This window comes from Brevundimonas sp. NPDC046655, assembly GCF_044901625.1.
GTDB lineage: Bacteria > Pseudomonadota > Alphaproteobacteria > Caulobacterales > Caulobacteraceae > Brevundimonas.
Genome location: NZ_JBJDPV010000002.1, coordinates 111,451 through 165,199, shown reverse-complemented (window position 1 = coordinate 165,199; position 53,749 = coordinate 111,451). Strand labels below are relative to the sequence as shown.

General features: G+C 68.1%; 60 protein-coding genes and 1 other RNA gene (2 of these 61 running past the window's edge). 30 read left to right on the top strand and 31 right to left on the bottom strand.

Annotated elements, in window-relative coordinates; all coding sequences use genetic code 11:
- The 5 genes from glyS to ACI2KI_RS08540 form a co-directional block, all read left to right on the top strand.
- Positions 1–285, top strand: the end of a protein-coding gene (gene glyS, locus ACI2KI_RS08560) for a glycine--tRNA ligase subunit beta (RefSeq protein ID WP_404619232.1). Its footprint begins 1,785 nt before the window's first position; the window shows 285 of its 2,070 coding nt (coding positions 1,786–2,070); the start codon falls outside the window, past its left edge; it ends in the stop codon at positions 283–285.
- A gap of 183 nt (positions 286–468) precedes the next feature.
- Complete coding sequence (gene purB / locus ACI2KI_RS08555) at positions 469–1,770, top strand: adenylosuccinate lyase (protein WP_404619230.1); 1,302 nt, start codon at positions 469–471, stop codon at positions 1,768–1,770.
- A 5-nt stretch (positions 1,771–1,775) separates the two neighbouring features.
- Positions 1,776–2,279: a DNA-deoxyinosine glycosylase gene (locus ACI2KI_RS08550; RefSeq protein ID WP_404619228.1), complete on the top strand. Its 504-nt coding sequence runs from the start codon at positions 1,776–1,778 to the stop codon at positions 2,277–2,279.
- A gap of 12 nt (positions 2,280–2,291) precedes the next feature.
- Positions 2,292–3,131 (top strand): formyltetrahydrofolate deformylase, encoded by an 840-nt coding sequence (gene purU / locus ACI2KI_RS08545; protein ID WP_404619226.1) that lies wholly within the window; start codon positions 2,292–2,294, stop codon positions 3,129–3,131.
- 124 nt (positions 3,132–3,255) lie between these two features.
- A complete protein-coding gene (locus ACI2KI_RS08540) occupies positions 3,256–3,888 on the top strand; it encodes a fasciclin domain-containing protein (RefSeq protein WP_404619224.1) in 633 nt (210 codons plus the stop codon).
- A gap of 72 nt (positions 3,889–3,960) precedes the next feature.
- On the opposite strand, the gene ACI2KI_RS08535 is transcribed toward ACI2KI_RS08540, so the two are convergent.
- Positions 3,961–4,284 carry a DUF1476 domain-containing protein gene (locus ACI2KI_RS08535; RefSeq protein WP_292084091.1) on the bottom strand — a complete coding sequence of 108 codons (324 nt, stop codon included), beginning with the start codon at positions 4,282–4,284 and terminating at the stop codon, positions 3,961–3,963.
- A 262-nt stretch (positions 4,285–4,546) separates the two neighbouring features.
- Here ACI2KI_RS08535 and purC point away from each other — a divergent pair, with 262 nt between their 5' ends.
- Both purC and purS read left to right on the top strand, forming a co-directional pair.
- Positions 4,547–5,305: a phosphoribosylaminoimidazolesuccinocarboxamide synthase gene (gene purC, locus ACI2KI_RS08530; RefSeq protein ID WP_138140995.1), complete on the top strand. Its 759-nt coding sequence runs from the start codon at positions 4,547–4,549 to the stop codon at positions 5,303–5,305.
- A complete protein-coding gene (gene purS, locus ACI2KI_RS08525) occupies positions 5,305–5,544 on the top strand; it encodes a phosphoribosylformylglycinamidine synthase subunit PurS (RefSeq protein ID WP_207822657.1) in 240 nt (79 codons plus the stop codon). The genes purC and purS overlap by 1 nt, the downstream gene beginning before the upstream one ends.
- Before the next feature lie 53 nt (positions 5,545–5,597).
- Here purS and ACI2KI_RS08520 read toward each other — a convergent pair whose 3' ends face one another.
- The gene (locus ACI2KI_RS08520; protein ID WP_404619221.1) at positions 5,598–6,767 is read right to left on the bottom strand and encodes a class I SAM-dependent methyltransferase; all 1,170 of its coding nucleotides are present in this window, start codon (positions 6,765–6,767) and stop codon (positions 5,598–5,600) included.
- Between the two features lie 116 nt (positions 6,768–6,883).
- Between ACI2KI_RS08520 and ACI2KI_RS08515 the strand changes: the two genes are divergently transcribed.
- From ACI2KI_RS08515 to purQ, 5 genes are all read left to right on the top strand, one after another.
- Positions 6,884–7,369, top strand: coding sequence for a YbhB/YbcL family Raf kinase inhibitor-like protein (locus tag ACI2KI_RS08515; protein ID WP_404619219.1), 486 nt, complete (start codon positions 6,884–6,886; stop codon positions 7,367–7,369).
- The gene (locus tag ACI2KI_RS08510; RefSeq protein WP_404619217.1) at positions 7,366–7,791 is read left to right on the top strand and encodes a hypothetical protein; all 426 of its coding nucleotides are present in this window, start codon (positions 7,366–7,368) and stop codon (positions 7,789–7,791) included. The genes ACI2KI_RS08515 and ACI2KI_RS08510 overlap by 4 nt, the downstream gene beginning before the upstream one ends.
- A 110-nt stretch (positions 7,792–7,901) precedes the next feature.
- The gene (locus ACI2KI_RS08505; protein WP_404619215.1) at positions 7,902–9,128 is read left to right on the top strand and encodes an MFS transporter; all 1,227 of its coding nucleotides are present in this window, start codon (positions 7,902–7,904) and stop codon (positions 9,126–9,128) included.
- Between the two features lie 163 nt (positions 9,129–9,291).
- The gene (locus tag ACI2KI_RS08500; RefSeq protein ID WP_404619606.1) at positions 9,292–10,335 is read left to right on the top strand and encodes a beta-propeller fold lactonase family protein; all 1,044 of its coding nucleotides are present in this window, start codon (positions 9,292–9,294) and stop codon (positions 10,333–10,335) included.
- Between the two features lie 103 nt (positions 10,336–10,438).
- A complete protein-coding gene (purQ, locus tag ACI2KI_RS08495; RefSeq protein ID WP_292084100.1) occupies positions 10,439–11,101 on the top strand; it encodes a phosphoribosylformylglycinamidine synthase subunit PurQ in 663 nt (220 codons plus the stop codon).
- A gap of 5 nt (positions 11,102–11,106) precedes the next feature.
- Here purQ and ACI2KI_RS08490 read toward each other — a convergent pair whose 3' ends face one another.
- Complete coding sequence (locus tag ACI2KI_RS08490) at positions 11,107–11,391, bottom strand: hypothetical protein (RefSeq protein WP_404619213.1); 285 nt, start codon at positions 11,389–11,391, stop codon at positions 11,107–11,109.
- Positions 11,392–11,507: 116 nt separating this feature from the next.
- Here ACI2KI_RS08490 and ACI2KI_RS08485 point away from each other — a divergent pair, with 116 nt between their 5' ends.
- The 3 genes from ACI2KI_RS08485 to ACI2KI_RS08475 are packed head-to-tail and all read left to right on the top strand — an operon-like array spanning position 11,508 to position 14,927.
- Entirely contained in the window at positions 11,508–12,305 is a 798-nt protein-coding gene (locus tag ACI2KI_RS08485) for a hypothetical protein (RefSeq protein WP_404619210.1), read from the top strand.
- Between the two features lie 46 nt (positions 12,306–12,351).
- Positions 12,352–14,562 (top strand): phosphoribosylformylglycinamidine synthase subunit PurL, encoded by a 2,211-nt coding sequence (purL, locus tag ACI2KI_RS08480; RefSeq protein WP_404619208.1) that lies wholly within the window; start codon positions 12,352–12,354, stop codon positions 14,560–14,562.
- Positions 14,562–14,927: an indole-3-glycerol-phosphate synthase gene (locus ACI2KI_RS08475; RefSeq protein ID WP_404619206.1), complete on the top strand. Its 366-nt coding sequence runs from the start codon at positions 14,562–14,564 to the stop codon at positions 14,925–14,927. Before purL ends, ACI2KI_RS08475 begins: the two co-directional genes overlap by 1 nt.
- A gap of 1 nt (position 14,928) precedes the next feature.
- On the opposite strand, the gene ACI2KI_RS08470 is transcribed toward ACI2KI_RS08475, so the two are convergent.
- The 7 genes from ACI2KI_RS08470 to ACI2KI_RS08440 all read right to left on the bottom strand — a co-directional run bounded on the left by ACI2KI_RS08470 (position 14,929) and on the right by ACI2KI_RS08440 (position 18,305).
- Entirely contained in the window at positions 14,929–15,240 is a 312-nt protein-coding gene (locus ACI2KI_RS08470; protein ID WP_404619204.1) for a BlaI/MecI/CopY family transcriptional regulator, read from the bottom strand.
- Positions 15,240–15,689: a hypothetical protein gene (locus ACI2KI_RS08465; RefSeq protein WP_404619202.1), complete on the bottom strand. Its 450-nt coding sequence runs from the start codon at positions 15,687–15,689 to the stop codon at positions 15,240–15,242. The genes ACI2KI_RS08470 and ACI2KI_RS08465 overlap by 1 nt, the downstream gene beginning before the upstream one ends.
- Before the next feature lie 92 nt (positions 15,690–15,781).
- Complete coding sequence (locus ACI2KI_RS08460; protein ID WP_404619200.1) at positions 15,782–16,603, bottom strand: YmdB family metallophosphoesterase; 822 nt, start codon at positions 16,601–16,603, stop codon at positions 15,782–15,784.
- A complete protein-coding gene (locus ACI2KI_RS08455) occupies positions 16,600–17,145 on the bottom strand; it encodes a 5-formyltetrahydrofolate cyclo-ligase (RefSeq protein ID WP_404619198.1) in 546 nt (181 codons plus the stop codon). Before ACI2KI_RS08455 ends, ACI2KI_RS08460 begins: the two co-directional genes overlap by 4 nt.
- A 205-nt stretch (positions 17,146–17,350) precedes the next feature.
- Positions 17,351–17,511, bottom strand: a non-coding RNA gene (gene ssrS / locus ACI2KI_RS08450) — 6S RNA.
- Between the two features lie 198 nt (positions 17,512–17,709).
- Positions 17,710–18,048: a cell division protein ZapA gene (locus tag ACI2KI_RS08445; RefSeq protein WP_312063792.1), complete on the bottom strand. Its 339-nt coding sequence runs from the start codon at positions 18,046–18,048 to the stop codon at positions 17,710–17,712.
- Positions 18,048–18,305, bottom strand: coding sequence for a hypothetical protein (locus ACI2KI_RS08440; protein ID WP_404619195.1), 258 nt, complete (start codon positions 18,303–18,305; stop codon positions 18,048–18,050). Before ACI2KI_RS08440 ends, ACI2KI_RS08445 begins: the two co-directional genes overlap by 1 nt.
- Before the next feature lie 144 nt (positions 18,306–18,449).
- On the opposite strand from ACI2KI_RS08440, the gene tkt reads away from it, so the two are divergent.
- The 10 genes from tkt to fba all read left to right on the top strand — a co-directional run bounded on the left by tkt (position 18,450) and on the right by fba (position 30,342).
- The gene (tkt, locus tag ACI2KI_RS08435) at positions 18,450–20,399 is read left to right on the top strand and encodes a transketolase (protein ID WP_404619604.1); all 1,950 of its coding nucleotides are present in this window, start codon (positions 18,450–18,452) and stop codon (positions 20,397–20,399) included.
- Positions 20,400–20,404: 5 nt separating this feature from the next.
- Positions 20,405–21,274 (top strand): alpha/beta hydrolase, encoded by an 870-nt coding sequence (locus ACI2KI_RS08430; RefSeq protein WP_404619193.1) that lies wholly within the window; start codon positions 20,405–20,407, stop codon positions 21,272–21,274.
- Positions 21,271–21,666, top strand: coding sequence for a VOC family protein (locus tag ACI2KI_RS08425; RefSeq protein ID WP_404619191.1), 396 nt, complete (start codon positions 21,271–21,273; stop codon positions 21,664–21,666). The genes ACI2KI_RS08430 and ACI2KI_RS08425 overlap by 4 nt, the downstream gene beginning before the upstream one ends.
- A 4-nt stretch (positions 21,667–21,670) precedes the next feature.
- Positions 21,671–22,864, top strand: a complete 1,194-nt coding sequence (gene purT, locus ACI2KI_RS08420) for a formate-dependent phosphoribosylglycinamide formyltransferase (protein ID WP_404619189.1) — start codon at positions 21,671–21,673, stop codon at positions 22,862–22,864.
- Positions 22,865–22,999: 135 nt separating this feature from the next.
- Positions 23,000–25,087, top strand: coding sequence for a carbon starvation CstA family protein (locus ACI2KI_RS08415; protein WP_404619187.1), 2,088 nt, complete (start codon positions 23,000–23,002; stop codon positions 25,085–25,087).
- Positions 25,080–25,337 (top strand): YbdD/YjiX family protein, encoded by a 258-nt coding sequence (locus ACI2KI_RS08410; protein ID WP_404619185.1) that lies wholly within the window; start codon positions 25,080–25,082, stop codon positions 25,335–25,337. The genes ACI2KI_RS08415 and ACI2KI_RS08410 overlap by 8 nt, the downstream gene beginning before the upstream one ends.
- A gap of 54 nt (positions 25,338–25,391) precedes the next feature.
- A complete protein-coding gene (locus ACI2KI_RS08405) occupies positions 25,392–26,681 on the top strand; it encodes a S41 family peptidase (protein ID WP_404619183.1) in 1,290 nt (429 codons plus the stop codon).
- Positions 26,682–26,796: 115 nt separating this feature from the next.
- Entirely contained in the window at positions 26,797–27,804 is a 1,008-nt protein-coding gene (gene gap / locus ACI2KI_RS08400; protein WP_207822693.1) for a type I glyceraldehyde-3-phosphate dehydrogenase, read from the top strand.
- Between the two features lie 116 nt (positions 27,805–27,920).
- Entirely contained in the window at positions 27,921–29,114 is a 1,194-nt protein-coding gene (locus ACI2KI_RS08395; protein WP_404619180.1) for a phosphoglycerate kinase, read from the top strand.
- 163 nt (positions 29,115–29,277) lie between these two features.
- On the top strand, positions 29,278–30,342 hold the full coding sequence (gene fba, locus ACI2KI_RS08390; RefSeq protein ID WP_300196098.1) for a class II fructose-bisphosphate aldolase: 1,065 nt from the start codon (positions 29,278–29,280) through the stop codon (positions 30,340–30,342).
- Between the two features lie 66 nt (positions 30,343–30,408).
- Here the strand turns inward: fba and ACI2KI_RS08385 are convergent, their stop codons facing one another.
- The gene (locus ACI2KI_RS08385) at positions 30,409–31,047 is read right to left on the bottom strand and encodes a DUF2799 domain-containing protein (RefSeq protein WP_404619178.1); all 639 of its coding nucleotides are present in this window, start codon (positions 31,045–31,047) and stop codon (positions 30,409–30,411) included.
- Positions 31,048–31,122: 75 nt separating this feature from the next.
- Here ACI2KI_RS08385 and ACI2KI_RS08380 point away from each other — a divergent pair, with 75 nt between their 5' ends.
- Complete coding sequence (locus ACI2KI_RS08380; RefSeq protein WP_404619176.1) at positions 31,123–32,124, top strand: RluA family pseudouridine synthase; 1,002 nt, start codon at positions 31,123–31,125, stop codon at positions 32,122–32,124.
- Positions 32,125–32,126: 2 nt separating this feature from the next.
- Here the strand turns inward: ACI2KI_RS08380 and ACI2KI_RS08375 are convergent, their stop codons facing one another.
- Entirely contained in the window at positions 32,127–33,707 is a 1,581-nt protein-coding gene (locus ACI2KI_RS08375; RefSeq protein WP_404619174.1) for a DUF5605 domain-containing protein, read from the bottom strand.
- A 295-nt stretch (positions 33,708–34,002) separates the two neighbouring features.
- Here ACI2KI_RS08375 and rpoH point away from each other — a divergent pair, with 295 nt between their 5' ends.
- Positions 34,003–34,887: an RNA polymerase sigma factor RpoH gene (gene rpoH / locus ACI2KI_RS08370; RefSeq protein ID WP_292084127.1), complete on the top strand. Its 885-nt coding sequence runs from the start codon at positions 34,003–34,005 to the stop codon at positions 34,885–34,887.
- A 91-nt stretch (positions 34,888–34,978) separates the two neighbouring features.
- On the opposite strand, the gene ACI2KI_RS08365 is transcribed toward rpoH, so the two are convergent.
- The 8 genes from ACI2KI_RS08365 to ACI2KI_RS08330 all read right to left on the bottom strand — a co-directional run bounded on the left by ACI2KI_RS08365 (position 34,979) and on the right by ACI2KI_RS08330 (position 44,883).
- Entirely contained in the window at positions 34,979–35,785 is an 807-nt protein-coding gene (locus tag ACI2KI_RS08365; protein WP_292084128.1) for a two-component system response regulator, read from the bottom strand.
- An 89-nt stretch (positions 35,786–35,874) separates the two neighbouring features.
- Positions 35,875–37,170 (bottom strand): adenylosuccinate synthase, encoded by a 1,296-nt coding sequence (locus ACI2KI_RS08360; RefSeq protein WP_404619172.1) that lies wholly within the window; start codon positions 37,168–37,170, stop codon positions 35,875–35,877.
- Positions 37,171–37,248: 78 nt separating this feature from the next.
- Entirely contained in the window at positions 37,249–38,409 is a 1,161-nt protein-coding gene (locus ACI2KI_RS08355) for a phosphoserine transaminase (RefSeq protein ID WP_404619170.1), read from the bottom strand.
- A gap of 37 nt (positions 38,410–38,446) precedes the next feature.
- Positions 38,447–39,367: a DnaJ C-terminal domain-containing protein gene (locus tag ACI2KI_RS08350; RefSeq protein ID WP_313472209.1), complete on the bottom strand. Its 921-nt coding sequence runs from the start codon at positions 39,365–39,367 to the stop codon at positions 38,447–38,449.
- A 79-nt stretch (positions 39,368–39,446) separates the two neighbouring features.
- Positions 39,447–43,175, bottom strand: coding sequence for a glycoside hydrolase/phage tail family protein (locus tag ACI2KI_RS08345; protein WP_404619167.1), 3,729 nt, complete (start codon positions 43,173–43,175; stop codon positions 39,447–39,449).
- A complete protein-coding gene (locus ACI2KI_RS08340) occupies positions 43,176–43,619 on the bottom strand; it encodes an NlpC/P60 family protein (RefSeq protein ID WP_404619165.1) in 444 nt (147 codons plus the stop codon).
- Positions 43,616–44,269, bottom strand: coding sequence for a DUF2163 domain-containing protein (locus ACI2KI_RS08335; protein ID WP_404619163.1), 654 nt, complete (start codon positions 44,267–44,269; stop codon positions 43,616–43,618). The genes ACI2KI_RS08340 and ACI2KI_RS08335 overlap by 4 nt, the downstream gene beginning before the upstream one ends.
- 2 nt (positions 44,270–44,271) lie before the next feature.
- Positions 44,272–44,883, bottom strand: a complete 612-nt coding sequence (locus ACI2KI_RS08330; protein WP_404619161.1) for a TIGR02217 family protein — start codon at positions 44,881–44,883, stop codon at positions 44,272–44,274.
- 85 nt (positions 44,884–44,968) lie between these two features.
- On the opposite strand from ACI2KI_RS08330, the gene ACI2KI_RS08325 reads away from it, so the two are divergent.
- Positions 44,969–45,601 carry a DUF805 domain-containing protein gene (locus ACI2KI_RS08325; protein WP_404619159.1) on the top strand — a complete coding sequence of 211 codons (633 nt, stop codon included), beginning with the start codon at positions 44,969–44,971 and terminating at the stop codon, positions 45,599–45,601.
- Between the two features lie 125 nt (positions 45,602–45,726).
- Positions 45,727–46,428 carry a DUF805 domain-containing protein gene (locus ACI2KI_RS08320; RefSeq protein WP_404619157.1) on the top strand — a complete coding sequence of 234 codons (702 nt, stop codon included), beginning with the start codon at positions 45,727–45,729 and terminating at the stop codon, positions 46,426–46,428.
- A 133-nt stretch (positions 46,429–46,561) separates the two neighbouring features.
- On the opposite strand, the gene ACI2KI_RS08315 is transcribed toward ACI2KI_RS08320, so the two are convergent.
- The 3 genes from ACI2KI_RS08315 to ACI2KI_RS08305 form a co-directional block, all read right to left on the bottom strand.
- Entirely contained in the window at positions 46,562–47,092 is a 531-nt protein-coding gene (locus tag ACI2KI_RS08315; RefSeq protein ID WP_404619155.1) for a phage tail tape measure protein, read from the bottom strand.
- A 161-nt stretch (positions 47,093–47,253) separates the two neighbouring features.
- Complete coding sequence (locus ACI2KI_RS08310) at positions 47,254–47,430, bottom strand: phage tail assembly chaperone (protein WP_404619153.1); 177 nt, start codon at positions 47,428–47,430, stop codon at positions 47,254–47,256.
- Positions 47,427–47,723 (bottom strand): GTA-gp10 family protein, encoded by a 297-nt coding sequence (locus tag ACI2KI_RS08305; protein ID WP_404619151.1) that lies wholly within the window; start codon positions 47,721–47,723, stop codon positions 47,427–47,429. Before ACI2KI_RS08305 ends, ACI2KI_RS08310 begins: the two co-directional genes overlap by 4 nt.
- Positions 47,724–47,769: 46 nt before the next feature.
- Between ACI2KI_RS08305 and ACI2KI_RS08300 the strand changes: the two genes are divergently transcribed.
- The gene (locus tag ACI2KI_RS08300; RefSeq protein WP_404619149.1) at positions 47,770–48,252 is read left to right on the top strand and encodes a DUF805 domain-containing protein; all 483 of its coding nucleotides are present in this window, start codon (positions 47,770–47,772) and stop codon (positions 48,250–48,252) included.
- On the opposite strand, the gene ACI2KI_RS08295 is transcribed toward ACI2KI_RS08300, so the two are convergent.
- The 8 genes from ACI2KI_RS08295 to ACI2KI_RS08260 all read right to left on the bottom strand — a co-directional run.
- The gene (locus ACI2KI_RS08295; protein WP_404619147.1) at positions 48,253–48,663 is read right to left on the bottom strand and encodes a phage major tail protein, TP901-1 family; all 411 of its coding nucleotides are present in this window, start codon (positions 48,661–48,663) and stop codon (positions 48,253–48,255) included.
- 1 nt (position 48,664) lies between these two features.
- Entirely contained in the window at positions 48,665–49,084 is a 420-nt protein-coding gene (locus tag ACI2KI_RS08290; RefSeq protein ID WP_404619145.1) for a DUF3168 domain-containing protein, read from the bottom strand.
- A complete protein-coding gene (locus ACI2KI_RS08285) occupies positions 49,081–49,377 on the bottom strand; it encodes a head-tail adaptor protein (RefSeq protein ID WP_404619143.1) in 297 nt (98 codons plus the stop codon). Before ACI2KI_RS08285 ends, ACI2KI_RS08290 begins: the two co-directional genes overlap by 4 nt.
- A gap of 2 nt (positions 49,378–49,379) precedes the next feature.
- Complete coding sequence (locus tag ACI2KI_RS08280) at positions 49,380–49,646, bottom strand: head-tail connector protein (RefSeq protein ID WP_404619141.1); 267 nt, start codon at positions 49,644–49,646, stop codon at positions 49,380–49,382.
- 159 nt (positions 49,647–49,805) lie between these two features.
- Positions 49,806–51,032, bottom strand: coding sequence for a phage major capsid protein (locus ACI2KI_RS08275; RefSeq protein WP_404619139.1), 1,227 nt, complete (start codon positions 51,030–51,032; stop codon positions 49,806–49,808).
- A 476-nt stretch (positions 51,033–51,508) separates the two neighbouring features.
- A complete protein-coding gene (locus ACI2KI_RS08270; protein WP_404619137.1) occupies positions 51,509–53,101 on the bottom strand; it encodes a hypothetical protein in 1,593 nt (530 codons plus the stop codon).
- A 31-nt stretch (positions 53,102–53,132) separates the two neighbouring features.
- Positions 53,133–53,582: an HK97 family phage prohead protease gene (locus tag ACI2KI_RS08265; RefSeq protein ID WP_404619135.1), complete on the bottom strand. Its 450-nt coding sequence runs from the start codon at positions 53,580–53,582 to the stop codon at positions 53,133–53,135.
- On the bottom strand, positions 53,582–53,749 hold the 3' portion of the coding sequence (locus ACI2KI_RS08260; protein ID WP_404619133.1) for a hypothetical protein. The gene runs 57 nt beyond the window's last position; 168 of the gene's 225 nt are visible here — the last part of the coding sequence; its start codon lies off the right edge, out of view; the stop codon is at positions 53,582–53,584. Before ACI2KI_RS08260 ends, ACI2KI_RS08265 begins: the two co-directional genes overlap by 1 nt.

Below are 53,749 nucleotides of genomic sequence, written 5' to 3'. Positions count from 1 at the left end.
GAGGGCGCTGTCGCCACCGGCCTGCCGAACCAGCCGGCGGAAGAAACCGCCCTGGCCTTCGCCGCCGCCGCCGCCGCAACGGCGGTGGACGCCGCCCTGGAGACCGAAGACTTCGCCGCCGCCATGACGGCCCTGGCCGCCTTGCGCGGTCCGGTGGACGCCTTCTTCACCGCCGTCATGGTCAACTCCGACGTGGCCGAGGAGCGTGACAACCGCCTGAAGCTGCTGGGCCAGGTGCGCGACGTCATGGGCCGGGTCGCCGACTTCGGCCAGATCGCGGGCTAAGGCGCTCGTATCCACGGTTCACGAAGGGCTGCGGGACACGACGTCCTGCAGCCCTTTTTGATGCCTGCAGCCCCTTCATCCGCCCGCTTCGGGGCCGTCCCGGCGGGGTAGGCGCGATCTTTAAGCGATGACGCGCGTCGCAAACCTTGACTCCCCGCCCCTCTGGACCGACACGACGCGTCCATGATCACGCGCTATACCCGCCCCGAAGCCGTCGCCATCTGGTCGCAAGAGACCAAGTACAAGATCTGGTTCGAGATCGAGGCCCACGCCGCCACCAAGATGGCGGAACTGGGCGTGATCCCGAAGGAATCGGCCGAGGCCATCTGGGCCAAGGGCAAGGACGCGACCTTCGACGCCGACCGCATCGACGAGATCGAACGCACCACCAAGCACGACGTCATCGCTTTCCTGACCCATGTGTCGGAAATCGTCGGCGAGGAAGCCCGCTTCCTGCACCAGGGCATGACGTCGTCCGACGTGCTGGACACCTGCTTCGCGGTGCAACTGGCCCGCTCGACCGACCTGCTGCTGGGCGGCGTCGACCGGGTTCTGGCCGCGCTGGAAGTCCGCGCCAAGGAGCACAAATACACCCCGACCGTGGGCCGTTCGCACGGCATCCACGCCGAGCCGGTGACCTTCGGCCTGAAGCTGGCCGGCTATCACGCCGAGTTCCAGCGGGCGAAACGCCGCCTGATCACGGCGCGCGAGGAGATCGCCACCTGCGCCATCTCGGGCGCCGTCGGCACCTTCGCCAACGTCGATCCGGCGGTTGAGCAATATGTCGCCGACCAGATGGGCCTGGCTGTCGAGCCCGTCTCGACCCAGGTCATCCCGCGCGACCGTCACGCCGCCTACTTCGCCGCCCTGGGCGTCGTCGCCTCCTCGGTCGAGCGTCTGGCCGTCGAGATCCGCCACCTGCAGCGCACGGAAGTCCTCGAAGCCGAGGAGTTCTTCGACAAGGGTCAGAAGGGCTCGTCGGCCATGCCGCACAAGCGCAACCCGATCCTGACCGAGAACCTGACCGGTCTGGCCCGTCTGGTCCGCTCGGCCGTGACCCCGGCGATGGAGAACGTCGCCCTGTGGCACGAGCGCGACATCAGCCACTCCTCGGTCGAGCGCGGCATCGGCCCCGACGCCACGGTCCATCTGGACTTCGCCCTGCACCGTCTGGCGGGCGTGATCGAGCGCCTGAACGTCTATCCCGAGAACATGCAGAAGAACCTCGACCGCCTGGGCGGCCTGGTCTTCTCGCAACGGGTCATGCTGGCCCTGACCCAGGAAGGCGTCTCGCGCGAGGACGCCTATGCCGCGGTTCAGGAGAACGCCATGAAGGTCTGGCGCGGCGAAGGCCGCTTCATCGACTTCCTCAAGGCCGACGCCCGCGTCACCCTGCCCCACGACCAGCTCGAGGCCCTGTTCGACCTCAGCTATCACACCAAGAACGTCGACGTGATCTTCAAGCGGGTGTTCGGCGAGGGCTGAGACCCTTGTCTGCGGTTGGGCGGTACGTCGGCTTCGAGCCTGTCGTCGACGCTCGCACCCGCGTCCTGATCCTGGGCAGCCTGCCCGGCGACGCCTCGCTGAAGGCGGCCCAGTACTACGCCCATCCGCGCAACGCCTTCTGGCCGCTGATCGGCGGGCTGCTGGGCGAGGGCCTGCCCGCCCTGCCCTATGAGGATCGGCTGGATCGTCTGAAAGCGCGCGGCGACGGCCTGTGGGACGTCATCGCCTCGGCGGAGCGTTCAGGTAGTCTGGACGCCACCATCCGCTCGCCCGAGGCCGCTGACCTGCGCGGTCTGGCGACGAGTCTGCCGAAGTTGCGCGCCGTCGCCTTCAACGGCGGGCTGGCGGCGAAGCTGGGCCGGCGCATCCTGGGCGATCTGCACGGCGTCACCCTGATCGATCTGCCGTCGTCCAGTCCGGCGCACGCAATATCCTTGTCGGCAAAGGCGGAAAGCTGGGCCATACTAAACAACTTCCTTCCCGATTAAGTCGACCGCCCGATGATCCTGACCCTGTCCTGCCCCGACCGCCACGGCATCGTGGCGGCCGTCTCCGCCTTCCTGCTGGAGCGGGACGCCAACATCTCGGACGCCCAGCAGTTCGGCGACGCCCTGATCGGCTACTTCTTCATGCGGGTGGTGTTCGAGCCGGCCGAGGGAGACGCCGAGGCCGCCCTTCGAAACGGCTTCGCACCGCTGGCCCAGCGCTTCGAGATGGACTGGACCCTGCGCGGGCCCGAGCCGCGCAAGGTGGTGATCCTGACCTCGCGGTTCGATCATTGCCTGGCCGACCTGCTGTACCGCTGGCGTATCGACGAACTGCCGATGCAGGTGACGGCCGTGGTCTCCAACCATCCGCGCGACATGATCGGCCACGTCGATCTGGGCGACCTGCCCTTCCACTACCTGCCGATGAGCGGCGACAAGGCGGCGCAGGAGGCGCGGCTGCTGGCCCTGATCGAAGAAACCGGGACGGAGCTGGTGGTGCTGGCGCGCTACATGCAGGTCCTGTCAGACGAGCTGGCCGGGCGGCTGGCGGGGCGCTGCATCAACATCCACCATTCCTTCCTGCCGGGGTTCAAGGGGGCCAAGCCCTATCATCAGGCCCATGCGCGCGGCGTGAAGGTGATCGGTGCCACAGCCCACTACGTCACCGCCGACCTCGACGAAGGCCCCATCATCGAGCAGGACGTGGAGCGCATCAGCCACCGCGACGCCCCCGCCGACCTGATCCGCAAGGGCCGCGACATCGAGCGCCGCGTCCTGGCCCGCGCCGTCTCCCATCACCTGCACGACCGCGTCCTGATGCACGACGGAAAGACGATCGTTTTCGCCGATTGAGGCCGCGCGGCGATCACAGGTCGCGCCGGATAATTTGAAGGAGGCCGCATCCTTTTGCGGCCCTCGACCGTAGTTCTCCCCGACGCCGCGCCCCAAACCGAGCGGACGTCGATGGAGAAACGCCATGAAAATCACCCGAACCGCCACCTTCGCCACCGTATCCGTCGCCGCCCTGCTGGCGCTGGCCGCCTGCGGCAACAACGAAACCAAGGTCGAAAAGGCGCCGGCAGACGCCATGCCCGCCGAGCCCGCCGCCATGACCCCCATGGCGACCGAGCCCATGGTCGGCGGCGTGGCCATGAACCCCGCCGACAACATCGTCGCCAACGCCTCCAAGGCGCCGAACCTGACCACCTTGGTCGCCGCGGTGCAGGCCGCCGGACTGGCCACGACCCTGCAAGGGGCCGGGCCCTTCACCGTTTTCGCCCCGGACAACGCCGCTTTTGAAAAGATCCCGGCGGCCACGCGTGAAGGCCTGATGCAACCGGCCCAGAAGGCGGCCTTGACCAAGATCCTGACCTATCACGTCGTGCCCGGTCGACTGACCGCCGCCGACATCGCCGCCGAGGCCCAGAAGGGCGGCGGAACCGCCACCCTGACCACGGTCCAGGGCGAGAAGCTGACGGTCAAGGACGCCGGCGGCGGCAAGTGGACCATCACCGACGCCAAGGGCGGAACCTCGACCATCACCCAGGCCGACGTCGGCCAGTCGAACGGCGTGGTCCACGTCATCGACACGGTGCTGATGCCGAAGTAACGACCTTGAATGAAGAAGGGCCGCTGCCGTCGCCGGCAGCGGCCCTTCTGATTTCGGTCGGAGGAGCTGAGCTTACTCGCCGGCGCGAATCTGTTCGCGGGCGATCGAGGCCAGTTCGTCCATCTTGGAGCGCAATTCGCCCTCGGACACCGTCAGGCCCGAAGCCTTGAAGTCGCCGGCGATCTTACGGAACACGTCTTCCTCGCCCGGCTGCTCGAAATCGGCGCGAACCACGGCGGCGGCGTATTGCTCCGCGCTATCGGCCGACAGTTCCATCTTCTCGGCCGCCCACAGGCCCAGCATCTTGTTACGACGCGCGATGGCCTTGAACTCTTGTTCCTGATCGAGGGCGTATTTGGACTCGTAGCCCTTTTCCCGATCGTCGAAGGTCGTCATGCGCGTAGTCACTCCAGTGGCGGACGGAATTAGGGTCCGCAACGCCGTCTATAGCCCCCTCGCGCGCGAACGCAACCGGACTCGCGGTCGCGGTACTGACGCTAGGTTACAGGAGGATATTTGTGTCACAGGCCCCGTTCGGCTAAAGGGCGTGCGGTCTTATATAGCCGCCGTCGATTCAGGATCGCGCCGCCCACAATCGCAGGGCCGCGCGCTTTTCGTTTTGAGGCCGTCCGTTTCCTCCCCGTCCGGGACCCGAGTGATGAACACCAAGCGCAAGAAGCTCTATGAGGGCAAGGCCAAGATCCTGTATGAGGGTCCCGAGCCGGGCACGCTGATCCAGTATTTCAAGGACGACGCGACCGCCTTCAACGCGCAGAAGAAGGCGACCCTGGAAGGCAAGGGCGTCATCAACAACCGCATCAGCGAATTCATCATGTCGCGCCTGAACTCGATCGGCGTGACCAACCACTTCATCAAGCGCCTGAACCTGCGCGAGCAGCTGATCCGCGAAGTCGAGATCATTCCGCTGGAAGTCGTCTGCCGCAACGTCGTCGCCGGTTCGCTGGCCACGCGCCTGGGTCAGGAAGAGGGTACGCCCCTGCCCCGTTCGATCATCGAATTCTACTACAAGAAGGATGAGCTGAACGACCCGATGGTGACGGAAGAGCACATCACCGCCTTCAACTGGGCCACAACCCAGGAACTCGACGACATCCTGGCGATGACGGTCCGCGTCAACGACTACCTGTGCGGCATGTTCGGCGCGGTCGGCATCACCCTGGTCGACTTCAAGATTGAGTTCGGCCGCGTGTGGGAAAACGACTTCGCCCGCGTCATCCTGGCCGACGAGATCAGCCCGGACAGCTGCCGTCTGTGGGACTCGACCACCGGCGAGAAGCTGGACAAGGACCGCTTCCGTCGCGACATGGGCGACGTGATCGAAAGCTACACCGAGGTGGCCCGCCGCCTCGGCATCATGAAAGACATGCCGACCGTGATCCAAGGAGGACTGCACTAATGGCCAAGGTGAAAGTTCACGTCTTCCTGAAGCCCGGCGTCCTGGACGTTCAGGGCAAGGCCGTTGAAGGCGCCCTGCAGGGTCTGGGCTGGGCCGGCGTCGCCAACGCCCGCGTCGGCAAGCTGATCGAGTTCGACCTCGACGACAGCGTTTCCGACAAGGAAGCCGAGGTGAAGCGCATGTGCGACACCCTGCTGGCCAACACGGTCATCGAAAGCTACCGCATCGAAGTCGCCTGAGGCCGAATACGGTTTGACGTTCAAGGCCGCTCGAAAGAGCGGCCTTTTTCATATCATTCGCACAGATAGTCCCGGCTCAGCGGCACGGCGGCCTGATGCTTCGCCAACTGCAGCTGGAAGACCATGTGGCCCAGTTCGCGGAAGGCGACCTCGCTGGCGGCCAGATAGAACTCCCACATCCGGCAGAACCGCTCGTCGTACATCGTCAACGCCTCGTCGCGCCGGGCCAGAAAGCGCGTCCGCCACGCCTTCAGCGTCTCGGCGTAGTGCAGGCGCAGCACCTCCATGTCCGTGACCCACAGGCCCGCCCGTTCGATGGCGGGCAGGACCTCGGACAGGGCCGGGATATAGCCGCCGGGGAAGATGTATTTGCGGATGAAGGGCTGGGTGCGGCTAGGCGGGGTCTTGCGGCCGATGGAATGGATCACCGCCACCCCGTCGTCCGCGAGCAGGCGCGCCACGCCGTCGAAAAATTCCTGATAGTTCGGCGCCCCGACGTGTTCGAACATGCCGACCGAGATGATCCGGTCGAAGGTCTGTTGCAGGTCGCGATAGTCCTGCAGCCGGAACTCCGCCCGGTCGGCCAGGCCGCGCGCCGCCGCGCGCTCATTGGCCGTGCGGTGCTGTTCGGTCGACAAGGTGACGCCGGTGACCCGCGCGCCGCGTTCGGCCATCGACAGGCCCAGGCCGCCCCAGCCGCAACCGATGTCCAGCGCGCTCTGCCCCGGCGTCAGCAGCAGCTTGTCGATCAGCCGCCGCTTCTTGGCGACCTGGGCCTGTTCCAGCGAGGCCTGCGGCGTCTCGAAGAAGGCGCAGGAATATTGCAGGTCCTCGTCCAGAAACAGCCGATAGAAGTCGACCGTCAGGTCGTAGTGGTGGTGGACATTGCTGCGCGCGTGCAACCGGTCATTGGCCTGTTCCGCGCCGCGCCGGATGCGTTGCAGCAGGGTCAGCTTCCCCGTGCGCGGGCGGATCGCCAGTTGCGAGGTCGTCAGTTGCAGAAAGTCGTAGATATCGCCGCCTTCGACCCGGAAGGTTCCGTCCATGAAGGCCTCGCCCAAGGCCAGTTCCGGATTGGCGGCGATGGCCAGGGCGGTTTTCGTATCCGCGATCTCGGCCGTCAGCTCGGGCGTTCCCGGCCCCGCCGTCAGCTCGCGCCCGTCCGGCAGACGCACCCGTACGGACCGCGTCACGAAGGTCTGATCAAGAAGGGCTTGCAGCATCCGGCGCTCCGCGCTTTGAACCTGGATCAAGCTTGGCTAGGAACAGACTGTCGCAGCGCAACGGTGTGGAAGCCCGACCGTTCCGTTGACGAACCAGATACAAGGGAGCGCCGCCGATGACCTTCACCCTTATCTCCGCCGATATCCGCGACGGCGGCGTCCTGCCCGACGCCCAGGTGAAGGCCCTGGGCGACACCTCGCCCCAACTGTCGTGGTCCGGCGCGCCGGAGGGCACGAAAAGCTACGCCGTCACCTGCTATGATCCTGACGCGCCGACCGGCTCGGGCTTCTGGCACTGGACCGTGGCCAATATTCCCGCCGATGTCGCCGAACTGGCGACGGGCGCAGGTGCCGTCGGCGGCGCGAACCTGCCCAGGGGCGCGGTTCAGGGGCGCACCGACTATGGTGAGGCCGGTTTCGGCGGCGCCGCCCCGCCCCCAGGCCACGGCCCGCACCGCTATATCTTCACCGTCTTCGCCGTGGACGTGGACCATCTGCCGGTGAGCGCCGACAACTCCGGCGCCGTCTTCGGCTTCAACCTGCACTTCCATACCCTGGCCAAGGCCTCGATCACCGCCACCTACGAAAACACCGGCGGGTGACGGCGGCGACGCGCGATCATGACCAGAGGCTGGCGGCGGTTCCCGAACTGTACCGCCGCCTGATGGCCCAACCGCTCAAGGCCCTGACGCGAGCGCGGCTGCCGGCGTCGGGGGCGGTCTACGTCTTCTATCAGGAGGACGAGCCGATCCATGTGGGCAGCCCGCCCCATCTGGAGGAGCGAATGCTGGCGCCCTCGCTGCGCCTGGCGCTGGCCGCCCAGGTGCACAAGCCCAGCCACGGCGCCGCCCGGATCAGCGTCAGCGAGCCCCCGCCTCGACCCGGTCGCCGCAAACCGATCAAGGCGCGCTGGCTGGCCGTGTCCGATGGTCACGACCGGTTGCTCCTGGAACTTTACGCCGCCCAGACCCTGGGCCTGTCGGTGTCGCACCCCAAGGTCCGCGCAGAACTGACTGCGGCCTGAGCCGCAGCGCATACAAAGCGTGATGACATGATCGCCCCGCCAAGGTTGCGCCTTCGGCGGCGGCCCCTATTTTGCGACGCAGCGTAAAGTTTGTTGCATTGCGATAGTTCATGCTCCCCACCGACACCGCCGCCTGTATCGACGAGCACGTTTGCGCGCCGTCGCCCGCGATGGAGACGGTGGCCGCCCCCGGCAAGGTGGCCCTGGTCCTGCTGGCCCTGGCCATGGGCGGCTTCGCCATCGGGGTGACCGAGTTCGCGGCCATGAGCGTCCTGCCTGACTTCGCGGCGGGTCTGGGCGTCGACGAGCCGACCGCTGGGCACGTCATCAGCGCCTACGCCGCCGGCGTCGTGGTCGGAGCGCCCATCCTGGCCGTACTGGGCGCGCGTCTGCCGCGCTGGCTGCTGCTGATCGGCTTCATGGCCCTGTTCGCGGTCGGCAATGCGTTGAGCGCCATCGCCCCCACCTATGAGTGGATGCTGGCCTTCCGCTTCCTCAGCGGCATTCCCCACGGCGCCTATTTCGGCGTGGCGGCCCTGGTCGCGGCCTCGCTGGTGCCGCTGAGGCTGCGCACCCGCGCGGTGTCCACCATCTTGCTGGGCCTGACCGTCGCCACCGTCATCGGCGTGCCGGTCGCCACCGCCGTCAGCCACAGTTTCGGCTGGCGCTGGACCTTCGCCATCGTCAGCGTCCTGGCCGTCGTCACCATGGCCCTGGTCGCCCTGTTCGCCCCACGCGATCCAGCCCACGCCGACGCCAGCCCCCTGCGCGAATTGGGCGCTCTGAAGCGCGGGCAGGTCTGGCTGACCCTGGGTGTCGGGGCCATTGGCTTCGGCGGCATGTTCGCGGTCTACGCCTATCTGGCCTCGACCCTGACCGCCGTGACCGGCGTCGAGCCCGAGGTCCTGCCCTGGGTCTTCGCCATTTTCGGTCTGGGCATGATGAGCGGCAACCTGCTGGGGGCCTGGGCCGCCGACCGATACGGCATGAAGGCGGCGGGCGGACTGCTGCTGTGGAGCGCGGCGGCGCTGGCCCTCTATCCCTTCGCGGCCCCGCACCTGTGGGCCATGCTGATCGTGGTCTTCCTGATCGGCGGCGGCGGCGGGCTGGGTTCCATCCTGCAGACCCGCCTGATGGACGTGGCCGGCGACGCCCAGACCCTGGCCGCCGCCCTGAACCACTCGGCCTTCAACACCGCCAACGCCATCGGCCCCCTGCTGGGCGGCATGGCCGTGGCGGCGGGCTGGGGCTGGACCTCGACCGGCTGGGTCGGCGTGGCCCTGTCGCTGGGCGGTTTCGCGGTCTGGGTGGTGGCCTGGCTGACCGGACGCGGCTGAACGTCGTGATCACATGCGCGGCTAAAGCGTTGCCATAAACAACGAAGAATGCTTTTCCCTCCACGGCCAGAAACTGGGTTTCTTACGAAAAAGGGGAGACACGCTCTTGATCACGCCCGTTTCCAGACGAGCCCGACGCGCGCTTCTCGGCGTCGTCCTTTCAATGGGCCTGGCCAGCCCTGCGTTCGCCCAGACCTTGTACGTCGCAAACGCCGGCTCAAACACGGTGTCGATCGTTCGCCCCAACGAGGGGAACTCGATCCATAACGTCGCCGTCGGAACCAACCCTCAGGGCATTGCGATCTCGCCCAACAGCGCCCGCGCCTATGCCGCCAACGCCGGCGGCGGCTCCGTTTCGGTCATCGACACCGCCAACCACACCCAGTTGACCGCCATTCCCGTTGGAAACACGCCCTATAGCGTGGCGGTATCGCCCAACGGCGCCCGCGCCTACAGCGCCAACTTCGGCTCGGACACCGTCTCGGTCATCGACACGTCCAGCAATGCGGTCATCGCCACGGTGAATGTCGGCGGCGGCCCCATCAGCGTGGCCGTCTCGCCCGACAACGCCTTTGTTTACGCCGTCAACTTCAACAGCAGCACCGTCTCTGTCATCCAGACGAGCAACAACACCGTCGTCGCCAGTGTTCCGGCGCAGGCCTCCGCCTACAATGTCGCGTTCTCGAGCGACGGAAGCTTCGCCTATGTCGCCAACGGCAACGGCGGCTCCCTGACGAAGATCAGGACAAGCGACCACACTGTGATCGGCAACTACCCCGTCGGCTCCACCCCTCACGCCTCGGCGGTGCATCCGAACGGCAATTCCGTCCATGTCGCCAGCTACAGCTCCAGCGGCGTTGTTTACGGCTATGACACGACCACTCATGCCCAGACATCCGCCACCAACGTAGGGTCGAACCCTCACTCGCTCGCCTTCTCAGGCGACGGATCGCGCCTCTACGTCGCCAACTACGGCGTCCATGCGGGCGGCGTTGCAGGAACGATCTCGGTCATCGACACGGCGACGAACACCGTGGTCGACACCGTTACGGTCGGCGTCAATCCTTCCAGCATCGCGGTGGGCCCCACGACGACGTCGTCCCCCGCCGCCGTTCCCACGCTGACGGAGTGGGCCATGATCCTGTTGACCATGGTCCTGGCGGGCTTTGCGGTCCTGACCCTGCAGCGCCGTCGCCAAACAGCCTGAGTTGGACATCCAAGCGACAGGAAGGGCCGCCCCGCCGTGGGCGGCCTCTTCATTTTGCGGTCCCGCCTGACATTCCTCGCGAAGGGTGCTAGGAGGCCCGCCCATGAGCGCAGCCGTCATCGTCTTCCCGGGTTCCAACTGCGACCGCGACTGCAAGGTCGCCGTCGAACGTTCCACTGGCGAACAGGTCCAAATGGTCTGGCACGCCGAGACCGAGCTGCCGAAAGGCCTCGATCTGATCGTCCTGCCGGGCGGCTTCTCCTACGGCGACTATCTGCGCTGCGGCGCGATGGCGGCCCAGGCCCCGATCATGCAGGCCGTCAAGAAGGCCGCCGACGACGGCGTCACCGTGGTCGGCATCTGCAACGGCTTCCAGGTCCTGTGCGAAGCCGGCATGCTGCCGGGCGCCCTGCTGCGCAACGCCGGTCTGAAATACGTCTGCAAGCCGATCAGCCTGACGGTCGCCAATGGCCAGACCCGCTTCACCTCGGGCTATCAGGGCCAGCGCGAAGTCGTCATGACCCAGGGCAACGGCGACGGGAACTACTTCGCCGACGCCGAGACCCTGGCGCGTCTCGAGGGCGAGGGTCAGGTGGTGTTCCGCTATGTCGACAACCCCAACGGCTCGGTCGCCGACATCGCCGGCATCCAGAACGAACGCGGCAATGTGCTGGGCATGATGCCCCACCCCGACCGCGCCTTCGAAGCCGAGCTGGGCAGCGCCGACGGCGCCGTCCTGTTCCAGAGCATCTACGCCGCCGCCTGATCGGTCTAGGCGTCGGACTCCTTGTCCAGCTGCTCCTTGTCGTCATCCTGAAGCGGCTTCCTACGGTCCAGCACGCTGGCGCTGCGGCCCAGTTCGTCGACCTCGATCTCCGGCTCGATCGGTTCGCCGTCTTCATCCAGCGGGCGCTCCAGCGTGCCCACCGCGCCCGACTCGCCGATCGCCGCCAGTTCGCGGGCGCCGACGCCCAGTCCCTGCTCCAGGGCGCGATTGGTCTCCACCTCGTCGGTGTCGAGGGCCGGGTCCTCCGGCAGGTCGTCAGGGTCGGCCATGGCGGTCTCCTTGTTGAGCCTTTCCTGAGCTAAGCGACGTTCCGCCTTCACGGTTCCGGTGAACCAATCGCGCCGCTGACGCGTACATACGGCGAAGCTGAGCCGGAGACGCCCGCATGTCCGCCATCGAACGCCCTACGCCTGCCCAGCAGACCCGCCGTCTGGCCGTGCTGGCCGCCGTCGTCTTCGCCGTGGTGGTTCCCATTGTGCAGAACCTGGGCGGGTTCGGCCTGTCACAGGCCGAGTTCGCGGCGGACGGCAATCAGACCCTGCAGGTGGCGGGCTACGCCTTTTCGATCTGGGGCCTGCTCTATCTCGGCCTGCTGGCCTACGCCGGGCGACAGGCCCTGCCGCAGACGGGCGAGAGCCTGCTGATCAACCGCCTGGGCTGGCCCTCGGCGGTGGCGATGTTCGGCATCGGCATGTGGATCATCGCCGCCGCCCTGAACCTGAAGGCGGCCAGCGTGGTCATCATCTTCGCCTCCCTGCTGGCCCTGCTGGTGCTCCTGCTGGCGACAGCCAGGACCATTCGCACCACCGGCGTCATGGAGCGGGACCGTTGGTTGCTGATCTGGCCGCTGGCGGCGCTGGCGGGCTGGCTGACCATCGCCGCGCCGCTGAACCTGATCACCACGGCGACAGCCTTCGACGCCCTGCCCGCCTTCGCCTCGCCCACGGCTTGGGCCATGGCGGCGATCGTGGTCGTGGTTCTGGTGGGGATCGAGGTCACGCTTTACCTGCGCACCATGGCCTACTCTCTTCCCATCGCCTGGGGTCTGGTCGGGGCCTTCGTGGCGGAACAGGAGCGGAATCCGTTGCTTGGCTTCACCGCCCTGGGCGCCGCCTTCCTGCTGGTGGTCGCCGCCGTGATCCTGGTCTTCGGTCTGAAACGCGGGATCGAGCGCGCCCGCTGAACGGACGGGCTGACAGGAGGCTCAGACCCGGCTAGAAGCCCCGCCCATGAGCGCTCCGCAAAAGACCACCGCAGAATTGGCCGCTGAATACGGTCTGGCTCCGAACGAGTATGAGGTCCTGCTGGACCGGCTGGGCCGAGAGCCCAACCAGGTCGAGCTGGGCGTCTTCTCGGTCATGTGGTCCGAGCACTGCTCCTACAAATCCTCCAAGAAGCAGCTGATGAAGTTCCCGGTCACGGGACCGCGCGTCATCTGCGGCCCGGGCGAGAACGCCGGGGTCATCGACATCGACGACGGCGACGCCTGCATCTTCAAGATGGAGAGCCACAACCACCCCTCCTATATCGAGCCCTATCAGGGCGCGGCGACGGGCGTAGGCGGCATCATGCGCGACGTCTTCACCATGGGCGCCCGCCCGGTGGCCTTGCTGAACGCCCTGCGCTTTGGCGACCCGTCGCACGAGAAGTCCAAGCGCCTGGTCAAGGGCGTGGTCGCCGGCATCGGCGGCTACGGCAACTGCGTCGGCGTGCCGACGGTCGCGGGCGAGACCAACTTCCACAAGGGCTACAACGGCAACATCCTGGTCAACGCCATGTGCGTCGGCCTGGCCCGCGCCGATGAAATCTACTATTCGGCCGCGCCGGAAGCCGGCCATGACGTGGTCTATTTCGGCTCCAAGACGGGCCGCGACGGCATCCACGGCGCCACCATGTCCTCGACCGAGTTCGACGACGAGTCGGAGGCCAAGCGCCCCACCGTCCAGGTCGGCGACCCCTTCGCCGAGAAGCTGCTGATCGAGGCCACGCTGGAGCTGATGGCCTCGGGCGCCGTGGCCGCCATCCAGGACATGGGCGCGGCGGGCCTGACCTCTTCCTCGGTCGAAATGGCCGGCAAGGGCGGCGTCGGCGTCGAGCTGGACCTCGACAAGGTGCCCCAACGCGAAGAGGGCATGACCGCCTATGAGATGATGCTGTCGGAAAGCCAGGAGCGCATGCTCGCGGTCCTGAAGCCGGGCTTCGAGGACGTCGGCTATCGCATCTTCCAGAAGTGGGGTCTGGACTTCGCCATCATCGGCAAGACCACCAACACCGGCCATCTGGTGCTGAAGCATCACGGCGAGGTGGTCTGCGACGTGCCGCTGGCCCCGCTGTTCGACGACGCCCCCCTCTACGACCGTCCCTGGGTCCAGCCGGAACTGCAGCCGCGCCTCGACCCGGCCGAGGTTCCGGCCCCCGAGAGCTGGAATGACGCGGTGATCAAGGTGATCGCCTGCCCCGACATGGCGTCCAAGCGCTGGATCTGGGAACAGTACGACCGTCACGTCATGGCCGACACCCTGCAGGACTCCTCGACCGGCGCCGACGCCGGCGTGGTCCGCGTCCACGGCACCGACAAGGGCCTGGCCGTGACCAGCGACTGCACCCCGCGCTATGTCCAGGCCGACCCCTATGAGGGCGGCAAGCAGGCTGTGGCCGAGGCCTGGCGCAACCTGACCGCCGTGGGCTCGCGTCCCATCGCCATCACCGACAACCTCAACTTCGGCAACCCGCAGCGCCCCGAGATCATGGGCCAGATCGTGCGCGCCACCGACGGCATGGCCGAGGCCTGCCGCGAGCTGGACTTCCCCGTCGTCTCGGGCAACGTCTCGCTCTACAACGAGACCAACGGCATCGCCATTCCGCCGACCCCGACGGTCGGCGCGGTCGGCCTGCTGACCAACTACGACGTGGTGACCGGCTTCGGCGGCGTGGTCGAGGGCGATGTCCTCGTCCTGATCGGTCAGACGCACGGCGAACTGGGCGCCTCCATCTATCTGCGCGAGGTTCTGAACCGCGAAGACGGCGCCCCGCCGCCGGTGGACCTGAAGCTGGAACGCAAGACCGGCGACTTCGTGCGCGGTCTGATCGAGACCGGCGAACTGACGGTCGTTCACGACCTGTCGGACGGCGGTCTGGTCGGCGCCGCCGCCGACCTGGCTTTGGCCTCTGACGTCGGCATCGAGCTGAACGCCTCCAGCGCCGCCCATGCCCACGGCTTCCTGTTCGGCGAGGACCAGGCCCGCTATCTGGTCGCCGTCTCGGACGCCGAGGCCCTGATCGCCAAGGCCCAGGAAGCCGGTCTGCACGCCTCGGTCGTCGGCGTCGCCAAGGGCGCGGACTTCGCCTCCTCGGGTCCGAAGGGCGAGCTCTATCGCATCCCCGTCGCCCACCTGCGCGAAATCCACGAAGGCTGGATGCCGAACTGGATCGAGGGCTGATGCGCCTGCACGCCGTCGCTTTCGTCGTCGCCGGCGCGGCCCTTCTGGCCGCCTGCGACTTCGAGGGCGGCGACCCGGTCCAGCACGCCCTGCGCGACGCGGCCGCCGCCCGGCAAGCCGCCGCGCTGAAGACCACCGAGGAAGAACAGGCTGCGGCGGCCAAGCGGGCTGCGCCTGTGTCCGCCGAGGGCGATGAGCTGTCGCGCCTGATCGCCGCACGCCGTCAGGCCGTCGCTGACACCCGCGCCCTTCTGGCCGCCACCACCGACCCGGCGCTCAAGGGCCAGTTGACCGGCGATCTCAAGGCCGAGGAGGGCCGCCTGCGCGCCTTGGAAACGCGACTGGCGACGCCGAAACCGAACTAACTCAGTCCGACCGCAGGGCATTGAGCAGGGCTTGCCGATCGCCCTTGAATAGACGGTCCGCCAGCGCCTGCACCTCGCCCTCGACATAGGCCTGACGGCTGACCAGGGCGCGATACTGCTGCCGCCCGTCGTCCCGTTCGGACAGCACCGCCCCCTTACGCATCAGGCGGTGCAACAAGGTCTTGATCGTGGCGTCTCCCCAGGCCTGAGCCGCCTTGACCTCGGCCAGCAGAGCCTTGGCCGAAAGCGGGCCGCGTCGCCACAGGGCGGCCAGAACCTCGCTTTCGGCTTCGGTGATCGGAATTCGGCTCATCAGACCCGCAGCACGGCGCGGTCGATCCGCGCCTCCACCGCCCAGTGGGCGATCACCGCCACCACGCCCGACAGCAGACCCAGCACCAGAAGCAGTGACGCCTCTGCGATGGCCGGCGCCCAGATCACCAGATTGGTCTGGCCTATCTCGGCCACGGCCATAAAGCCCGTCAGGGCGATATAGGCCGCCCCCAGCAGGCTGATCAGCGGTCCGCCCAGCCGCAGGGCCGACAGGAAGGCCGAGCCGCCGGTCAGCCTTGAGCCGGACGCCAACTTGACCGCAGCCACCACGACAGCCGCGATGGTCGCCGCGATCAACAGCACCATGATCAGCTTCATGAAGACATTGGCGTCGACGAAGACCTGCCCCATGCCGAAGCGTTCGGCGGCGAAGGCCGGACTTGCGAGGAACGCTAGGGAAAGCGGAACAAAACGCAGGATACGAAGCACGGGACCCTCCTGATTACGTTTGTAGCCATCAAAAGCTACAAGTGTAATCTTTCCTGTCAATCGTTTTGTCAGCGCAACGGCCAGGCCGTGTATCAGACCTGCGGGATGGCTTGGCTCAACCGTCCGCCGACGCGGATGGGCTCGACCCGCTTGGCCAGTCCGGTGCGGTCGTCCGTCTCGACGAAGACGCCGCAGATGGTGGCCGGGCCGCTGGCGGGGATGTAGCGCCCGCCGGACAGCCGCGTGGTGAAGCGGCGCAGCGGCTCTTCCTTGTCATTGCCGATGACCGAGTCATAGTCGCAGCAGCCGCCAGCGTCGGTCTGATAGGCCGTGCCGTGGGGCAGGATCTGGGCGTCGGCGGTCGGGACGTGGGTGTGGGTGCCGACAACCAGGCTGGCGCGGCCGTCGCAGAAATGGCCCATGCCCATCTTCTCGCTGGTGGCCTCGGCGTGCATATCGACGATGACGGCGTCGGCGACGACGCCCAGGGGCGCAGCCTCCAGCTCGCGCTCAACGGCGCTGAAGGGGTCGTCCATCGGGTCCATATGGACGCGGCCCAGGACGTTGATGACCAGAACCCGACGACCGTCGGCGGTGACGAAGACATCGGCGCCGCGACCCGGCGCATCCATCAGGCGGGGATAGTTGGCCGGACGGATCAGGCGCGGCTCGCGCACGATATAGGTCAGGGCCTCGCGCTGGTCCCAGCTGTGATTGCCTAGCGTCAGGACATCGGCCCCGGCGGCGAAGATCTCGCGCGCCGTGTTCTCGGTGATGCCGAAGCCGCCCGCGGCGTTCTCGGCGTTGACCACCACGAAGTCGAGCTTGAGGTCGCGCCTCAGCCCCGGAAGATGATCCGTCAAACCATCGCGCCCGGACTTGCCGACCACGTCACCGAAAAATGCCAATCTCATACGGCGGCTCTATAGCCGGTCTCGGTCAAAACGCCATGCAGACGCATGTCGTGCGGCTCCAGCGCCAGGCGCTCGACCGCCTGTCCGGCATAGGCGAAGCCGACGCGCACGGCGTCCGGCAGGACCACGAAGGTCCGGTCGTAATAGCCGCCCCCCTGCCCCAGCCGCCCGCCGTGAGCGTCAAAGGCCAGCAGCGGCGTCAGGATCAGGTCGGGCGTCACGACCTCGCTCAATGGTAGGGGCGCGGGGCAGCCGGCGGCGTCCAGCTCAAGCGGCTCGCCCGGCGCCCAGGCGCGGAAGATCATGGCGGCGTCGCGCTCGATCACCACCGGCAGACACAGGCGACGCCCCGCCTGATTCAGGGCGACGGCCAGGGCGTCCGTGTCCAGCTCCGACCCCATGGCGCGATAGAGGGCCACCGTGTCGCCCGACGGCAAAGCCTCGGCATGACCGGCGGCGCGCTCGGCGGCTTCGTTGTCGATCTCGGCCAGGCGCTTGCGCAGGGCGCGCATGGAGGCGCGGAGTTCGTGTTTGGAGGTCATGGCAACCTGCCTTCCGCCGTCATCCTCGGGCTTGACCCGAGGATCGAGCCAACCGGCGCGCTGAAGACCGGACAGGTTGAGCGCGTCGCGCAACCCGATCCTCGGGTCAAGCCCGAGGATGACGGCTAAACGCGAGTGTGAATGAAAGCGCGCTCAAGCCGCGAGCGACCGCGTCGCAAGCATAGCGCACAAAATGAGATGGGGTGGCGGCGCCGCGTGAACCGTGAGGACGGTTTAAATCCTCTCGACCTGGGTAGCCAGGTGGGCTCCGTATGCCCAGGCCCTCGAGCCCGGACAGGGACAGATCCCTATGAGTGAATTAAGGTCAGAAGGATATGTTGTCTTCGACGTGAGCCGCAGCAGGACCCGCCGTCGAGCAAGATAGGCGGTCCGGTGGGATTCAACAATGGCCTCTCCCTCCCCATTTTGGGGAGGGTGGTCGCGCAGCGACCGGGTGGGGAGGAGGTGGCGATGCTGGGCGGAGCGGTTGATTTGCCTTGCCGCCCCCACCCGTCTGTCGCTTCGCGCCAGCCACCCTCCCCATGAAGGGGAGGGAGAATTGCCTCAGATCGTCTGGCAGATCTTCTCGATGCGGGCCGCGACCGCGTTCAGGGCCTCGGCCACGCCGTCGCCGGGCGGGGGCGGCGGGGCCTTTTTCGGGCCGTCCTCGACCGCTGGGCCCTGGCCGTTTTCCAGACGCTGACGCGCCTCGTGCAGTTCGTCGGCCAGCATCAGCGAAGCCATGAGGAACAAACGCAGGTCGCCGACATGGCCGACGTCGCCGGCGATCTGACGCACATGGGTGTCGAACTGGCGGGCCAGGATGCCGACGCGCTCTTCCTGGCCGTCGGCGCAGCCCACCGCATAGGAACGGCCGTTGACCTCTACCGTGACGGTCGCCATCAGCGCGCCTCCTGCTCGGCCAGAACCTCGCGCACGGCCTCGGCGGCGCGGCCCAGGGCCTCGGCGGCGTCGCGGCTTGCGGCTTCCAGTTCGGTGATCCGCACCAGGTCGGCGGCGTTCGACGGGCGCGGCGCGAACAGGTCGTCGTCGGTGATGGCGGGGGCGGTGGCCGGACGCGCCTTCAGCTCCAGCACTCTGCGTTCCAGCAGGGCCAGGGCCTTGTCGATGCGTGTCTTTGCGGCCGTAACGGCGTCCATTGGGGTCCTTTCGTCCAGATTCCGTATAGAACCTGTGCGCGCGTCAGGGTAAAGGCGGCGCGCCCCCGCTTTATCCTGTTCCTGAGGAAAGGTCTCGCCGTGACCGACGCCCAAGCCGCATTCGCCAAGCCTTCGCCCAAGCAGATGGCGGACGCCATCCGCGTCCTGTCCATGGACGGCGTTGAAAAGGCCAAGAGCGGCCACCCCGGCATGCCCATGGGCATGGCCGACGTCGCCACCGTCCTCTACTCGAAATTCCTGAAGTTCGACGCCAGCCGCCCCGACTGGGCCGACCGCGACCGCTTCATCCTGTCGGCGGGCCACGGCTCCATGCTGATCTACAGCCTGCTGCACCTCACGGGCTACAAGGACGCGACCCGGGAACAGCTGGAAAACTTCCGCCAATGGGGCTTCAAGACCGCCGGTCACCCCGAGTACGGCCACATGGCCGGGATCGAGACGACCACCGGCCCGCTGGGTCAGGGCCTGGCCACCTCGGTCGGCTTCGCCCTCGCTGAGCGCCATCTGGCCGCCCGCTTCGGCAAGGATCTGGTGGACCACCGCACCTGGGTCGTCGCCGGCGACGGATGCCTGATGGAAGGCGTGTCGCAGGAGGCCATTGCGCTTGCCGGTCGCCTGAAGCTGAACAAGCTCTGCGTCCTGTGGGACGACAACGAAATCACCATCGACGGCAAGGTGTCCCTGTCGGACGCCACCGACCAGTTGGCCCGCTTCAAGGCCTCGGGCTGGGCGGTCAAGGCCATCGACGGCCATGACTACAAGCAGATCCAGAAGGCCCTGGCCTGGGCGACCAAGCAGGACAAGCCGACGCTGATCGCCTGCAAGACCAAGATCGGCAAGGGCGCCGCCACCATGGAGGGCAGCCACAAGACCCACGGCGCCGCCCTGGGCGCCACCGAGATCGCCGCCACGCGTCAGGCCCTGCACTGGCCCTTCGCCCCGTTCGAACTGCCGGAAGGCGTCCAGAAGGCCTGGGCCAAGGTCGGCAAGCAGGGCGCCAAGACCCGCAAGGGCTGGGAAGCCCGCCTGCTGAACCACGCCCAGCGCGACGACTTCACCCGCGCCATGGCCGGCGACCTGCCCAACGGCGCCTTCGAGACGCTTGAAGCCAAGCTGAAGGAACTGGTCTCGACCCAGCCTGCCATGGCCACGCGCCAGTCGTCGGGCGAAGCGCTGGAGACGGTGTTCGCCGCCATCCCCGAGCTGATCGGCGGCTCGGCCGACCTGACCGGCTCGAACAACACCTTCGTCAAGGATACCCAGATCCTCGACGCTCCCGACTACGCCGGTCGCTACCTGAACTACGGCATCCGCGAATTCGGCATGGCCGCGGCGATGAACGGCCTGGCCCTGCATGGCGGGGTCATCCCCTATGCCGGCACCTTCATGGCGTTCGCGGACTACAGCCGCCCGGCCATCCGCCTGGGCGCCCTGATGGGCGTGCGCGTGGTTCACGTCCTGACCCATGACTCGATCGGTCTGGGCGAAGACGGCCCGACGCACCAGCCGGTCGAGCACCTGGCGGCCCTGCGCGCCATCCCCAACCTGATGGTCTTCCGTCCCGCCGACACGGTCGAGGCGCTGGAGTGCTGGCAGGTCGCCCTGCAGCACAAGAAGACGCCGTCGGGCATGTGCCTGTCGCGTCAGAAGACCCCGGCTGTCCGTCTGACCGACGCGGGCGAGAACCTGTCGCGCAAGGGCGCCTATGAGCTGAAGGCCGCCAACGGCGTGGCGAAAGTCACCCTGTTCGGCACCGGCACCGAAGTCGCCCTGGCGCTGAAGGCCGCCGAGACGCTGGAGGCCGAAGGCGTGCCGACCCGCGTCGTCTCGGTCCCCTGCTTCGAACTGTTCGAGCAGCAGCCCAAGGCCTATCAGGACGCCGTCATCGGCCGCGGCACCGTCCGCGTCGCCGTGGAAGCCGCCATCAAGCAGGGCTGGGAACGCTTCATCGGCGAAGACGGCGGCTTTGTCGGCATGACCGGCTTCGGCGCCTCCGCCCCGGCCGAAGTCCTCTACCGCGAGTTCGGCATCACCGCCGAGGCCGTGGTCGCAGCCGCCAAGGCCCGACTGTAAGCCAGATGCGCCGTCTCGCCCTCGTCCTCAGCTTCGGCTTGTCGATGGCGAGCGGCGCTACCGCCCTGGCCCAGACTGCCGAGGCCCAGACCACCGTCCCCGTGGCGGTCGAAACGCCGATCGTCATCGGCCAGTCCTACGCCCTGCCCTCGGCCGTCATGGGCCAGGCGCGCGAGATCAACGTCTGGCTGCCGCCCGGCTATGAGCGCAGCGGCCAGACCTATCCGGTCCTCTATGTGCTGGACGGCGGTCAGGATCAGGACTTCCACCACATCTCGGGCATCGCCCAGCTGGGGACCATCGTCGGCACCACCCGCGACGTTATCGTCGTCGGCATCGCCTCGGTCGACCGCCGCAACGAACTGGCCCTGCCGACTGAAAACGCCGAGCTGATCGCCCGCTATCCGACGCAGGGCCAGTCCGAACGCTTCCGCCGTTTCATCGGCGAAGAGGTCCAGCCCTTCATCGCCGGGCGCTTCCGCACCAATGGCGAGACGGCCCTGATGGGCGAATCGCTGGCGGGCCTGTTCGTGGTTGAGACCTTCCTGAAGGAACCGCAGATGTTCGACGCCTATGTCGCCGTCAGCCCCAGCCTGTGGTGGGACGGCGGGCGGCTGGCCCGGCAGTCGGGGGCGCATCTGCGCGACCATTCCAACGACCCGCGCACCCTGATCCTGACGCTGGGCGACGAGGGCGAGGAGATGCAGGCGCCGATGGACGTCCTGACCGCCAATCTGCGCGACCACGCCCTGCCCGGCGTCACCTGGGACTTCACCCCGCGCCCGAGCGAGAGCCACGCCAGCATTTATCACGGCGCCGCCCTGGACGCCTTCCGCCGCCTCTATGCGGTTCCTGCCCTCGAGATCGCCCCATGAGCCATCTCGGCGCTGTCAGCCTGTTGGTCCGCGATTATGACGAGGCCATCGCCTTCTTCGTCGGCAAGCTGGGCTTCGAGCTTTCCGAAGACACCGACATGGGCGGAGCCAAGCGCTGGGTGCGGGTCACGCCCAAAGGCGGGCAGACCTCCCTGCTGCTAGCCAAGGCGACGACGCCGGAACAACTGGCCCGGATCGGCGATCAGGCGGGCGGGCGCGTCTGGCTGTTCCTCTACACCGACGACCTGATGCGCGATCACGCCGCCTGGCTGGAAGCCGGCGTCGTCTTCCGCGAAACGCCCCGTCACGAGACCTATGGCAAGGTGGTGGTCTTCGAAGACCTCTACGGCAACGCCTGGGACCTGATCGAACCTGCTGCTACCGGAGCCTGACGCCATGAAGATCGGCACCCCGCTTACCGACCACGCCACGCGCGTCATGCTGCTCGGCTCGGGCGAGCTGGGCAAGGAGGTGGCCATCGAGCTGCAGCGTCTGGGCGCCGAGGTGATCGCGGTGGACCGCTACGCCAACGCCCCGGCCATGCAGGTGGCGCACCGCAGCCACGTCATCCCCATGACCGATCCTCAGGTGCTGAACGGCCTGATCATGGCCGAGGCCCCGCACATCATCGTGCCGGAGATCGAGGCCATCGCCACCGACGCCCTGGCGGCCATCGAGGCGGCGGGTCTGGCGCGCGTCATCCCCACCGCCCGCGCCACCCAGCTGACCATGAACCGCGAGGGCATCCGCCGTCTGGCCGCCGAGGAGCTGGGCCTGCCGACCAGCCCCTACGCCTTTGCGGGCTCCGCCGAAGAACTGGCGGCGGGGGCTGAGGCCGTGGGCTTCCCCTGCTTCGTCAAGCCGGTGATGTCGTCCTCGGGCAAGGGCCAGTCCTATGTCGAACGCGCCGATCAAGTCGCCGACGCCTGGGCCTATGCGGAAGGCTCGGGCCGGGTCGCGGGCGGCCGGGTCATCGTCGAGGGCCGCATCGCCTTCGACTATGAGATCACCCTGCTGACCGTGCGGTCTTTGCGCGACGGCGCCGTGCGCACCGACTTCTGCGCTCCCATCGGCCATCGCCAGCAGAAGGGCGACTATGTCGAAAGCTGGCAGCCGCAGATCATGAGCGAGGCCGCGTTGACGGCGGCGCAGGACATTGCGGGCAAGGTCACGGACGCCCTGGGCGGTCTCGGCGTCTTCGGCGTCGAACTGTTCGTCACCGGCGATCAGGTCTGGTTCTCCGAGGTCTCGCCGCGCCCGCACGACACCGGGCTGGTGACCCTGGCGACCCAGACCATGAGCGAGTTCGCCCTGCACGCCCGCGCCATCCTCGGCCTGCCCGTGGACGTCACCCTGCGCGAGCCCGGCGCCAGCGCCGTCATCTATGGCGGTCTGGAGGCCGAGGGCGTGGTCTATGAGGGCGTGGCCGAGGCCCTGTCGGTGCCGACCGCCGACCTGCGCCTGTTCGGCAAGCCCGAGGCCTTCGAGCGTCGCCGCATGGGCGTGGCCCTGGCCCGCGGCGCCGACACGGATCAGGCGCGCGAGCGGGCGACCGAGGCGGCGGGCAAGGTGCGGGTGGTCAAACCCTGAAAAAACGCGGCAAAGCTTGCCCTGACTGTAAAATAAAGGCGCCGACCTTCGACTTTAGTCGGTTGGCGCCGGCCCCATAAAGGGTTCAGAAATGCCGAAAGGTCGCACCCAAGCCGACCCGGAGGACCGTTCGTCATGGGCAAGCTCAAGACCGCGCTAATTTTTGGCGCCATAGCCATACTGGGGGCGATCGCCCTCGCCGTCATCGCCCTGCACCAGGGCGAGAGCATCAGCGCCGTCTGGATCGTGGTCGCGGCGCTCTGCGTCTACGCCATCGCCTACCGCTTCTACGCCCGCTATCTGGCCGGAAAGGTCATGGGGCTGAACGCGAAACGGCCCACGCCGGCGGTGCGCCATAACGACGGGCTGGACTATGTGCCGACGCCCCGCAACGTCCTGTTCGGTCACCATTTCGCGGCCATCGCAGGCGCGGGGCCTCTGGTCGGGCCGGTGCTGGCGGCGCAGATGGGCTATCTGCCCGGCGTGCTGTGGATCCTGGTCGGCGCGGTTCTGGCCGGCGCGGTGCAGGACATGATGGTCCTGTTCATGTCCACCCGCCGCGACGGTCGCTCGCTGGGCGACATGGTCCGCACCGAAATGGGCCCCATTCCCGGCATCATCGCCCAGGTCGGCGTGCTGATGATCATGGTCATCATCCTGGCGGTTCTGGCCCTGGTCGTGGTCAAGGCGCTGGCTGAAAGCCCGTGGGGCACCTTCACGGTGGCCGCCACCATCCCCATCGCCGTCTTCATGGGCCTCTACACCCGCTACCTTCGGCCCGGCCGCGTGGGCGAGGTCTCGGTCATCGGCGTCGTCCTGCTGATCCTGGCCATCATCGGCGGCGGTCATATCGCGGCTGATCCCTTCTGGGGTCCGGCCTTCACCCTGTCGGGCACCACCCTGGCCATCGCCATGATGGTCTATGGCTTCGTCGCCTCGGTCATTCCGGTCTGGCTGCTGCTGGCCCCGCGCGACTACCTGTCCACCTTCCTGAAGATCGGCGCCATCGTCGCCCTGGCCGTCGGCATCCTGATCGTGCGCCCGCACGTGCAGATGCCCGCCATCACCCCCTTCATCGACGGCACCGGCCCGGTCTTCTCCGGCGCCCTCTTCCCCTTCCTGTTCATCACCATCGCCTGCGGCGCCGTCTCCGGCTTCCACGCCCTGATCTCCTCGGGCACCACGCCCAAGCTGCTGGAGAACGAGAACCAGATCCCGCTGATCGGCTATGGCGCCATGCTGTGCGAGAGCTTCGTGGCCATCATGGCACTGATCGCCGCCACCGTGCTGGATCCGGCCGTCTACTTCGCCATGAACAGCCCGGTCGCGGTGATCGGCGACAACGCCGCCTCCGCCGCCGCCGCCGTGGCCCAGTGGGGCTTCCACATCACTCCGGCTGAGCTGGAGCAGCTGGCCCGCGACGTGGGCGAGCACTCCATCCTGTCGCGTGCGGGCGGCGCCCCGACCCTGGCCGTCGGCATGGCCCACATCCTGTCGGGCGTCATCGGCGGCAAGGCCATGATGGCCTTCTGGTACCACTTCGCCATCCTGTTCGAGGCCCTGTTCATCCTGACCACGGTCGACGCCGGCACCCGCGTCTGCCGCTTCATGATCCAGGACCTGCTGGGCGTGGCCGTGCCCAAGATGCGCGAGACCAAGTCCTGGACCGCCAACGTCGTGGCCACGGCCCTGACGGTCAGCCTGTGGGGCTACTTCCTCTACACCGGCGTGGTCGATCCGCTCGGCGGCATCAACAGCCTGTGGCCGCTGTTCGGCATCGCCAACCAGATGCTGGCCGCCGTCGCCCTGATCCTGGGCACCGTCGTCCTGTTCAAGATGAAGCGCGAGCGCTTCGCCTGGGCCACGGCGGTCCCGGCGGTCTGGCTGCTGATCTGCACCCTGACGGCGGGCTTCCAGAAACTGCTGCATCCCGACGTCAAGATCGGCTTCCTGGCCCATGCGCGGAAGTATCAGGACGCCCTGACCGCCGGCGACATCCTGGCCCCCGCCAAGACGGCGGGCGACATGCACCGCATCATCATCAACGACTATGTCAACTCGGCCCTGACGGCGGGCTTCCTGTTCGTGGTCCTGACCATGGTGGTCTATGGGGTGCGCGCCTGCCTCAAGGCCCGGAAGATCAACCACCCGACCGTGGTCGAGCAACCCGCCACCCATGAGTTGACGCTGGAGGACGAAGCCATGGACGCGGCCCGTGCCTAGGCCCTCCCCCCAGGTGGAAGAACCGGCTGGCGGCGCAGACCTGCTCTGCGTCTGCCGCGCTGCCCTGGTGCGGTGGGGCAAGGACGCCCGCCGCACCGCCAGCCTCATGGTCGGCCAGCCCGACTATGAGGTCTATGTAGCCCACGCCGAGACCACCCATCCCGACCAGCCGCCGCTGGACCGCACGGCCTTCTTCCGCCTGCACGAAGCGCGCAGGTTCGGGGCGGGCGGCGCCTTCCGCTGCTGCTGAGACCTTACCGCGAGTTCACTCGCCAAGACGGGGCGGCGGCATAAGCTGAGGGGCATGAAAACGCCCGCCCTAGTAGTCGCCCTGCTCCTCGCCGCCTCGCCCGCCCTGGCGCGACAGACCGAGGCTCCCGCCGCGCCCCGCATCGTCGTGGGCCAGATCGCGGCCGCCATTCGCGACGCCTATTTCGATCCCGCCAAGGCCGAGGTCATCGCCGCGGCGCTGGAAGCTGAAGCCGCCCAGGGCCGGTACGACAGCCTGACCGATCCCCGCGATCTGGAAACAGCCCTGACCGCGCGGCTGGAACCCTACGACCAGCATTTCAGCGTCGGCAAACCGGCGCCGTCGGGCCCTGCTCCCGCACCCTCGGCGACGGCGTCGTCGATCCTCTCCCCGGTGCCCTTTCCCCTCGTCGCCGCCCGTGGCGGCCAGGGCTTCCGCGCGGTCCAGATCCTGCCCGGCAATGTCGGCCTGATCGACATGCGGATGTTCTCCCACTTCCAGGGGGCCGAGGATCCGGCTCGCAAACAGGTCGACGCCGCGCTTCAACTGATCTCGGGAGCCGACGCCGTCATCATCGATCTGCGCAACAACGGCGGCGGTTCGCCCGCCATGGTCGGCTATCTGGTCAGCGCCTTCGTCGGGCCGGACGCCGACGTCTATAACCGCTTCCATTCCCGCGAGGGCGAAAGCCGCGAGGCCCCGGCCCAGCCCTATGCCGCCCCGCGCCTGGACGTGCCGGTCTATGTCCTGATCCGCGGCCGCACCGGCTCGGCGGCCGAGGCCTTCGCCTACACAATGCAAGCGGCCAGGCGCGCCGTCATCGTCGGCGAGACCTCGGGCGGCGCGGCCAATCCCGGCGGTCCCGTCTTCACGCCCTCGGGCTATCGCATCTTCATCTCGACCGGCTCGCCGACCAATCCCCTGACCGGCGGCAACTGGGAGAAGATCGGCGTCCGCCCCGACGTGGCCGTGCCTGCCGAGGAGGCGCTGGATGCGGCCTGGAAGAGCGCGCTGGCCGGCCAGTCCGGCGCCGCGCCCGCCGCCGCGACAGAGGCTGTATGGGTGCGAGAAGCCCTGGACGCCAAGCCCGCCGCGTTCGACACCGCCGCCTACCTCGGCGCCTATGGCGGCTCCGTGGTTCAGGCCAGCGCGGAGGGCCTGACCTGGAAGAACGAGCGCCGCCCGGCCTGGCGTCTGCGCCTCCTGTCGCCCGACCTCTTCTTCGACGTGGACGAGCCCTATCGCCGCATCCGCTTCGTGCGCGACGAGACCGGCCGCGTCACCGCGCTGGAGGTTCTCGACAGCCAGACCGGCGTCACTCGCCTGCTGCGCCGCTCCGCCTAGGTTTGGGTTCGGTTACACCCGATCACACCTTGTTACGGGCGCGGGGTTGAATCGTGACGCCGATAGTCCGAGAAGGCATCCAACTAAAAACCGTCCTTGCTCAGGAGACCTCCCCATGACCGTTCGCGTCGCCATCAACGGCTTCGGCCGCATCGGCCGCCTCGTGCTTCGCTCGATCGTCGAGCATGGCCGCAAGGACATCGAGGTCGTGGCGATCAACGACCTGGGTCCGGTCGAGACCAACGCCCACCTGCTGCGCTACGACTCGGTGCACGGCCGCTTCCCCGGCACCGTGACCTCGGGCGAGGACTGGATCGACGTCGGCACGGGCAAGATCAAGGTCACGGCCGAACGCGACCCGGCCAACCTGCCCCACGCCGAGCTGAAGGTCGACATCGCCTTCGAGTGCACCGGGATCTTCACCTCCAAGGACAAGGCCTCGGCTCACCTGAAGGCCGGCGCCAAGCGCGTCCTGGTCTCGGCCCCCGCCGACAACGCCGACAAGACCATCGTCTTCAAGGTCAACCATGAGACCCTGACCGCCGATGACATCGTCGTCTCGAACGGTTCGTGCACCACCAACGCCCTGGCGCCCGTCGCCAAGGTGCTGAACGACCTGTTCGGCATCGAGCGCGGCTACATGACCACCATCCACGCCTACACCGGCGACCAGCCGACGCTGGATACGATGCACAAGGACCTGTACCGCGGCCGCGCCGCAGCCCTGTCCATGATCCCGACCTCGACCGGCGCCGCCAAGGCCCTGGGCCTGGTCCTGCCGGAACTGAAGGGCAAGCTGGACGGCTCGTCGATCCGCGTCCCGACCCCGAACGTCTCGGTCGTGGACCTGAAGGTCGTCGCCGCCCGCGACGTGACGGTCGAGGAAATCAACGCCGCCCTGCAAGCCGCCGCCGACGGCCCGATGAACGGCGTCCTGTTCACCACGACCGACCCGCTGGTCTCGTCGGACCTGAACCACATCGCCGCCTCGTCGACCGCCGCCCTGCCGCAGACGCAAGTCATCGACGGCAAGCTGGCCCGCGTCCTCAGCTGGTACGACAACGAGTGGGGCTTCGCGACCCGCATGGCCGACACCGCCCTGGTGATGGCCAAGTTCCTCTGATCCGGCCTCGCGCCTGACAGACTGCTGACCTATCAAGGGGCTCTCGCCGATCGGCTGAGGGCCCCTTGTTTCAAGACGACGGGCTTATGGCCCACATTCCCAGACGGATTCTCCCCATGACCTTCCGCACCCTCGACGACGCCGCTGACCTGTCCGGCCAGACCGCTCTGGTCCGCGTGGACTTCAACGTGCCGATGGAGGGCGGCAAGGTCGCCGACGACACCCGCCTGAAGGCCGCCCTGCCGACCATCCACCGTCTGCGCGAAGCCGGCGCAAAGGTGGTGCTGCTGGCCCACTTCGACCGGCCCAAGGGCGAGCGCGTGGCCTCGATGAGCCTGCGCCCCGTGGTCGAGCCGCTGGAGCTGCTGCTGCACGGCCCCGTCCGTTTCGCCGACGACTGCGTGGGCGATGAGGCCAAGGCCGCCGTGGCCGACCTCGACGCCGGCGGCGTGCTGCTGCTGGAGAACGTCCGTTTCCACAAGGGCGAGGAAAAGAACGACCCGGCCTTCGCCGCGCAACTGGCGGAACTGGGCGACCTCTACGTCAACGACGCCTTCTCGGCCGCCCACCGCGCCCACGCCTCGACGGAAGGGCTGGCCCGCCTCAAGCCCGCCTATGCCGGCTGCGCCATGGCCCGTGAGCTGTCGGCCCTGGACGCGGCGCTCGGCAATCCGCAGAAGCCCGTCATCGGCATCGTCGGCGGCGCCAAGGTCTCGACCAAGCTGGACCTGCTGAAGAACCTGGTCGCCAAGCTGGACTACCTGGCCATCGGCGGCGGCATGGCCAACACCTTCCTGCACGCGCAAGGCGTCGATGTCGGCGGTTCGCTATGCGAGAAGGACCTGGCCGAGACCGCGCTCGAAATCATCGAGGAAGCCCGTCAGAAGGGCTGCGAGCTGCTGCTGCCGGTCGACGTCGTGGTCGCCAAGGGCGTCAAACCGGGCATCGAATCGGGCGTCCGCGCCCTGGACCGCATCGCCGCCGACGACCTGATCCTGGACGCCGGGCCTGAGACCGTCGCCCGTCTGGTCCGCGCCATGGACCTGTCGAAGACCCTGATCTGGAACGGCCCGCTGGGCGTGTTCGAGGTCCCACCCTTCGACAAGGCCACGGTCGCCGCGGCCAAGCACGCCGCCGAACTAGCCAAGGCCGGCAAGCTGGTCGCCGTGGCCGGCGGCGGCGACACCGTCGCGGCCCTCAACCATGCGGGCACAGCCGACGACATGACCTTCGTCTCCACCGCCGGCGGCGCCTTCCTGGAATGGATGGAAGGCAAGGTGCTTCCCGGCGTCGAGGCCCTGCGCGCCTGACCTGACCTTTTGTCAGACTTCTGGACCCCGCCTCCTTGCAGAGGCGGGGTTTTCCGTACCTTCCGCTTCAGCGAACGCCGGGTTGGTCTGGTGACCCGGCGTGACTTCCCCGCCCCTTCGGGCTAAAGCCTCGGCAAAACAATACCGGCTCAGGAGAATACCCATGGCGCGCATCACGCTGCGACAACTGCTCGACCACGCGGCGGAGCACGACTACGGCCTGCCGGCCTATAACATCAACAACATGGAGCAGGGTCTGGCGATCATGGAGGCGGCCCATGAGGTCAACGCCCCGGTCATCATCCAGGCCTCGCGCGGCGCCCGCTCCTACGCCAACGACATCATCCTGGCCAAGCTGATCGACGGCCTGGCCGAGCTCTATCCGCACATCCCGGTCTGCATGCACCAGGACCACGGCAACGGCCCGGCCACCTGCGCCACCGCCATCCAGTACGGCTTCACCTCGGTGATGATGGACGGCTCGCTGGAAGAAGACGCCAAGACCCCCGCCTCCTACGAATACAATGTCGACGTCACCCGTCGCGTCACCGAAATGGCCCACTCCTGCGGCGTCTCGGTCGAGGGTGAACTGGGCGTGCTCGGCTCACTGGAGACCGGCATGGGCGAGGCCGAAGACGGCCACGGCTTCGAAGGCAAGCTGGACCACTCGCAACTGCTGACCGACCCGGATCAGGCCGTCGACTTCGTCAAGGCCACCAAGGTCGACGCTCTGGCGATTGCGATGGGCACCTCGCACGGCGCCTACAAGTTCACGCGCCAGCCGGACGGCGACGTCCTGGCCATGAACGTGATCGAGGAAATCCACCGCCGCCTGCCCAACACCCACCTGGTGATGCACGGCTCGTCCTCGGTGCCGCAGGACCTGCAGGACATCATCAACGCCTACGGCGGCCAGATGCCCCAGACCTGGGGCGTGCCGGTCGAGGAGATCCAGCGCGGCATCAAGCACGGCGTGCGCAAGATCAACATCGACACCGACAACCGGATGGCCATCACCGGCGCCATCCGCAAGGTCCTGGCCGAGAAGCCCAGCGAGTTCGACCCTCGCGCCTATCTGAAGCCCGCCAAGGAAGCCATGCGCAAGCTGTGCATCGAGCGCTACCAGCAGTTCGGCTGCGAAGGCCAGGCGTCCAAGATCAAGCCCCTGTCCACCGCACAGATGGCCAAGCGCTACGCCGCCGGCGAGCTGGACCCGCGCATCGGCTGATCCGCTCCGCCAGCGCTAGACTGACTGAATCGCCCGCCTTCGTTCCGAAGGCGGGCGTCGTCGTTTTCACCAGACCCCGTAGCGCCCGCCGATCGCGCCGATCACGGCCCGCGCCTCGATCTCAGCATAGCGCAGCTCTTCCTCAGCCCGCCGCGCATCGCGGCGCGCCTCCTGAAGCTCGCCGCGCACCTCGCGGATACGGTCGCGGATGCGGTCCCGCTCCTCATCGGTCAAACCTTCCTGGCGCAGTTCGCGCTGCTTGGCCTCCAGCTTGTCTTCACGGCTTTCGATGCGGCTGATGGCCGAGTTCAGGGCGCTTTCCGCCGAGGACACCGCCTGCTCGACGACGTAGATTCGCCGCCCGTCCTCATAGGCGGGCAGGAAGTCGCGCTCCTCGGCCGGCGAACAGACCCCGCCGTAGCTGTTCCCCTGCCGCCCCTGCCGGAAGCCGCTCTCCCAGGTGCAGTAGGTCCGAAGCCCATCCTCGCGCGCCGACAGATAGGCGCTGGGATTCGGCGCCGCCCCATACTTGGCGCAGGCCTGGGCATGATCGTCCAGCCGGCTGGGCCGATAGCCCGACAACCCATCGTGGTAGCCCTTCTCGCCCCAGGCCCCCGCGAGGCACTGCTCCTTGGTCATGGTGGTGCAGCCGGCCAGAAGCACAACGCCCGTTGCGGCGACGGCGGCGGCGATCACAAACCTCATGTCCCTCTCCCCAAAGCTGAACTGCGGCAAAGGACGACATGACGACCCGACCCGCAAGCCATGCTATTTCGCCCTATGGCCGATGAACCTTTGCTGACGGAAGACGACGACGCGGAAATTCTCGAGGCGCGCATCGATGCGCCCGGCGTCCGTCTGGACAAGGCCCTGGCCTCCGCCTTCCCGTCCCTGTCGCGCGCCCGGCTTCAGGCCCTGCTGGCCGAGGGCGCCGTCACCCGCGACGGCCAACCGGTCACCAGCGGCTCGGCCAAGGCGCAAGCCGGTCTCTACGCCGTCATCATGCCCCCGGTCGTCGCCGCCACGCCCCAGCCCGAGGCCATCCCCCTGACCGTCCTGTTCGAGGACGCCGACCTGATCGTCATCGACAAGGCGCCCGGCATGGCCGCTCATCCGGCCCCCGGCTGCGAGACCGGCACCCTGGTCAACGCCCTTCTGGCCCACTGCGGCGACAGCCTGTCGGGCATCGGCGGCGTGGCCCGCCCCGGCATCGTCCATCGCCTGGACAAGGACACCTCGGGCGTCATGGTCGCCGCCAAGACCGACCGCGCCCACCAGGGCCTGTCCGCCCTGTTCGCGACCCACGACATCGAGCGCACCTACATCGCCCTGACGCGCGGCGCCCCCTCGCCGGAAAAGGGCCGCATCCAGACCCTGATCGGCCGTTCCCCCCACGACCGCAAGAAGATGGCCGTGCTCAAGGGCGGCGGGCGCGAGGCCATCACCGACTATGTGGTGCAGCGCACCTTCGGCCAGCCGGCCAAGGCCTCCGGCGCCCCCATGGCCGCCCGCGTCGCCTGCACCCTGCACACCGGCCGCACGCACCAGATCCGCGTCCACCTGGCGTCGAAAGGCGCGCCCCTGCTCGGCGACCCGGTCTATGGCTCGGGCAGCCCCGCCGCCCCGGTCCGCGCCGCCGTCGCCCAGGTCGGCCTGACGCGTCAGGCCCTCCACGCCGCCGTCCTCGGCTTCGTCCACCCGGTGACCGGCCAGGCCCTGCGCTTCGAAACCGCCCCGCCCGAAGACATGCGGCGGCTGGAAGCCCTCCTGGCCGAGCTTTAGCCTCAGGTCACCCGCGTCAGGCGCACCGCCATCCACTGCCGTCCCGGCAGGGCCAGCGTCGGCCGCGCCGGATCGTGGAAGAAGTACTTCGTGTCCTTCTGCGCCAGAGTGAACACGCCGGGCACGGCCTCGACCGTCATGTTCCAGGTGTCGATGACGTCGGCGCGGAAGCGTTCGCCGCCGGTGATCTCGTCGCGCGGCACGTCCACGGCCCATTCGGTCGGGGCGTCGTCGCCGAAATAGCGCAGGTAGTACTGCCCCGGCACGCCGCCGAGGTGCTGCTCCCACCACTTGTCGATCGGCTCGATCCCAGGACGCGGCCCCGCCTCCATGATCGTCTTCAGGAAGGCCAGCCGCGGCGCGCTCTCGCCGCGCAGTTCGCCGCCCTCGCCCAGCCAGAACTCGCCGCCGTCGACGGGGAAGCACTCCGAATGGCCGACATAGGTCCCGGCGATCAGGCCGTGCCAGAAGGCCCGCACCATCTGCGGTCCGGTCAGGTTGCCCCACCGTTCGCTCAGCGCGCCCTCGTAACAGACCTCGTCGAAGATCACCGCCTTCTGCCAGACGCTGCGATAGGTCTCAGCCCGCGCGTCGTCCAGCACGGCCGATCCGTTCTGGATGCTGGAATGGGTCACCCAGGGCTTGCCGTTGTCGTACAATCGCCGCCAGTTGTGGATCGACCGCAGCCGGCCATAGGGATCGCTGGCCTGCACCACCTGGAACAGACGGTCCCAGTCCGCATCCGTCTTGGTCTTCAGGATGTCGAACTCGTTGGCCATCGACCACCAGACGTTCCGATAGGCCGCCAGCCGCGCCACGACATAGCGGAGATACCGGTCATCCGCCTCGGCCGGCATCTCATCGAAGCCGTACCGGCCGTCATAGGGATGGAACAGGATGACGTCCGCCTGAACGCCCAGCGCGCCCAGTGCGGCGACGCAGGCCTCCAGCCGCTGGAAGTAGGCCGGGTTGAACCGCGTCAGATCCCAATCCCGGTCGCCCGGCCCGGTCTTCTCGAACGGGAACAGGGCCTCGTTGGTCTTCACCGAGGCGTTGGGAAAGACCAGCATCCGCATCTTGTTGAACGGCGCCGCTTTCAGCGTCTCCAGCGTCTGCGCTCGTTTCGCCTGCGGCTGATGGGTCCAGCCATAGGCCGTGGTGCCGATCTGGCGGTAGGGCGTGCCGTCGGCATGGGCGAAGTGATAGGCGTCGACCACCCCGACCGGGCCGTGGTTGCCGGCGCCGGGCGCCACGGCCTCGAACCGCCCTTGCTTTCCATTCAGAGCCGCCAGCGCGCTCTCGCTGGTCCAGCGCCACACGCCGGTGTCGGGCGGCGAGAAGCGGATGCGCCACACGCCATCACCATCATAAAAGCCCGGCGCGCGCACCGTCGTCCGCCCGTCGGTGAAGACCCCGACCACGTCGACGGCGAAGGGATTGCCCGCCGTCGTCGCCGGCAGGGCGACCTCGAACAGGCCCCAGCGCTCGACGCGCCCTGCCGGCGCCTCGGCCCTCGCCGCGCCCGCCAGTCCCAGAGCCGCCGCGCTGATGATCGCGCCCCTGCGCGTCATGTCCTGCGTCATTCACCCCTCCCCAGAAGCAATTGTCCACCGGTGTCATACGAAAGGCGGCCCCGCGCTGGCAAGCGCGTCAGCCTGCCGCGCCCTAACCCTTGATTAGCAACAGTAAGTGTTCTATATAAAGCGCACCCGAATGGGTGGCTTGGGAGCCACAGTCACGGCTTCGTGTGACGATCCGCCCCTACACAAGGCGGCAACCCATACCCATCTGGATCGGTTGAGGGGTGAGGCGATGGCGCACGCATGTGGTCATGGCCGCGACGCCTGCTCTTGCTTTTGGTCGGAGGGACCACGTCTCATGGCTAACTCGACGCTCGCGGTAATGTCGCCTGAACAGGGACTGTCGCGCTATCTCACGGAAATCCGTAAGTTTCCGATGCTCACCAAGGACGAGGAGTTCATGCTCGCCAAGCGTTGGTCTGAGCACCAGGACCCCGAAGCGGCCCACCGCCTCGTCACCTCTCACCTTCGTCTCGTGGCCAAGATCGCCATGGGTTATCGCGGCTACGGCCTGCCGATCGGCGAAGTGATCTCCGAGGGCAATGTCGGCCTGATGCAGGCCGTCAAGAAATTCGATCCCGACAAGGGCTTCCGCTTGGCCACCTACGCCATGTGGTGGATCCGCGCGTCCATTCAGGAATACATCCTGCGCAGCTGGTCGCTCGTGAAGATGGGCACCACCGCCGCGCAGAAAAAGCTCTTCTTCAACCTTCGCAAGGCCAAGAGCCAGATCTCGGCCTTCGAGGAAGGCGACCTGCATCCCGAGCACCTCGCCGCCATCGCCACCAAGCTGGGCGTGACCGAGGAAGAGGTCACCAACATGAACCGCCGCCTCGGCGGCGACGCCTCGCTGAACGCGCCGCTGCGCGCCGACGGCGAAAGCGAGTGGCAGGACTGGCTGGCCGACGACGACGCCGTTAGCCAGGAAACCCAGCTGGCCGAGAGCGAAGAAAAGTCGATCCGCATGAGCCTCCTGCAAGAGGCCATGGAGGAACTGACCGACCGCGAGAAGCACATCCTGACCGAACGCCGTCTCAAGGACGATCCGGTCACCCTGGAAGAACTCGCCAGCCAGTACGGCGTGTCGCGCGAGCGCGTGCGTCAGATCGAGGTCCGCGCCTTCGAGAAGCTGCAAAAAGCCATGCGCGCCGCCGCCGAGGAGCGGAATCTGGTCGACGCTTAAAACCCCTTCTCCCCTTGAGGGAGAAGGTGGCAGGCGAAGCCTGACGGATGAGGGGTGTCGTCGCCTCCCATCCGACCACGGCCGCCACGCCTTATCCCGCCCGGGACAGGCTCTCGGGCGAGGCCAGGGCCAGCACCGCGCCGACCGGCCCGCCCAGCGTCGCCTTGGTCAGCGCACCGCCCGCCAGCGTCGTCTCGAGCCCCGCCGCGGCGATGGCCAACGAGGCGTCGCCGGTCTTGATGGCAAGAGCCTTCAGCGTTTCGGCCTGCTGCTTGATCGCGCGCACGGCCTGCATGGGATCGCTGTCGAACTGCGCCATGGCCGAGTTCAGGATCCGCATCGCCTGGTCCTTGACCGCCACCACGGCTTCCGCCGCAGACGCCGGCTTGTCCGCCTTGCGCTTGCCCGGTCCGGCGTAGTCGTCGGAGTTGAAGCGGCGACGGTCCGGTCCGATGTAGCCCACCGCCTCGACCCAGTCGCGCGGCTTGGTGGCCAGGTTCTCGACCCGGCGGAACAGGTCGCCGCTGGTGAAAGGCTTCCTCAGGAACTCGTGCACCCCGGCGTCGCGCGCACCCTTGATGCTGCTGGCGGTCGCCTCGGCCGTAACCATGATGATCGGCACGCGCCGGCACGACAGGCTGGAGCGCCGGATGCGTCGCGCCAGGGCCTCGCCGTCCAGACGCGGCCCCGCCCGTTCCGTCAGGATCAGCCCCGGCTCCATCTCGCGCGCCAGATCGATCACCCGCGCCTCATCGCTCTCGACCGCGACATCGCGCGAGCCAAAGCCTTTCAGCAGATCAGACAAAAGCCGCGCGGCGGCGGGATTGGGATCGACGATGAGCACCCGGCGCACGACCGGGGCGATCCTCTGCATCGTCTTGGCGTCTAAAGCGAACAAGGCTCAGCTCCATACTAGAGCCGAGAAGGTAAACTCAGGGGGTTAAGGGGCCGTTTCCCTTTTCGGGACGCAGCCCCCTGCCTGGGGCCTTACCCCTGGAACGGATCGCGCATCAGAATGGTGTCGTCCCGCTCGGGGCTGGTCGACAGCAGGGCCACCGGCGCGCCAATCAGTTCCTCGATCCGGCGCACGTATTTCAGCGCATGCGCGTTCAGGTCCTTGAAGGTCCGCACCCCGCCCGTGCTCTCGGTCCAGCCTTCCAGCTCCTCGAACACCGGCTCGGCCGAGGCCTGATCCTTCAGGCTCGACGGCAGGTAGTCCAGCACCTCGCCGTTGATGCGATAGCCGACGCAGATCTTCAGCGTCTTCAGACCGTCCAGCACGTCCAGCTTCGTCAAGGCGATGCCGTCGATGCCGTTGATGGCCACCGACTGGCGCACCAGCACGGCGTCGAACCAGCCGCAACGCCGCGCCCGGCCCGTGTTGACGCCGACCTCGCGGCCCACGACCGCCAGGTGCTCGCCGACCTCGTCGTTCAGCTCACAGGCGAAGGGGCCCTCGCCCACGCGGGTCGTATAGGCCTTGACGATGCCCAGCACATAGCCGACGCCGCGCGGCCCGATGCCCGATCCCGCCGCCGCCTGCCCGGCCACGGTGTTGGACGACGTCACATAGGGATAGGTGCCGTGGTCCACGTCCAGGAAGGCGCCCTGCGCCCCCTCGAACAGCACGCGCTTGCCGTCCTTCTGGGCCTGATCCAGCACGCGCCAGGCCGGCTTCACATAAGGCAGGATCTTCGGCGCGATCTCCAGCAGCTGCGCCAGCAGCGCCTCGGGGTCGATCGGCTCCAGCCCCAGTCCCGCGCGCAGCGGATCATGGTGCGAGCGCAGGCGGTCGATCTTGATCTTCAGGTCGTCTTCGTTGGCCAGGTCGCAGACGCGGATGGCGCGACGGCCCACCTTGTCCTCATAGGCCGGACCGATGCCGCGGCCGGTCGTGCCGATCTTGGCGCCCGGCGCGCTGGCGGCGGCCTCGCGCGCCACGTCCAGGGCCGGATGGATCGGCAGGATCAGGCAGGCGTTGTCGGCGATGGTCAGGATGTCGGGGGTGATGGCCACGCCCTGGGCCTGGATCTTCTCGATCTCACCGACCAGATGCCAGGGATCAACAACCACGCCGTTGCCGATGATCGAGGGCTTGCCCTGCACCACGCCCGACGGCAGCAGCGCCAGCTTGTAAACCTTGCCGTCGACGACCAGCGTATGCCCGGCGTTGTGCCCGCCCTGGAACCGCACCACCATGTCGGCGCGATTGGACAGCCAGTCCACAATCTTGCCCTTGCCCTCGTCGCCCCATTGGGCGCCGACCACTGCGACGTTAGCCAAGACCGTTTCTCCGCAATCCAGAATGCGGTGGGAGCCTATAACCCCTGAATCGTCCGGAGTCGCCCCGAACGCGCAGAATTATCCAGCCAGCTCGCTGACCGCCGTCTGGAACGCCCATTCCAGCCAGGGCGTGGCCGCGACCACGTCCGCCGTCTCGACCGTGCAGCCGCACCACAGACGCAGGCCCGGCGGGGCGTAGCGGTGCGGCTCCATGTCGAACACCGCCCCCTCGTCTTCCAGCAGGGCCTTGAACCGCTTCACGAACGCCTTCTGCCCCGCCTCGTCCATCGCCGCGATGCGCGGATCGACGAACTTCAGGCAGACCGAGGTGGTCGAACGGATTTCCGCCCGGTCCGGCAGGAAGGCGATCCAGTCGGTCCGCTCCACCCATTCGGCCAGGGCCGCATAGTTCCGGTCCGTGCGGCGGATCAGCTCAGGCAGTCCGCCCGCGCCCTTGGCCCACTCCAGGGCGTCGATCCAGTCCTCGATGGTCAGGATGGAATAGGTGTTGATCACCACCCCGTCCGCCAGGGTCCGGTCAAAGCCCTTCTTGTCGGTCAAACGCAGCACCTTGGGGATCGACCGCTCGGGCTTGTAGGCGTCCAGTCGCGCCACCGCGCGCGGCGACAGCACCATGACGCCGATGCCCGCCTCCCCGCCCAGCGCCTTCTGGAAGCTGAAGGTGGTCACGTCCAGCTTGTCCCACGGCAGGTCCATCGCAAAGGCCGCCGAGGTCGCGTCGCAGATGGTCAGCCCCTCGCGGTCGTCCGCGATCCAGTCGGCGTTGTCGACCCGCACGCCCGAGGTCGTGCCGTTCCACGGGAACACCACGTCCTTGTTCGGATCGACTTGGGTCATGTCGGGCAGCTCACCCCAGGGCGCCGTCAGCACCTCGGGCTCCAGCTTAAGGTGATCGCGCACGTCGGTCGCCCAGACCTGACCGAAGTTCTCATAGGCCACGACCTGCACCGGCCGCTCGCCCAGCATCCCCCACAGCGCCGCCTCGACCGCGCCCGTGTCCGACCCCGGCGTATAGAGCAGCACATAGTCCTCGGGCGGCGCCAGCACCTCGCGCGTCAGCTTCAGGCCATAGGCGAACCGATCCACCACCTCCGGCGCGCGGATGCCCCGCCCCAGCAGGTTGGTCGGCAGCCCCGCTAGCGACCACCCCGGACGCTTGGCCGTCGGACCAGCGGAGAACCACGGGCGAGCCGGCTTGGCGTCAGGCTTGGCAGTCATAGGCGTCGTTCCTCGGGGAGAAGGATAGAAGGTCGGCTCAGCGTCCGGGCTTGTAGGGGCGCTTGTCGCGCCACTCGGTCGCGAACCGGATCAGTTCGTCGTCGGGCGTTTCCGGCAAGGTCACCGCCAGCCTGGCCAGCAGGTCGCCGCGCTTGCCCCCGGCATAGGCGCCGCGTCCCTTGAGCCGCAGCACCTTGCCGCTGTTCGAGCCCTTGGGGATGGTCATCATCACCGCGCCCTCGGGCGTCGGCACCTGGATCTTGCCGCCCAGCACCGCGTCGGGAACCGACACCGGCAGGTCCATGGTCAGGTCCGCCCCGTCGCGCTTGAACACCGGATGCGGCGCGATCTTCAGCTCGATCAGGGCGTCGCCCGCCTGACCGCCGCGTCCCGGCGCCCCCTGCCCCTTCAGCCGGATCACCTGGCCCTCGGACGCCCCCTTGGGAATGGCCACGTCCAGCATCCGCCCGTCCGAGAACTGGATGCGGCGCGTCGTCCCGGCGATGGCGTCCTCCAGACTGACCTCCAGCGTCGCGCGCACGTCCTGGCCCTTGCCGCCGAACCCGCCGCCGAAGCCGCTCTTGGCCCGTCCGCCCCCGCCGAAGGCGCCGAACAGCTCCTCCAGGTCGATGTCCTCGAACCCGCCGCGTCCGCCCGAGCCGCCAAAGCCGCCAAACCCGCCCTGACGGCCGCCCCCGCCTGGATGGCCGCCGCCAAAGCCGCGAAACTGCTCGCGTCCGTCCGCGTCGATCTCGCCGCGATCATACTTGGCGCGCTTCTCGGCGTCGCCCAGCAGGTCGAAGGCGGCTGTGATGCGCTTGAACCGCTCCTCGGCGACCTTGTCGCCCGGATTCTTGTCCGGGTGCAGTTCCTTGGCCAGCTTGCGGAACGCCTTCTTGATCTCGTCCGCGCTCGCGCCCTTGGAAACGCCCAGTTCCTTGTAGGGATCGCCAGCCACGTCGAGTTTGCTCCGAGATCAGAAAAGCCAGAGCGTCAGTTAAGCCATGCGCCCCCCCGCTGGAAGGGGCAGATATGGTTTAGAGCAGCCTCACGACCGCTTCGGTGCCCCAGCCATAGCCCTCGCCCCACTGGGCCACGGCGATCCGCGCGCCCGCGCCCGGCCCGCCGGGGAAGTCCGCCGCCATCGGCCCCGCCGCATAGACCGTCTCCAGTCCCTCGACCTCCCAGACGCGCTTCTCCACCCCGTCGTCCAGCACCCGCACCCGGAACCGACGCGGATCGACCTCAAGGGGCTCCAGGTCCCAGCGATCGCCCCCGATCCGCACGCGCGGCGTCCACGACAGCCGTCGCCCGCCGCCCTCGACCGTCGCGCCCAGATGCGCCGGCCGCCAGGGCCGCGCCGACCGCGCCTCCCATGTGAAGGTGATCTCGGCGGACCCCGCCCCGCCCGGCGGGGCGCCCGCCGGTCCGGCTCGCCACAGACGCGGCAGGCCACGTTCGTCCGCGCTCATGTCCACGCGCGGCAGGGTCCGATCCAGCATCACCATCAAAGCACCGACTGACGCCCCGGCCGCCGTCGCCGCTTCGCTCCCCTGCTGCCCGCGCAGCAGGCCGCTGAGCCGCCAGATCTCTCCGCCGACCAGATCCGCGCGCCGATACTGCACCACCTCCCAGCCCGCCGCCGTCTCGACCGCCACGGCGTTGCTTCCCCCCAGCACGGCTGCGGCAGACAGGCTTTGCGGCGCCGTCCCCTCGATCCGCACCGTGATCGCATTGGTCTCGTCCCAGCGCCCCAGCACGCCCCGCGTCAGCGGCTCGATCAATACCCCGACCGTCGCCGGCTGCGTCACGCTCGCGCGCGGCGTCAGCGTCGCCGCGTCCTGCCCCCCGTGCAGCGTCATCGGCCGCCACGGCTCGGCGGCGATCACGGCCACAGGCCGGCCGTCGTCCTCCGCGCCCGGCCCAAACCCCGGAATGGGCGGCAGGTCCAGCAACCGCAGGAAGGGCGCCCCGACCACGCTCGGCGGCTCGCCCGGCCGCCAGTCGGGCGTGGCCTCGGCGGACGCGATTCGCACGACCGGCTCCAGCGTCGCCGTCGGGTGCTCGTCCCAGTCCAGCCGTGCGGCGCGCCATTCGCCCGCTCGGCCTTCTACCTCGACGACATCGCCGGGCTCCAGTCGCAAAGCCTCCAGCGGACCCAGCCGGGCCGTCAGCCGCTCGCCCTCCCCGCCCGTCGCCAAGGCCCGCCGCGCCGCGCTCGTCGCCAGTGCGGCGTCGCACACCACCGGCAGGTCGGCGTCCACCCCGCCGCCGTCGCCGCCCTGTTCGGCCCGCGCCGTGACCGATCCGGTCTGATAGTCCGCCGTCTCGTCGATGAAGCGCACCCGGGCCGCGCTCGGCCTCGGCTCCAGCGACCGCTCCGCCGCCAGGCCTCCCCCCTCGTCCGGCAGGGCCAGAGTCGTCGGCGTCAGGGTCAGCACCGCCGCCTCGTCCCCCGACACCGCCACCCGTCCGTCGCGCTCCGCCGCCGTCGCGCCGAAGGCGGCCAGCAGCGGCTCCAGCGCATCGCGCGTCCGCATCGGCCGGTCGATCACATAGCCCGCCGCCTCGCCCTCCAGCGACCCGACGACAAAGTCGTCCTCGTCCAGCCCCCCGCGCCTCAGCACCGCCGCGATCAAATCGACCGCCTCGCCGCTCATCCGTCCGTTCAGCCAGTGACCCGCGCGCCAGGCCCCAGCGTCTGCCCAGACCTCCTTCAGCGCCGGAAATGCAGGATAAGGCCGCGCGTCCCAGCACCAGGCGTCGGCCCCGTCCAGCATCGCCCCGCCATAGACCGACGAGACTGGATTGTTCTGCGGGTCGGCATAGTGCTTCAGCACCGCCTCCAGCGCCCGTCGCTGCATCCGGTCGTCCCGCGCCCCCGTCGAAAACGGCGGCAGGGCGTTCTCCGTGCTCTTGGGGTCCTGGAACAGGTTGGGCGCATTGCCGCCCCTATCCACCGCCGCACAGCCGAACTCCGTCAGCCGGATCGGCTTCATCTTCGGAATCCATTCCGTCGGCGTCGCGCTGCGCACGCCCTCCACGCGCTCATGGTGCAGGTTCGACCACCACCCCTTCAGGTCCTTGGGCCGGAACACCCAGCCGTCGCCGTGGGCCGTATCAAGGATGGGCGTCCGCGCCTGCGCCGCCCGGTCGGCGTCCGAGGCGTAATACCAGTCGTAGCCCTCGCCGCCCGCCACCTGCTCGGCCAGATAGACGGCCGAGGACGGCCCCCGGAACCCGGCCTCGGCGTCCAGACCGCCGCCCCCGTCGCGCCAGTCGCCCGCCCGCCAGTCGCCCAGCGGCGGATACCAGTCGATCCCGACGTAATCGATGTTCGCATCGGCCCACAGCGGGTCCAGATGGAACCGAACCTCGCCGTCCGCCTGCCGCCCGAAATACTCCGACCAGTCGGCGGCGTAGGACAGCTTCACCCCCGCCCCGACCACCGCCCGGCACTCCGCCGCCAGCGCCCGGAACTGCGCCACGGCCGGAAAGCCGCCGTCCGCATCGCGCGTCCAGGTCAGGCCCCGCATCTCCGACCCGATCAGCAGCCCGTCCGCGCCTTCTTCTGACGCGATCCCCGCATAGTGCAGCGCCAGCCGCCTCAGGCCCCAGCCCTCGGCCTCGCCGAACATCGCCGCCACCTCGGCTTCCGCGCTCGCCCCGTCGCTCCCCTTGATCCGCCCCCGCCACGGATAGCCGACGCAGTCCATGAAGACGAAGGGATAGAGCGTCACCTCCAGCCCCCTTGCCTTCAAGGCCCGGATCGCCTGCCGCACGGTCTCGTCCGACGGCGTCCCGCCATAGGCCGGCCCCACGCCGCCCTGGGCGTCCTCGACCTCTGAGATCAGGTGCGCCTCGCCCCGTTCCAGACCCGCCACCTTCCAGGTCAGCGGCTCGGTCGCCTTGGAGCGGTTCTCCACCCCCGGCCGGATGCGGCATTCGCCCGCGCGCTCGTCGTCGCCGAACCAGCCGACGATCAGGCTGACCCGCTTCAGCTTCGGGGCCTGGATCATCAACTGATCCAGCGACACCAGCAGGTCCGCCCGTCCCTCGGCGTGATGCACGTTCTCCGCCGTCGTCTTCGTCAGCCCCTCGCGGCGCATCACCGCCTCGCTCGCCAGACAGAACTCCCCGGCGCCGGGGATCAGGCAGACGCCTTCCAGCAAATCCTCCAGCCGCCCCTCGCCCGGCGCCCGGCGGAACACCTCGAAGGCCAACTGCGGCGCCCGATTGCCGAACGCCCCCAGCGGCAGATCCTCGAACACCACATAGGCCGTGCCGCGAAACGCGGGCGCCGTCCCTTCGACCGCCTCGATCAGCGGGTCTGGCGTCTGATCCTGCGTCCCGCGATGCACCCGCATCGTCACCCCGGTCAGATCCAGCGGCTGGCCGTCGGCCCAGATCCGCCCCACCCCGTCGATCGGACCCTCGCCCAGGGCCACGGCGAAGCTCAGCGAGTAGTCATACTCGACCGTCTTCTGCCCGCCCTTGCCGCCCGAACGCTTGGTCTTGCTCTCCAGAAACCGCGCGGCCCAGATCACCTGCCCCGCCACGCGCGCGCGTCCGAAAACGCACGCCATCGGCGCGCCGTCCGCCGAAGACTGCAGGGTCAGCGCCTCCAGTCTCGGCCCCTTCTGCCGCGTCGACGACAGACCGGCGACCAGCCGATTGTCGACGGCCCGTCCGATGGTCGCGCCGACAAAGGCGCCGATCGGCCCGCCGATGGACCCGCCCGCCGCCGCCAGAACCACCTGCGCCATTCAAGCCTCCTTGATCGTCGGCCAGCGGAAGGCCGCGACCAGTCTTCGCCGCCACCACGGCCCCATCCAGCTCTCGACCACCGACCGCCCCCAGTAGGCGTGGATCATCTTCCATTCCGGCCCGTCATCAGCTGACAGGATGGCGCAGTGCTTGGCCGGACAACCGGCGCTCATGCGGAACAGCAGCACGTCGCCGGCCCGCGCCGCCTCCGGCGCAATCTCGATCAGCCAGCGCCGCGCCGCGTGCAGCAGCGCCTCCTCGCCGCCCACCTCGGCCCAGTCGGGGCGATACGGCGGCGGGCTCTCCGGCTCCTCGCCCATCACCTCGCGCCACACCCCGCGCACCAGGCCCAGACAGTCCGCGCCCTCGCCCCTCACGCTGGCCTGATGCCGATAGGGCGTCCCCAGCCAGTCGCGCGCGGCGACGATCACCTGGTCCCTCATCGGCGGCTCCCGCCGTCGTGGCGGCCGCCGTCCGCCGGTCGCGCGGCGATGAAGTCATCGCCCGGGATGTCGGGAAAGCCCTGGAAGTTGACGCCGTTGCCGAACCGTCCGGTGCAGCTGCTCCAGCGCTTGTCGCATCGACGCCCGGCGATCGCCTCGACGCTCAACCCGCACCGCGCATCGCCCAGAACGGCGTCGCAGGTTCGGCCATATGTCCGCCCGACGACCCGCTCCAGCGCCGCCATCGGCCCGTCCAGATCGGCGACAAAGGCCCCGTTCGCGCGCCGGATCCGCGCCAGGGTTCCGGCCCAAAGCCTCACCCTCAGCGCGGGCTTCATCCAGTCCACGCGCCACAACTCGACCCGAGCCTGATCATAGAGGCCCGTCGAAATGTCATCTTCAGTGATCGCGGCGTCATCCAGCCCGCCGGACGCCGACAGCCCGCCCGCCGCCAGGCCGACCGCGCCCTCGCCCGCCCCCGCCGTCCAGCCGCTGCCCGCCCGGCAGACCACGCCCTCCAACTCCAGGTCGCGATCATGGTCGGTGAATCCCAGGGTCTCCCCGTCCGTCCGCCGCAGCACCCAGGCATGGCACAGCATCGCCGCCCCGCTCTCGATGCGGGCGGCCATCTCCTCCGGTAGATCGCGCATGGCTAGACCCGCACCTCGATCAGCGGCATGGCGACCATCCGCCCGGCCCCAAAGCTCTCCAGCGTCACCTCGATCCGGTCGGCGTCGAAACGCACCGGCGTGTCGAAGACGAAGCCCGCCGTCACCACGGCGCCCGACATCGGCGGCGTGGCCAGGGTCATCTCCCCTGTCAGGTGATCCAGCGCGAAGGCTGTCGTCTCGACGCCGTTCACCGCCACGCGCGCCGAACCTTCAACCGGCTTCGCAATCCGCCGCACATGGTCGCCATAGGTCTTGCCCAGGCGGAACATCCGTCGCACCCCGTCCCCGGTCCCGATCCTCTGGTCCGTCGCCGCCACGGCCTCGCCGGGCGCACAACTCTTGAAGTCAGCGAAGTCGCGGAACCGGAAGCCGTACAGCCGCCCACGTCGCGCCTCAAAAAACGCCGTCATCGCCGCCATGTCGTCCAGCGACCGCAGCCCCGCCCCGATCAGGTAGCGCCTGCGCCCCTCGGCCCAGGGCGTCGAGCGCCGCTCGAAACCGGATCCCAGCGTCGTGATCTCCGTCCGTCGCTCAACCCCGCCGGTCGACCCGAACGCCAGCCGCGCGGGCAGACGCACCTCATGAAAGGCCATCAAAGACTCCTGTTATCTTGCTTTTCCGCGACACCCCGTCCAGTGACCCCGGGGCGGTCCCTTCGACCGCGGTCGGGGGACCTCCATGCGCGGTGAAATTCTCAGCTACGACGCGGTCAGCGGCGAAGGCCTGATCAGCGGCGACGATCTGATGCGCTATCGCTTCTCACGGATCGACGTCGGCGGCGCCCAGGAGCCCGCTCCGGGCCTGCGCGTCGATTTCGTGCTGCTCGACGACCGCGCCAGCCAGATCATCCCTCTGCTTGTTCAGGCCGGAGGGCTGTCGCCGACAGCCTTCGGTCCGGCCGAGCCCGCGCTCGGGATGTGGGCCTATTTCGTCCGTTGCGTCCGCCAGAAGTTCGTCGACGGCGACGGCCGCGCGCGACGGCTGGAATACTGGTCCTTTGTCCTCTTCGCCTGGCTGACGATGATGGCGGCCTTCCTGCCCTTCTTCTTCCTCGTGGGCCTGGACTACGAGAGTGATTCACTTTCCGCCGTCACCGTTCTGGCCATGCTGGCGCCCGCCCTATGGGGACTGTTCCTGATGTTTCCCGGCATCGCCCTGGCTTCGCGGCGTCTGCACGACGTCGGCCTGTCGGGCTGGCTCTATCTGATCAGCTTCGTCCCCTATGTCGGCGGCCTCTTCATGCTGGTCGTGGGCTGCATTCCCTCCCAGCCCCACCCCAATCGCTACGGCCTCACGCCGAAACGATTCTGACCCAAACTGAGACTCGTTCTTAAAAACCTGACTTAAGGTCACGCTTCGGGTTGTCTGGAAACCGTCGCTCGGTCATGTTCTGGCTCATGCGGCCGGGGGCCGTTCAGAACTCAGGAGACTTGCGCGTGCGCGGTGAAATTCTCAGCTACGACGATGTATCGGGCACGGGCCTGATCAGCGGCGACGACAGCATCCGTTACGGCTTCGCCCGTTCGGCCATCCAGGCCGGCGGCGTCATCCGCGCCGGCGCCCGCGTCGATTTCGTGCCGGAAGGCCTGGAAGCGACCCAGATCATGGTCCTGGCCGGCGACCCCGCCGCCGCCTTCGGCCAGGCCGCCAGTTCGGCCTACGTCGCCCGCGACACCGGCGGCGGTTACGACTTCGCCAGCGCCATGTTCTCGTTCAACGGCCGCCTGCGCCGCCAGCACTTCTGGATCAGCTGGCTGATCCTGTTCGGCGTCAGCATCGTCACCGGCTGGCTGCCGATCATCGGCGGCCTGATCGGCCTGGTCCTGATCTGGCCCAACCTGGCCATCTCGGTGAAGCGCCTGCACGACATGGGCAAGTCCGGCTGGTTCGTCGTCATTCCCTATGTCGCCATGATCATCGGCTTCATCATGATCATCAGCGCCGTCGGCATGGCCATCTTCACCAACCCCCAGGCCTTCGAGAACGAAGACCCCGCGGCAGCCCTGTCCATGGTGGGTTCGATGATGGGCGGCTTCGCCGTCATGGGTCTGGTCGGCCTGGCCTTCCTGCTCTGGATCGGCATCACCGACAGCCAGCGCGGCGACAACAAGTTCGGCCCTAATCCCAAGGGCGAATGATCGACCTGAAGGGCGCTCTTCGGAGCGCCCTTTTTCATTGAGGCTACCGCGCGCCACACGGCGGCTTCCTGCTTGAGCCTCATTCTTCTCTTGCTATCGCGCGGCGCGCGGCGCCTCCGCTGCCCTAGCGCCGCTACATCCTTCGCGCGCCCAGCGCCGTCGCCCGCGCCAGCATCCGTGCGATCTGCGCCTCGGACCGCAGCAGGCCCTGCGCCCCGCCGTCCACGCTGACATTGACCGTCACGCCCGCTCCGCCGCTCATCGGTTCGATGCTCCCCGCGCCCGCCGGTCGAAACACCTCCGGCCCGCGCTCGCCGACCAGATAGGCCCCGCCGCCCAGCACCGGCCCGCCCTCGGCCCGCGCCCCTCCGAACCCGCTCAACACCGCCGAGATCGCGTCCGACAGACCCCCGCCTCGGCCCGAACCCGCCGCCGCATTGACGGCGTTCAGCACCGCCCGCGCCAGTTCGGCCAGGGTGACCTCCCCGTCCGCCGCCGCCCGCGTCAGCGACCGCGTCAGGCTCTCGCCCGCCCGTCCGAACGCCTCCTCGATCGAGGCCGCCGCCCGCTCCGCCGGTTCCCGCAGCGCCTCCAGCGCCGCCGCCGCCTCCGCCGCCTTCACCGGCACGGCGTCGATCCCGTCCGGCCTGAAACTGTCCGTCATCCGTCATCCTTTCTCCCTCCCCTTCATGGGGAGGGTGGTCGCGCAGCGACCGGGTGGGGAGGGCCAGGCGATCCTCAGCGCAGCGTCTGACTTGCCTCGCCGCCCCCACCCGGCCTCGCCTTTCAGGCTCAGCCACCCTCCCCATGAAGGGGAGGGAGAGGTCACGCCTTGTCCGGCCAGCGCGCGTGCATCCGTTCCAGCTCGCCGCGCCCCAACGGCGCCGCCTGCATCGGCCCCGCCGTCAGCATCCGCCACTCCTTCAGCGACAGCCGCCAGAACCCCTCCGGCGCCACGCCCATCCGCGCCGCCGCCTGCAACATCTCGCTCCACGGGGTCATGCCGCGGCCGCAAACGCCTTCGCCACCGCCTCCGCCGCCTCGCGCGGATCGACGGCGGCGCTCGCCAGCCCGTCCGCCAGCGCCCCCTCGCCCCCGCCCCGCAGCAAGGCCGTCAGCACCACCATCAGATCCCGCGCCGACAGCGCCCGCATCCGCTCAGCCAGCCCCGCCATCCCGGCTGTGCCCAGCCCCGTCTCGATCTCGGCCAGCGCCCCCAGCGTCAGACACAGCCTCCGCTCCGCCCCCGCCAGCACCGCCGTCGCCTCGCCCCGCACGCCGTTGGCTCCACGCATTGTCGCACACCCTTGTTCGCTTAAAAAAAACAACTAAGCTCCAGCCATGAAGCCCAACCCTCTCGCCTTCGCCTTCAGTCCCTTTGGGCGTCTCAGCCGCAAGGGATACTGGATGGCTCTGCCGGCGCTGTTCGTCGTCAGGCTCGCGCTGGAAGGCGCCGACTCCCTGACAGCGCCACTCCTTGGGAAGATCGTGCTGGGCGTCCTCGGCCTACTCGCCGCATGGTCCAGCTTCGTCGTCGTAACCCGACGCCTTCACGACTTCGGCCTGGACGTCGCGCCCGTCTATCTGGCCTGGGTCGGCGGGTGGATGCTCGTCTTGTTCGCTGTTTTTGCGTCCACGCTGATCTTCAAGTGGGATCCACAACCCGCCATAACCACTTTCGGCGTGCTGGCGCTCGTCGGCCAGATCGGTTTTCTCATCTGGGCCGGGAGCAAACCGGGAGATGTCAGCCGCAACCGCCACGGTCGCGGCGGCAGCGCCCATACATCGGACTCGCCCGTTCTCACCGGCTACCTCGCGCCCTGATCACAGCGCGCTGAACGTCACTTCGCCCGCACTCGCCAGGCTCAACGCAAAGCTCGCCTCGCCCTCATGCTCCCCGGCGTATTCCAGCGCCGCCACGATGAACGCCCCCTCCAGCACGCCGAAGTCCGGCACGATCAGCCGCCACGTCTTCGCCGCCTGTTCAAAGAAGGCCTCGCGGATCAGGGCGTCCGACGCCGCATCGCGGAAAATCCCCTGCCCCGACACCGCCGCCGACTTCACACCCGCCCCCGCCAGCAGCTCGCGCCAGCGCCCGGCGCTGTCGCCATCCGTCGCGTCCACCGTCTTGGCGTTCAGCGAAATCGTCCGCGCCCTCAAGCCCGCCACCGTGGTGAAGACGCCCGCCGCCCCCTCGATCTTCAGCAAGATGTCCTTGCCGCGTTGTGCGCTCATCTCAGATTTCCTCCGTCACGGCCCGCAGCCGCATCACCGCCCAAGCTCGTGTCTGGCCGCGCTTCAAGTCCGCGCTGCGAAACACATCGGTAAAAGTCACGCCCAGGCTGACCGCCCTCACCCCGTCGGCCTCGACCGGCGCATCGGCGACCCGCGCCCGCACCGCCGCCGCCACCGCCCGCGCCTCCTCCATGCCGGCAAAGCGGCTCGCACAGGTCAGCGTCAGTCGATGCTCGACCCCGCCCCCGTCCGCGTTCACCCCTCGGCTCTCGCCCTTGCCGATCAGCAGGTGCGGAAACGCGGGCTCCTCCGGCGGCTGGTCCCAGACCCTCACCGGATCGCCCAGCAGCGCCTGCAATCCCCCGTCGCCCTTCAGCCAGGCGATCAGCGCCTTCACCAGCGCCCCCTCATGATCCCTCATCGCGCCCGCTCCAGGTTCAGCCGCACGCGCCCCGCCGCCTTCGGATCAGCCTCGACGCCGACGACGGCCCAATCCGCCCCGCCGAAGCGCACGATCAGCCCCTCGGCCAGACGCGGATCGGCCCGCACGGTCGCGCTCAGCGTCTCCACGCCTCGTGTCACGCCGCCCTCCGTCCGCTCGCGCCGACGCCTTGCGCCCAACGCCAGCCACAGCGACCCGACCGGCTCATGGCTGACCACCCGCCCGCCATAGGGCGTCTCCGCCTCCACCGCCCGCACCAGGCTCGCGATCACCTTCACAGCCGCACCACGCGATAGGGCGCAATCCACCCCTCGACCGGCGCCGCCGACATCTCGCTCTCGCCGCGCTCATAGGCCCGCAACACCAGCATCATCACCGCCAGCCGCAGCGGCGCCGCCGAGGTCGAGGTCAGGCCCAAGCCCACCTCCCCCTCCACCCGCGCCCGCGCCGCCTCGATCAGGGTCTGGATCAACCCGTCCTCCGCCTCATGCTCGACGCGCAGGAACAGCTTCGCCTCCGTGAGGCTCACGGGTGCGCTCATTTGAAATCTCCTGTTTCCCTTTTCCTTCTCCCCTTGTGGGAGAAGGTGGCCGCCGAAGGCGGACGGATGAGGGGTCCCACCGCTGCAAAACCCCTCACCCTCCCACCGCTCACGCGGCGGGTCCCTCCCTCTCCCACAAGGGGAGAGGGGTCAGTTCATTCAGCTCGCCGCGAACTTCATCAGCTTGATCGCATCGAAGTTCTGCACCCCGCCGCCGACGCGCTTGGTCGTGTAGAACAGCACATAGGGCTTGGCCGAATAGGGGTCGCGCAGCACCCGCACCCCCGCGCGATCCACGATCAGATAGCCGCGCGAGAAGTCGCCGAACGCGATCGACAGGCTGTTGGCCGCCACATCCGGCATGGTCTCGATCTCGGTGACCGGATAGCCCAGCAAGCTGGCCGTCTCGCCCGGCCGCGTCGCCGGCGACCAGACATAGTTGCCGTCCGCGTCCTTGAACCTGCGCACCGCCGAGACCGTGCGGCGGTTCATCACGAAGCGCCCGTTCGGCCGATACTGGGCCTTGGGCGCATAGATCAGGTCGATCAGCTTGTCCGCCGGGTTGGTCGAGGCGAAGGCGCCGGCCGCGCCCGAGGCTACCGTGCCGATCTGGCCCCAGGTCTGGGTCCCCTCGGTCGCATTGGCGTAGGCCAGGAAGCCCTTGGGCTTGTTGACCCCGTCGCCGCTGACGAAGGCCGCCGTCTCCTGCGCCGCAAAGGCGTCCTCGACCTCGGCCGCCAGCCATTCGTCCAGATCGATCAGGGCGTCGTCCAGCAGGCTCTGCGTCGCCGCCGGACAGGCGTAGAGATCCGCCGACGAGAACTCCAGCAGGCTCAGCGTGGCGGGGTCCGTCTCGGGCCTGGCCGCCGTCTCGGCCACCCAGCCCGCCGTCACCCCCGCCGTCGACACGGGCTTCCTGAACACGCCCGAACCGACCGTGCGCACCGTGGCGATCTCACGCATCGGCGACCCCGCCATCAGACGTCGCTCGATGGCCCGCTCCGTCTCCGGCGGCACGACATAGCCCGCCGAGTTCGGCGCCGACGACAGCCCCGCCTTCAGCTCCAGACCATGCGCCTGACCCGACTTCATATAGCCGTCCCACGCCGCCTTGGCCTCCGGCGCCGCCGCGACAACCGGCGGCTCGCCCCCGAGCATCGGACGGCGGCTCTCGCTCAGCGCGCGGTCGAGACGCGCCTGCGCGCCCGCCACCGCCTGATCGATGCGCGCCACCTTCTCCTCCAGCAGCGCATCCGCCGACGCCTTCTTCTCGATCTCGTCCAGGCGGGCGTCGTTGGCCCCTTTGAACGCCTCGAACGCCGCCATCATCTCATGCATGGCGGCGCGCGCCTCGGGATTGCCCGAGGCGGTCTTGGTCTCTTTCATGCTCTCTCCGCTAAAAATCCGGCGGCTGAACCGACCGGAACCGTGAGCGGGTCCCAAAGGCCCCGCTCGATTGTTTGGCCTGACAGATCGGGCCTTGCGGCTACGCTTTGCGTCTGCCCATAGTGCGGACGACGCCACGGCCTGCTCGTCGCCGCTCTCGGTCTGGCCCTCGCCTCGCCGGCTCTCGCTCAAACGCCTCCGGCGGCGGAAGCGCGCCGCGCCGCCGCCGACGCCGCTCCCTTCCTTCGGGAGATCAACAGCATCCAGCTGTTCGACGACGGCCAGCGTTGGTGGATCATCAGCGTCTATTGGCAGGCTGAGACGCCGCGGCACCCGCTGCCGGCGGAATACCTTCCGCCCGCATCCTGAACCGCGCCCCGGTAGCAATGGAGACGCAGTTGAACAACTGCGCCTCCATTTTCAACGAACTGACTTCGTCAGAACATTCATCTGACAGATGACATTTTAATCTCTCATTAGACCAACGCCACCTTACGTTCGACCGTCATTGAGGCGATCGCGCCAGCACCGGCTGTGTTTGCCGGGGCAGATTGGACTGCAAGCCCATCCGTGGTCGCCTTAAGAACAAATGCTGGACCGTTTCCGCGATAACGGAAAGTCGCTCCGTCATAGTAGGCATTGAAGAACAAGGCAGGAACCCCGCCCCCAATGCTTATGTCCCCGCCAGTGGTGATGGCAGACGAGCCGGGAAGCGTATCTGCGCTTACGCCGATTTTCGTGCCGAAGGTGACCTCCTCGGGGAAGGCTGACTTCAAGATGCCGGTCGCCGTGCGGTTGTTTCGCTCAACGAGCGGCCCTGACCCTGAATGCAACACAGGATCTGCAGCAAGCCCGAGGAAAGCACAGTCTGTGATGGTGATCCCACCCGGAGAATTCGGCGGACTATAGATCGCCAGTCGGCCATTCGAACCGCCACCGCTAGCGCCGCCGTGGGCGCCGAAGGAGCATCCACGGAACGAGACGTCATCTGCGCTTTCGGTGATGTAGGCGCAGGTCTCTGTGGACACACCGTCCGCGTTCCAATTCCGGAAGGTGCTGTCCGAGATTTTGACGGTCTTGCCAGCGACCGTCACCATGCGACTGTACGAGCCGTAACCTCGCACTGCATCAAAGAAGCAATTCGACACGTTTTGATTGATGTAAAGCAGCTCGAACGGCGCATTGTTGAGATACACTTGGTTCATCCAGGCATCTACAGCATCGTCGACAACGATCCCTCGCGTCTTGACGAAGTCAACCTGCACATCCTGCATGATTATGAAGTGAGGACGCTGGTTCGCGTTTCCGTTGCGACGGTCGCCGATGAAGATGCCGGCGGAGCCGCCACCTTTTACGACTTGGACGTGATTGCACTGCAGCGTGTGCCAGTAGCCCCGAACTGAAAAGAGCGGAGCAATCGACGTTGGCGTGACCTCGTCTCCCTCGCCGCTGACCAGGACGTTGAACAGCACACCACGGTCGCCACGACCCGCGCGAGGGTCAGGCCCCACGCCGACGCCAGTGCCGTTGATTTCAATGCCACTGTGACGACAGCCTTCGAGCGTCACATTGGTGATTTCAGGATCGTAGCCGTTTTCAATCCTGATGCCGCGATAGAGAATCCAACCCCAGATATCGGAGAACTTGGGATTGGCGACGCCTTTAGTGACAGCCAGGGCGCCGGTGTTATTCCACATGCGGAAGTTTAGCCCCTCCAAACCGCCGCCATTGGTGGTGAAACCGCCCGGCTTTTCGGGTAGGTAAGTGTTATCACCCCAAGTAAACATGTCGCGGTTGGTCGGCAGAGCCACGATGTCTGCAGTATCCTCAACGGCGGGGTACTGGGCGGTAAAGACTGCTCGCCCGGAACCGACGAAGGTCACGCCGTCCGAAAGAATTGGATCGACATAGGACAGCGGGATCATTTTACCGCTGGGAACATGGATGCGAACACCGGCGGGGTGATTGGTCGCAGCGAACGCTACGGCGGCGTTGAAATACGGTCGCCAGTCGCTCGCGGTTGGGTCCGTCACGAAATCCATCAGATTGATGTCGTTAGGAAGAGTCATCTTTACCTCTGCTTACAAATAGAAAAGAATATCAACGCCTTGCTAAGCTGGCGGGCGGCTCTGCCGCCCTGAACCGCGCCCCCGGCAGCATGGGGAAGGTCACCAGCGACACCTCCCACAGCTCCACTTGGCTCAGCACCCGCAAGCGCCCGTCCCGTCGCGCCTTCGCCGCGCGAAACCCGATCGACAGCCCGTCCAGCGCCCCCGCTCGCGTCAGGGCCTGAGCGTAACGCGCCTCGCCCGACCAGTCGTGCAGACGCCCGCGCACCCTCAAGCCCCGCTCGTCCTCGACCATTTCGTCCCAGACGCCGACCACCGCCCGGCTCTCGTGCTGATGCAGCATCCGCACCCCGCCCGCCCCCGTTTTGGCCAGGCTGTCGGCGAAGGCGCCCTTCGCCACCACGTCCCCGTTCAGGTCGGCTGCGCCCCACAGCGAGGCGTAGCCTTCGATGGCCAGTTCCAGTCCGGTCGCCGTCGTCATCACTTCGCCTCCAGCCGCCGCTCGATGCGATCCACCGTCGCCCGCACCGCCTCGCCCTGGGCCTCCACACGCGCCAGGCGCTCGGCCACCAGCCTCTGCTCCCCGACCCGCTGCTCCAGCGTCGCGATCCGCGCCGCCGCCCCGCCGGCCCAGACCAGCCCGCCGAT

What these genes read in the sequence shown, in the direction of transcription:
- purT (WP_404619189.1), top strand. Translation starts at nt 21,671, where the DNA reads ATGAAGATCGGCACCCCGCTTACCGACCACGCCACGCGCGTCATGCTG.
- ACI2KI_RS08440 (WP_404619195.1), bottom strand. Translation starts at nt 18,305, where the DNA reads ATGGACGCCGTTACGGCCGCAAAGACACGCATCGACAAGGCCCTGGCC.
- purL (WP_404619208.1), top strand. Translation starts at nt 12,352, where the DNA reads ATGAGCGCTCCGCAAAAGACCACCGCAGAATTGGCCGCTGAATACGGT.
- ACI2KI_RS08505 (WP_404619215.1), top strand. Translation starts at nt 7,902, where the DNA reads ATGCTCCCCACCGACACCGCCGCCTGTATCGACGAGCACGTTTGCGCG.
- ACI2KI_RS08535 (WP_292084091.1), bottom strand. Translation starts at nt 4,284, where the DNA reads ATGACGACCTTCGACGATCGGGAAAAGGGCTACGAGTCCAAATACGCC.
- ACI2KI_RS08445 (WP_312063792.1), bottom strand. Translation starts at nt 18,048, where the DNA reads ATGGCGACCGTCACGGTAGAGGTCAACGGCCGTTCCTATGCGGTGGGC.
- ACI2KI_RS08475 (WP_404619206.1), top strand. Translation starts at nt 14,562, where the DNA reads ATGCGCCTGCACGCCGTCGCTTTCGTCGTCGCCGGCGCGGCCCTTCTG.
- ACI2KI_RS08520 (WP_404619221.1), bottom strand. Translation starts at nt 6,767, where the DNA reads ATGCTGCAAGCCCTTCTTGATCAGACCTTCGTGACGCGGTCCGTACGG.
- ACI2KI_RS08455 (WP_404619198.1), bottom strand. Translation starts at nt 17,145, where the DNA reads ATGACCTCCAAACACGAACTCCGCGCCTCCATGCGCGCCCTGCGCAAG.
- purB (WP_404619230.1), top strand. Translation starts at nt 469, where the DNA reads ATGATCACGCGCTATACCCGCCCCGAAGCCGTCGCCATCTGGTCGCAA.
- ACI2KI_RS08295 (WP_404619147.1), bottom strand. Translation starts at nt 48,663, where the DNA reads ATGAGCGCACAACGCGGCAAGGACATCTTGCTGAAGATCGAGGGGGCG.
- ACI2KI_RS08345 (WP_404619167.1), bottom strand. Translation starts at nt 43,175, where the DNA reads ATGGCGCAGGTGGTTCTGGCGGCGGCGGGCGGGTCCATCGGCGGGCCG.
- purU (WP_404619226.1), top strand. Translation starts at nt 2,292, where the DNA reads ATGATCCTGACCCTGTCCTGCCCCGACCGCCACGGCATCGTGGCGGCC.
- ACI2KI_RS08270 (WP_404619137.1), bottom strand. Translation starts at nt 53,101, where the DNA reads ATGACTCTTCCTAACGACATCAATCTGATGGATTTCGTGACGGACCCA.
- ACI2KI_RS08275 (WP_404619139.1), bottom strand. Translation starts at nt 51,032, where the DNA reads ATGAAAGAGACCAAGACCGCCTCGGGCAATCCCGAGGCGCGCGCCGCC.
- gap (WP_207822693.1), top strand. Translation starts at nt 26,797, where the DNA reads ATGACCGTTCGCGTCGCCATCAACGGCTTCGGCCGCATCGGCCGCCTC.
- ACI2KI_RS08485 (WP_404619210.1), top strand. Translation starts at nt 11,508, where the DNA reads ATGTCCGCCATCGAACGCCCTACGCCTGCCCAGCAGACCCGCCGTCTG.
- ACI2KI_RS08415 (WP_404619187.1), top strand. Translation starts at nt 23,000, where the DNA reads ATGGGCAAGCTCAAGACCGCGCTAATTTTTGGCGCCATAGCCATACTG.
- ACI2KI_RS08305 (WP_404619151.1), bottom strand. Translation starts at nt 47,723, where the DNA reads ATGCGTGGAGCCAACGGCGTGCGGGGCGAGGCGACGGCGGTGCTGGCG.
- rpoH (WP_292084127.1), top strand. Translation starts at nt 34,003, where the DNA reads ATGGCTAACTCGACGCTCGCGGTAATGTCGCCTGAACAGGGACTGTCG.
- purC (WP_138140995.1), top strand. Translation starts at nt 4,547, where the DNA reads ATGAACACCAAGCGCAAGAAGCTCTATGAGGGCAAGGCCAAGATCCTG.
- ACI2KI_RS08540 (WP_404619224.1), top strand. Translation starts at nt 3,256, where the DNA reads ATGAAAATCACCCGAACCGCCACCTTCGCCACCGTATCCGTCGCCGCC.
- ACI2KI_RS08395 (WP_404619180.1), top strand. Translation starts at nt 27,921, where the DNA reads ATGACCTTCCGCACCCTCGACGACGCCGCTGACCTGTCCGGCCAGACC.
- ACI2KI_RS08375 (WP_404619174.1), bottom strand. Translation starts at nt 33,707, where the DNA reads ATGACGCAGGACATGACGCGCAGGGGCGCGATCATCAGCGCGGCGGCT.
- ACI2KI_RS08430 (WP_404619193.1), top strand. Translation starts at nt 20,405, where the DNA reads ATGCGCCGTCTCGCCCTCGTCCTCAGCTTCGGCTTGTCGATGGCGAGC.
- ACI2KI_RS08355 (WP_404619170.1), bottom strand. Translation starts at nt 38,409, where the DNA reads ATGACTGCCAAGCCTGACGCCAAGCCGGCTCGCCCGTGGTTCTCCGCT.
- ACI2KI_RS08405 (WP_404619183.1), top strand. Translation starts at nt 25,392, where the DNA reads ATGAAAACGCCCGCCCTAGTAGTCGCCCTGCTCCTCGCCGCCTCGCCC.
- ACI2KI_RS08315 (WP_404619155.1), bottom strand. Translation starts at nt 47,092, where the DNA reads ATGACGGACAGTTTCAGGCCGGACGGGATCGACGCCGTGCCGGTGAAG.
- ACI2KI_RS08265 (WP_404619135.1), bottom strand. Translation starts at nt 53,582, where the DNA reads ATGACGACGGCGACCGGACTGGAACTGGCCATCGAAGGCTACGCCTCG.
- ACI2KI_RS08330 (WP_404619161.1), bottom strand. Translation starts at nt 44,883, where the DNA reads ATGGCCTTTCATGAGGTGCGTCTGCCCGCGCGGCTGGCGTTCGGGTCG.
- ACI2KI_RS08500 (WP_404619606.1), top strand. Translation starts at nt 9,292, where the DNA reads ATGGGCCTGGCCAGCCCTGCGTTCGCCCAGACCTTGTACGTCGCAAAC.
- ACI2KI_RS08300 (WP_404619149.1), top strand. Translation starts at nt 47,770, where the DNA reads ATGAAGCCCAACCCTCTCGCCTTCGCCTTCAGTCCCTTTGGGCGTCTC.
- ACI2KI_RS08340 (WP_404619165.1), bottom strand. Translation starts at nt 43,619, where the DNA reads ATGAGGGACCAGGTGATCGTCGCCGCGCGCGACTGGCTGGGGACGCCC.
- ACI2KI_RS08425 (WP_404619191.1), top strand. Translation starts at nt 21,271, where the DNA reads ATGAGCCATCTCGGCGCTGTCAGCCTGTTGGTCCGCGATTATGACGAG.
- ACI2KI_RS08290 (WP_404619145.1), bottom strand. Translation starts at nt 49,084, where the DNA reads ATGAGGGATCATGAGGGGGCGCTGGTGAAGGCGCTGATCGCCTGGCTG.
- ACI2KI_RS08460 (WP_404619200.1), bottom strand. Translation starts at nt 16,603, where the DNA reads ATGAGATTGGCATTTTTCGGTGACGTGGTCGGCAAGTCCGGGCGCGAT.
- ACI2KI_RS08280 (WP_404619141.1), bottom strand. Translation starts at nt 49,646, where the DNA reads ATGAGCGCACCCGTGAGCCTCACGGAGGCGAAGCTGTTCCTGCGCGTC.
- ACI2KI_RS08470 (WP_404619204.1), bottom strand. Translation starts at nt 15,240, where the DNA reads ATGAGCCGAATTCCGATCACCGAAGCCGAAAGCGAGGTTCTGGCCGCC.
- tkt (WP_404619604.1), top strand. Translation starts at nt 18,450, where the DNA reads ATGGCGGACGCCATCCGCGTCCTGTCCATGGACGGCGTTGAAAAGGCC.
- ACI2KI_RS08335 (WP_404619163.1), bottom strand. Translation starts at nt 44,269, where the DNA reads ATGCGCGATCTACCGGAGGAGATGGCCGCCCGCATCGAGAGCGGGGCG.
- purQ (WP_292084100.1), top strand. Translation starts at nt 10,439, where the DNA reads ATGAGCGCAGCCGTCATCGTCTTCCCGGGTTCCAACTGCGACCGCGAC.
- purS (WP_207822657.1), top strand. Translation starts at nt 5,305, where the DNA reads ATGGCCAAGGTGAAAGTTCACGTCTTCCTGAAGCCCGGCGTCCTGGAC.
- ACI2KI_RS08325 (WP_404619159.1), top strand. Translation starts at nt 44,969, where the DNA reads ATGCGCGGTGAAATTCTCAGCTACGACGCGGTCAGCGGCGAAGGCCTG.
- ACI2KI_RS08490 (WP_404619213.1), bottom strand. Translation starts at nt 11,391, where the DNA reads ATGGCCGACCCTGACGACCTGCCGGAGGACCCGGCCCTCGACACCGAC.
- fba (WP_300196098.1), top strand. Translation starts at nt 29,278, where the DNA reads ATGGCGCGCATCACGCTGCGACAACTGCTCGACCACGCGGCGGAGCAC.
- ACI2KI_RS08385 (WP_404619178.1), bottom strand. Translation starts at nt 31,047, where the DNA reads ATGAGGTTTGTGATCGCCGCCGCCGTCGCCGCAACGGGCGTTGTGCTT.
- ACI2KI_RS08515 (WP_404619219.1), top strand. Translation starts at nt 6,884, where the DNA reads ATGACCTTCACCCTTATCTCCGCCGATATCCGCGACGGCGGCGTCCTG.
- ACI2KI_RS08380 (WP_404619176.1), top strand. Translation starts at nt 31,123, where the DNA reads ATGGCCGATGAACCTTTGCTGACGGAAGACGACGACGCGGAAATTCTC.
- ACI2KI_RS08310 (WP_404619153.1), bottom strand. Translation starts at nt 47,430, where the DNA reads ATGACCCCGTGGAGCGAGATGTTGCAGGCGGCGGCGCGGATGGGCGTG.